Source organism: Pseudomaricurvus albidus (genome assembly GCF_018863235.1).
Taxonomy (GTDB): Bacteria; Pseudomonadota; Gammaproteobacteria; order Pseudomonadales; family Cellvibrionaceae; genus Pseudomaricurvus; species Pseudomaricurvus albidus.
In genome coordinates this window covers 1-57,671 of the sequence record NZ_JAHKRS010000003.1, presented here as the reverse complement: position 1 = coordinate 57,671, position 57,671 = coordinate 1, and the positions used below count along the sequence as shown (strand labels likewise).

Annotated in this window: 40 protein-coding genes and 1 tRNA gene (1 of these 41 running past the window's edge); 21 read left to right on the top strand and 20 right to left on the bottom strand. The window is 51.6% G+C overall.

From position 1 onward, the window contains the following. From ahpC to KOI40_RS06715, 4 genes are all read left to right on the top strand, one after another. Positions 1 to 317 carry the 3' portion of an alkyl hydroperoxide reductase subunit C gene (gene ahpC / locus KOI40_RS06730; protein WP_216096716.1) on the top strand. Its footprint begins 253 nt before the window's first position, so 317 of the gene's 570 nt are visible here — the last part of the coding sequence; its start codon lies off the left edge, out of view; the stop codon is at positions 315 to 317. A 113-nt stretch (positions 318 to 430) separates the two neighbouring features. Next, on the top strand, positions 431 to 2,053 hold the full coding sequence (gene ahpF / locus KOI40_RS06725) for an alkyl hydroperoxide reductase subunit F (protein WP_216096715.1): 1,623 nt from the start codon (positions 431 to 433) through the stop codon (positions 2,051 to 2,053). A gap of 265 nt (positions 2,054 to 2,318) precedes the next feature. Then, the gene (locus KOI40_RS06720) at positions 2,319 to 6,020 is read left to right on the top strand and encodes a hybrid sensor histidine kinase/response regulator (protein WP_216096714.1); all 3,702 of its coding nucleotides are present in this window, start codon (positions 2,319 to 2,321) and stop codon (positions 6,018 to 6,020) included. Between the two features lie 60 nt (positions 6,021 to 6,080). Continuing rightward, the gene (locus KOI40_RS06715; protein WP_216096713.1) at positions 6,081 to 6,923 is read left to right on the top strand and encodes a helix-turn-helix transcriptional regulator; all 843 of its coding nucleotides are present in this window, start codon (positions 6,081 to 6,083) and stop codon (positions 6,921 to 6,923) included. Between the two features lie 29 nt (positions 6,924 to 6,952). On the opposite strand, the gene KOI40_RS06710 is transcribed toward KOI40_RS06715, so the two are convergent. The 4 genes from KOI40_RS06710 to KOI40_RS06695 all read right to left on the bottom strand — a co-directional run bounded on the left by KOI40_RS06710 (position 6,953) and on the right by KOI40_RS06695 (position 13,037). Continuing rightward, a complete protein-coding gene (locus KOI40_RS06710) occupies positions 6,953 to 8,461 on the bottom strand; it encodes an aldehyde dehydrogenase family protein (protein ID WP_216096712.1) in 1,509 nt (502 codons plus the stop codon). A 69-nt stretch (positions 8,462 to 8,530) separates the two neighbouring features. After that, a complete protein-coding gene (locus KOI40_RS06705; protein WP_216096711.1) occupies positions 8,531 to 9,937 on the bottom strand; it encodes a purine-cytosine permease family protein in 1,407 nt (468 codons plus the stop codon). Between the two features lie 29 nt (positions 9,938 to 9,966). Further along, positions 9,967 to 12,195 carry a TonB-dependent receptor gene (locus KOI40_RS06700; protein WP_216096710.1) on the bottom strand — a complete coding sequence of 743 codons (2,229 nt, stop codon included), beginning with the start codon at positions 12,193 to 12,195 and terminating at the stop codon, positions 9,967 to 9,969. Between the two features lie 182 nt (positions 12,196 to 12,377). Beyond that, entirely contained in the window at positions 12,378 to 13,037 is a 660-nt protein-coding gene (locus KOI40_RS06695) for a cyclase family protein (RefSeq protein ID WP_216096709.1), read from the bottom strand. A 64-nt stretch (positions 13,038 to 13,101) separates the two neighbouring features. Here KOI40_RS06695 and KOI40_RS06690 point away from each other — a divergent pair, with 64 nt between their 5' ends. After that, positions 13,102 to 13,440, top strand: coding sequence for a hypothetical protein (locus KOI40_RS06690; protein WP_216096708.1), 339 nt, complete (start codon positions 13,102 to 13,104; stop codon positions 13,438 to 13,440). 181 nt (positions 13,441 to 13,621) lie between these two features. Here KOI40_RS06690 and KOI40_RS06685 read toward each other — a convergent pair whose 3' ends face one another. After that, positions 13,622 to 16,042 (bottom strand): TonB-dependent receptor, encoded by a 2,421-nt coding sequence (locus tag KOI40_RS06685; RefSeq protein ID WP_216096707.1) that lies wholly within the window; start codon positions 16,040 to 16,042, stop codon positions 13,622 to 13,624. A 206-nt stretch (positions 16,043 to 16,248) separates the two neighbouring features. Between KOI40_RS06685 and KOI40_RS06680 the strand changes: the two genes are divergently transcribed. The 3 genes from KOI40_RS06680 to KOI40_RS06670 all read left to right on the top strand — a co-directional run bounded on the left by KOI40_RS06680 (position 16,249) and on the right by KOI40_RS06670 (position 19,721). After that, on the top strand, positions 16,249 to 17,265 hold the full coding sequence (locus KOI40_RS06680) for an AraC family transcriptional regulator (RefSeq protein WP_216096706.1): 1,017 nt from the start codon (positions 16,249 to 16,251) through the stop codon (positions 17,263 to 17,265). 452 nt (positions 17,266 to 17,717) lie between these two features. Continuing rightward, positions 17,718 to 18,401, top strand: coding sequence for a hypothetical protein (locus KOI40_RS06675; protein WP_216096705.1), 684 nt, complete (start codon positions 17,718 to 17,720; stop codon positions 18,399 to 18,401). A gap of 84 nt (positions 18,402 to 18,485) precedes the next feature. Continuing rightward, positions 18,486 to 19,721 (top strand): MFS transporter, encoded by a 1,236-nt coding sequence (locus tag KOI40_RS06670; protein ID WP_216096704.1) that lies wholly within the window; start codon positions 18,486 to 18,488, stop codon positions 19,719 to 19,721. 79 nt (positions 19,722 to 19,800) lie between these two features. Here the strand turns inward: KOI40_RS06670 and KOI40_RS06665 are convergent, their stop codons facing one another. Both KOI40_RS06665 and KOI40_RS06660 read right to left on the bottom strand, forming a co-directional pair. Next, positions 19,801 to 20,703: a dimethylarginine dimethylaminohydrolase family protein gene (locus tag KOI40_RS06665; RefSeq protein WP_216096703.1), complete on the bottom strand. Its 903-nt coding sequence runs from the start codon at positions 20,701 to 20,703 to the stop codon at positions 19,801 to 19,803. Between the two features lie 51 nt (positions 20,704 to 20,754). Then, complete coding sequence (locus tag KOI40_RS06660) at positions 20,755 to 21,996, bottom strand: Zn-dependent hydrolase (protein ID WP_216096702.1); 1,242 nt, start codon at positions 21,994 to 21,996, stop codon at positions 20,755 to 20,757. A gap of 166 nt (positions 21,997 to 22,162) precedes the next feature. On the opposite strand from KOI40_RS06660, the gene KOI40_RS06655 reads away from it, so the two are divergent. Both KOI40_RS06655 and KOI40_RS06650 read left to right on the top strand, forming a co-directional pair. After that, positions 22,163 to 23,092 carry a LysR substrate-binding domain-containing protein gene (locus tag KOI40_RS06655; protein ID WP_216096701.1) on the top strand — a complete coding sequence of 310 codons (930 nt, stop codon included), beginning with the start codon at positions 22,163 to 22,165 and terminating at the stop codon, positions 23,090 to 23,092. A 212-nt stretch (positions 23,093 to 23,304) separates the two neighbouring features. Then, positions 23,305 to 24,114 carry a substrate-binding periplasmic protein gene (locus tag KOI40_RS06650; RefSeq protein ID WP_216096700.1) on the top strand — a complete coding sequence of 270 codons (810 nt, stop codon included), beginning with the start codon at positions 23,305 to 23,307 and terminating at the stop codon, positions 24,112 to 24,114. A gap of 68 nt (positions 24,115 to 24,182) precedes the next feature. Here the strand turns inward: KOI40_RS06650 and KOI40_RS06645 are convergent, their stop codons facing one another. Both KOI40_RS06645 and KOI40_RS06640 read right to left on the bottom strand, forming a co-directional pair. Beyond that, a complete protein-coding gene (locus KOI40_RS06645; RefSeq protein WP_216096699.1) occupies positions 24,183 to 25,406 on the bottom strand; it encodes a hypothetical protein in 1,224 nt (407 codons plus the stop codon). A 201-nt stretch (positions 25,407 to 25,607) separates the two neighbouring features. Beyond that, positions 25,608 to 28,457 (bottom strand): valine--tRNA ligase, encoded by a 2,850-nt coding sequence (locus tag KOI40_RS06640; protein WP_216096698.1) that lies wholly within the window; start codon positions 28,455 to 28,457, stop codon positions 25,608 to 25,610. A 235-nt stretch (positions 28,458 to 28,692) separates the two neighbouring features. Between KOI40_RS06640 and KOI40_RS06635 the strand changes: the two genes are divergently transcribed. From KOI40_RS06635 to glk, 3 genes are all read left to right on the top strand, one after another. Beyond that, positions 28,693 to 29,817, top strand: a complete 1,125-nt coding sequence (locus KOI40_RS06635) for a phosphoribosylaminoimidazolesuccinocarboxamide synthase (RefSeq protein ID WP_216096697.1) — start codon at positions 28,693 to 28,695, stop codon at positions 29,815 to 29,817. Between the two features lie 118 nt (positions 29,818 to 29,935). Further along, on the top strand, positions 29,936 to 31,348 hold the full coding sequence (locus KOI40_RS06630; protein WP_439653230.1) for an alanine/glycine:cation symporter family protein: 1,413 nt from the start codon (positions 29,936 to 29,938) through the stop codon (positions 31,346 to 31,348). Between the two features lie 164 nt (positions 31,349 to 31,512). Then, positions 31,513 to 32,481 carry a glucokinase gene (glk, locus tag KOI40_RS06625; RefSeq protein ID WP_216096695.1) on the top strand — a complete coding sequence of 323 codons (969 nt, stop codon included), beginning with the start codon at positions 31,513 to 31,515 and terminating at the stop codon, positions 32,479 to 32,481. A gap of 66 nt (positions 32,482 to 32,547) precedes the next feature. On the opposite strand, the gene KOI40_RS06620 is transcribed toward glk, so the two are convergent. Genes KOI40_RS06620 through KOI40_RS06610 form a run of 3 tightly spaced genes read right to left on the bottom strand, consistent with a single transcriptional unit; the run spans position 32,548 to position 36,529 of the window. Continuing rightward, positions 32,548 to 34,470 (bottom strand): PhoX family protein, encoded by a 1,923-nt coding sequence (locus KOI40_RS06620; RefSeq protein ID WP_216096694.1) that lies wholly within the window; start codon positions 34,468 to 34,470, stop codon positions 32,548 to 32,550. A gap of 48 nt (positions 34,471 to 34,518) precedes the next feature. Further along, positions 34,519 to 35,583: a helix-turn-helix domain-containing protein gene (locus KOI40_RS06615; RefSeq protein WP_216096693.1), complete on the bottom strand. Its 1,065-nt coding sequence runs from the start codon at positions 35,581 to 35,583 to the stop codon at positions 34,519 to 34,521. A gap of 16 nt (positions 35,584 to 35,599) precedes the next feature. Continuing rightward, positions 35,600 to 36,529, bottom strand: coding sequence for a GGDEF domain-containing protein (locus KOI40_RS06610; RefSeq protein WP_216096692.1), 930 nt, complete (start codon positions 36,527 to 36,529; stop codon positions 35,600 to 35,602). Positions 36,530 to 37,053: 524 nt separating this feature from the next. Here KOI40_RS06610 and KOI40_RS06605 point away from each other — a divergent pair. Further along, on the top strand, positions 37,054 to 39,879 hold the full coding sequence (locus KOI40_RS06605; RefSeq protein WP_216096691.1) for a TonB-dependent receptor: 2,826 nt from the start codon (positions 37,054 to 37,056) through the stop codon (positions 39,877 to 39,879). Between the two features lie 72 nt (positions 39,880 to 39,951). Further along, the gene (locus tag KOI40_RS06600; RefSeq protein ID WP_216096690.1) at positions 39,952 to 42,054 is read left to right on the top strand and encodes a phytase; all 2,103 of its coding nucleotides are present in this window, start codon (positions 39,952 to 39,954) and stop codon (positions 42,052 to 42,054) included. A gap of 42 nt (positions 42,055 to 42,096) precedes the next feature. On the opposite strand, the gene KOI40_RS06595 is transcribed toward KOI40_RS06600, so the two are convergent. Continuing rightward, positions 42,097 to 43,110, bottom strand: coding sequence for an AraC family transcriptional regulator (locus KOI40_RS06595; protein WP_216096689.1), 1,014 nt, complete (start codon positions 43,108 to 43,110; stop codon positions 42,097 to 42,099). 223 nt (positions 43,111 to 43,333) lie between these two features. Here KOI40_RS06595 and KOI40_RS06590 point away from each other — a divergent pair, with 223 nt between their 5' ends. Further along, positions 43,334 to 44,449 carry a ferritin-like domain-containing protein gene (locus KOI40_RS06590; RefSeq protein WP_216096688.1) on the top strand — a complete coding sequence of 372 codons (1,116 nt, stop codon included), beginning with the start codon at positions 43,334 to 43,336 and terminating at the stop codon, positions 44,447 to 44,449. Between the two features lie 114 nt (positions 44,450 to 44,563). Here the strand turns inward: KOI40_RS06590 and KOI40_RS06585 are convergent, their stop codons facing one another. The 3 genes from KOI40_RS06585 to KOI40_RS06575 form a co-directional block, all read right to left on the bottom strand. Next, the gene (locus KOI40_RS06585) at positions 44,564 to 45,787 is read right to left on the bottom strand and encodes a hypothetical protein (protein ID WP_216096687.1); all 1,224 of its coding nucleotides are present in this window, start codon (positions 45,785 to 45,787) and stop codon (positions 44,564 to 44,566) included. Positions 45,788 to 45,996: 209 nt separating this feature from the next. After that, a complete protein-coding gene (locus tag KOI40_RS06580) occupies positions 45,997 to 46,428 on the bottom strand; it encodes a DNA polymerase III subunit chi (RefSeq protein WP_216096686.1) in 432 nt (143 codons plus the stop codon). 6 nt (positions 46,429 to 46,434) lie between these two features. Further along, complete coding sequence (locus KOI40_RS06575; protein ID WP_216096685.1) at positions 46,435 to 47,955, bottom strand: leucyl aminopeptidase; 1,521 nt, start codon at positions 47,953 to 47,955, stop codon at positions 46,435 to 46,437. A gap of 374 nt (positions 47,956 to 48,329) precedes the next feature. Here KOI40_RS06575 and lptF point away from each other — a divergent pair, with 374 nt between their 5' ends. Together lptF and lptG are read left to right on the top strand one after the other, a co-directional pair. After that, complete coding sequence (lptF, locus tag KOI40_RS06570; RefSeq protein WP_233710090.1) at positions 48,330 to 49,466, top strand: LPS export ABC transporter permease LptF; 1,137 nt, start codon at positions 48,330 to 48,332, stop codon at positions 49,464 to 49,466. After that, on the top strand, positions 49,459 to 50,520 hold the full coding sequence (gene lptG / locus KOI40_RS06565; protein ID WP_216096684.1) for an LPS export ABC transporter permease LptG: 1,062 nt from the start codon (positions 49,459 to 49,461) through the stop codon (positions 50,518 to 50,520). The genes lptF and lptG overlap by 8 nt, the downstream gene beginning before the upstream one ends. 121 nt (positions 50,521 to 50,641) lie before the next feature. Here the strand turns inward: lptG and KOI40_RS06560 are convergent, their stop codons facing one another. The 3 genes from KOI40_RS06560 to KOI40_RS06550 form a co-directional block, all read right to left on the bottom strand. After that, complete coding sequence (locus tag KOI40_RS06560) at positions 50,642 to 51,100, bottom strand: RDD family protein (protein ID WP_216096683.1); 459 nt, start codon at positions 51,098 to 51,100, stop codon at positions 50,642 to 50,644. 72 nt (positions 51,101 to 51,172) lie between these two features. Beyond that, positions 51,173 to 51,781 carry a hypothetical protein gene (locus tag KOI40_RS06555; protein WP_216096682.1) on the bottom strand — a complete coding sequence of 203 codons (609 nt, stop codon included), beginning with the start codon at positions 51,779 to 51,781 and terminating at the stop codon, positions 51,173 to 51,175. Between the two features lie 328 nt (positions 51,782 to 52,109). Continuing rightward, complete coding sequence (locus KOI40_RS06550; RefSeq protein ID WP_216096681.1) at positions 52,110 to 53,045, bottom strand: adenylate/guanylate cyclase domain-containing protein; 936 nt, start codon at positions 53,043 to 53,045, stop codon at positions 52,110 to 52,112. A 270-nt stretch (positions 53,046 to 53,315) separates the two neighbouring features. Between KOI40_RS06550 and KOI40_RS06545 the strand changes: the two genes are divergently transcribed. Together KOI40_RS06545 and KOI40_RS06540 are read left to right on the top strand one after the other, a co-directional pair. Then, positions 53,316 to 54,476 carry an acyl-CoA dehydrogenase family protein gene (locus tag KOI40_RS06545; protein WP_216096680.1) on the top strand — a complete coding sequence of 387 codons (1,161 nt, stop codon included), beginning with the start codon at positions 53,316 to 53,318 and terminating at the stop codon, positions 54,474 to 54,476. 212 nt (positions 54,477 to 54,688) lie between these two features. Further along, positions 54,689 to 55,189: a hypothetical protein gene (locus KOI40_RS06540; RefSeq protein WP_216096679.1), complete on the top strand. Its 501-nt coding sequence runs from the start codon at positions 54,689 to 54,691 to the stop codon at positions 55,187 to 55,189. Positions 55,190 to 55,312: 123 nt separating this feature from the next. Here the strand turns inward: KOI40_RS06540 and KOI40_RS06535 are convergent, their stop codons facing one another. Further along, positions 55,313 to 56,767 (bottom strand): NAD-dependent succinate-semialdehyde dehydrogenase, encoded by a 1,455-nt coding sequence (locus tag KOI40_RS06535; RefSeq protein ID WP_216096678.1) that lies wholly within the window; start codon positions 56,765 to 56,767, stop codon positions 55,313 to 55,315. Positions 56,768 to 57,174: 407 nt separating this feature from the next. Here KOI40_RS06535 and KOI40_RS06530 point away from each other — a divergent pair. Continuing rightward, a tRNA-Leu gene (locus KOI40_RS06530) sits at positions 57,175 to 57,259 on the top strand. Positions 57,260 to 57,671 lie beyond the last annotated feature (412 nt).

The following is a 57,671-nucleotide window of genomic DNA, read 5'->3' as shown; positions in this document are numbered from 1 at the left end:
ACGATTCTTCTGACACCATTGGCAAAATTCAGTACCCAATGATCGGTGACCCAACGGGTCAAATCACTCGCAACTTTGAAGTGATGATTGAAGAAGACGGTTTGGCGGAGCGCGGTACATTTGTTATCGATCCGGAAGGCAAGATTCAAATCGTAGAAATCAATGCCGGTGGTATCGGTCGTGATGCAGGTGAGCTGCTGCGCAAGATCAAGGCTGCTCAATATGTGGCGGCTAACCCTGGCGAAGTCTGTCCTGCGAAGTGGAAAGAAGGTGAAGAGACTTTGGCTCCTTCACTGGACTTGGTCGGCAAGATCTAACAATCGATTGATTAGTTTGTTTTGAACAGGCTCTCTTCGTTCAATTCCCTTCAGGGGCGGAGAGAGCCGCCCAACACAGTAATCAACGGTCAGACGGAATATGGAGTAACAGCATGTTAGACAATACCTTGAAACAACAATTGGACGCTTACTTAAACAATCTGGTTAAACCGATTCAAATTACTGTGTCCACTGACGACAGCGCCAAATCTCAGGAAATGGTGGCCCTGGCAGAAGAGATTGCCAGACTGTCTGAGAAGATTTCTTTAACCATTAATCACAAGGCCGGTGCTGGTAACGCGAGCAGGGCTCCATTAATGGCGATTGCTCCGCTGGGCGAGACCGCGCGCGTTGAATTTGCCGGACTGCCCATGGGGCACGAATTTACCTCTCTGGTATTGGCTTTATTGCAAGCCGGTGGCCACCCATCGAGAGCCACTGCAGAACAGCTGGCGCAAATTGCGGAACTGGAAGGTGAGTTCACCTTTGAAACTTATATTTCCCTCAGCTGCCAGAATTGTCCTGACGTAGTGCAGGCGTTGAATCTGATGGCGGTTCTGAATCCGAATGTGCGCAATACCATGATTGATGGTGCGCTGTTTCAGGATGAAGTCACTGAACGCAACATTATGGCGGTGCCTTCAGTGTACCTGAATGGCGAGCCTTTTGGTTCGGGCCGTATGAGCCTGGATGAGATTTTGAACAAGGTCGACAGTAAGGCAGGCGAGCGTCAGGCTGCAGCCCTGGCAGAAAAAGATCCTTATGAAGTGTTGATTGTAGGTGGTGGACCTGCGGGTGCATCTGCGGCGATTTACTCCGCTCGTAAAGGCATTCGCACCGGAGTCATTGCCGAACGTTTTGGCGGACAGGTGATGGATACCGTCGCGATTGAAAACTTTGTTTCCATAACGGCAACCGAGGGGCCGAAGCTGGTGGCCAACCTGGAGCAGCACGTTATGGATTACGATGTCGACGTCATGAAAACCCAAAAGGCCGTGGCCTTGCAGCAAATCAAGGACGCTGATGGTGAACGGGTCGAAGTGACACTGGAAAATGGTGCGACCCTGGCATCCAGGTCGATCATTCTGGCAACCGGTGCTCGCTGGAGAGAGATGAACGTGCCCGGTGAGCAGCAATACCGTGGTAAAGGCGTGGCCTATTGTCCGCACTGTGATGGTCCGCTGTTCAAAGGCAAGAAAGTCGCTGTGATCGGTGGTGGTAACTCCGGTATCGAAGCGGCTATTGATCTGGCCGGCATTGTTGAGCATGTCACGGTTCTGGAATTTGCCGACACCTTGCGCGCTGATGAGGTTCTGCAGCGTAAGGCCCGCTCCTTGAGCAATATCGACATCATCACTGAGGCAATGAGTACCGAAGTACTGGGCGATGGTCAGAGAGTAACAGGTCTGAATTACACAGATCGGGCAACCGGTGAAGAAAAGTCCATTGAGTTGGCCGGCATCTTTGTCCAGATTGGACTGGTGCCTAATACGGACTGGTTGCAAGGCGTGGTCGAGTTGAACGAGCGCGGAGAGGTGATTGTCAACAGCCGCGGCGAAACCAGTATCCCCGGTGTGTTTGCCGCAGGTGATGTCACTGACTCGGCCTATAAACAGATTATCATTTCAATGGGCTCGGGGGCGACGGCGGCTTTGTCGGCTTTTGATCACCTGATTCGTCTTCCTGGCGTCGAGGCTTCAGATGGTGTTGTCGTCGCAGAAGATCAGGCAGCCTGAGTTGCCCCCTTCAGGCTGCGTGTTGAGACAGTTTGTCCTCTCCCTCGCCGAAGGGAGGGGATTTTTTATATGAAAACACAGTTTTTGCAGGGTAGGACTCCGGAAGTTCTACCTTCTTGCTGCGCCTTGCCCAACAGAGTGAAATCTCAGGGATATTCCCCTAATAATTTGGTATGGTAACCATTATTTTTGTTGATATTCACGCCATATAAATTTGAAATCACCAATTGGCCAATCGAAGAATAAGAACGGCAGGGAAGTAGGGATGTTGTTGATCGATGGAAAAGTTACAGCAGGCTCACTAGATGAGAAGGCTGTCCTAAAGGAGGGGCGGGAGCGAGGTCTGGCAGGCACTTGTGTACACCGGATTCTGGTAATGTGGCTGTTTGCCTGTGGCTGTGCGCTAGCGTTCGACTCAGTGTGGGCCGGGGGCAATCATGCGCTGGAGCAAATTACCCTGAAAGATGGCCTCAGCCAAAGTACTGTTTTTTCCGTTGAGCAGGACAGCACCGGGTTTATGTGGTTTGGAACCCGCAATGGTCTGAATCGCTTTGATGGCTTCAACTTTCGTCATTTTTATACTAAGGATGGTATACCCAGCAGCTTTATCTGGAGCCTGCTCCGAGATGGGGACAGTCTTTGGCTGGGCACTCAGGGGGGAGGTCTGGTTCAGCGTCAGGCCAATGGTAACTTCATAAGTTATCCCCGTCCTCAAGCTTCTGTGGACGACACCGCTTCTATTCCCAAAGTCATTGTTGATATTCAACACAGCCGTCGAGGTGGGTTGTGGTTGGCGACTCAGGATCAGGGACTGCAATATTTCGATAAGCAAACGGGTACATTTACTGCCTACAACGACGGGGTCATAGGGGCAACCTCGTCTGTTCTCGAGGATGAGGGGGGGAATGTTTGGGTTGGCACCGCAAATCAAGGATTGCTGCAGTACAACTACAACGCACAGCATTGGCAGCGTTATCGTCACCATCCAGATGACCCTAAAAGTTTGTCTCATAACAGCGTCTGGCATGTTCTGGAAGATTCAAGTTTTCGGGTTTGGGTGGCGACGCTCGGTGGCGGACTCAATCGACTGAATCCTTTGACCGGTGAATTTATACAATATCGATTTGATCCAGATAAACCAGATAGCTTGAGCAATGATTTCGTCTGGACTGTGTTTGAAGACAGGCTCGGTCACATATGGGTGGGCACCAATGATGGCCTGAACCTGCTTGACCCATCCACCGGTAAGTTTGAACACTTTCTGCAGGGGCAGGAGATTAAGTCCATCTTTGAGAGCCGATCCGGCATCTTGTGGGTCGGAACCTATTACGGTGGTGTCTTTAAACTGGACGAAAAGCGTAATAAATTTCAGTTGATTAAACACGTTCCGGGGAATCCCAATTCTCTGTCCTCAGATACCGTTAATGGTATTTATGAAGAGCAGGATGGAACCCTTTGGGTCGTGGGCGATGGCGGTGGACTGGATCGCATAGATCGTGAAACCGGTGAAGTCATCCACTACCGACACAATCCCAAGAACGAATCATCCATCAGTAATAACCACCCGATGAATATTACCCGCATGGAGAGCGGAGACTTTCTTCTGGGTAACTATGCCGGCGGCATGAATCGGTTTGACCCCAGAAACGGAAAATTTACACGTTATCTGCCTGACCCAGAAGATCCACAGTCAATTGCAGATGATACTGTCTTTGATATTCTGCAAGACCGTCAGCAGAGAGTCTGGGTTGCGACCTGGCGAGGTGGGCTTAATCAGTATTTTCCGGAAACAGAAACCTTTGCCCACTATCGTTTTAACCCCAACGACTCTTCTTCCATTGGTGATGACTATGTGCAAACTCTTTTGGAAGACAGCCAGGGGCGCATTTGGGTGGGAACGGCTTCGGCAGGATTGAACCTTTTTTTGCCCGATGAGAAACGTTTTATACGCTATCCCCATAAAGCCTCGAATCCGGAAAGTATCAGTCATAACCATGTGTACACCTTGTTTGAGCGGGATGATGGCAAGTTGTGGGTGGGAACCGAAGCCGGCGGTTTGAACCTGTTTGATCCGGAAACGGAAATATTTCAGCATTTTATGGATCCGCAGGAGTATTTGCAGACCGCTATTCTGGGCATTCTGGAGGATCATAATGGCATTCTTTGGATCAGTACTCGCGACGGTTTGCTACGTTACAATCCGGTCACTAATTTTGCCTATCGCTATGATGAAGGCGACGGTGTTCAATCGCGAGAATTTATCGCTGGCAGTTTTCTCAAAGGCAACAACGGTCGTTTCTATTTTGGCGGGGTAAGCGGGCTTAATTACTTTTATCCCGCTCAGGTGGAAAATAATCGTTTTGTGCCGCCGGTGGTTTTAACGCGATTAAGTCTGACGCAAACGGAAGGAAAGAGTGAGATTATCCTGGATGATCTCGATACCGTGGTTTTACAGTACGATGAACAGCCGCTTACTATCGGATTTGCAGCTCTGAATTACACGCGGACGAACCTCAATCGTTACCGCTACAAAATGGAAGGGCTGGATGACGCTTGGTTATCTGGCGGAAAGGTTAATCAGGCGATGTATCACCGGATTGCTCCGGGGGATTACCAGTTCAAAGTCCGTGGTTCGAATAATGATGGTGTCTGGAATGCGGTACCCGCTACCCTGAATATTAAAGTCCTGCCTCCCTGGTGGTTGGGGAAATGGGCTTTTGCCGGGTATTTTTTGGGCGTGGCACTGTTGGTCTTTTCTTTCATGTGGTGGCGACAACGAGCTCTGCAGGCTGAAAGAGAGTGCGATATTGCCAAGCGTTCAGAGCTGGCCAAACAAGAGTTTTTGGCCAAGATGAGCCATGAAATCAGAACTCCGCTCAGCGGGATGCTCGGCATGGGTGAACTTCTGGAAAAAACCCAGATGGACAGCCGGCAGAAACACTATCTGCGTTCGCTGATGAGTGCCGGTAAAAGTTTATTGAGCATCATCAACGATATTCTGGAATTCTCGAAAATAGATGCGCAGAAGCTGGAGCTGATACAGACGCCATTTAGATTGCAGAATTTGATCGAAGACTTGATGGATCTCTTTTCGGTAGAAGCACAGCGCCGCAATATCTCACTAAACCTGAATTACCCTAAAAACCTTACCGATCATTTTATCGGCGATCCCACGCGATTAAGGCAGGTCTTGAGCAACCTCTTGGGTAATGCGGTGAAATTTACTGAAGAGGGAGGCGTCTGGATCCAGGTCGATGTCCAGGAACAAAGCAACGGTAAAGCCAGGGTCCGTATTGAGCTTAAGGACAGTGGTATTGGTATTGATAAACAGCAACTGAAGTCAGTCTATGAACAGTTTTATCAGGCTGGCGAAAAGAATCAGGGGCAGTATGGTGGCACGGGGCTGGGACTTTCCATTGCCAAGCAGCTGGTGGAGTTGATGGGGGGCAGCCTTACCCTGGAGAGTGATCGAGGAGTGGGAACTACCGCGACGGTTATTCTGACGTTACCGGTTGTCAATGAGGGAGATACCATTTCAGCGCCTGCCGTTGCTCCCGAAAATTTCCGTTGTCATGCTCGTATTCTCATTGCTGAAGATGACAAAATCAACGCCGATACCTTGATGCATTTATTGACCGGTTTTGGTTGCGATGTGGTGGTTGCGAAAGATGGGCAGCAGGTACTGGACTATCTTGAAAGTGCAGATGTGGACTTAATTTTCATGGATCGCCACATGCCGGTTTTGGATGGCATTGCCGCGACTAAGTGTTTAAGAGCCTCCGATCGCTGGCAAAATCTGCCTATACTGGCTATTACTGCCAGCATATCGTTAAAAGACAAGGCGGAGTGCCTCAATGCAGGGATGAATGAGCACTTGTTGAAGCCACTACTGACTGAGCAGGCCATACAGGTTTTGATGAAATATTGTCCCCGCCTGTGTATTTTTAATGATGATGAAATAAGTTGATGAGCCGGTTTGTGAACGCAAACACAGAGCGAATATCCCCGGTGAGAGATGATCTGAAATATGTCTGATATTAACAGTCCTGACTGGTACAAAGCACTGGTTGACTTGCGGAAGAGCATTGGTACATCTGATTTCTACAGTTGCTTTTTTGATACCGTGAGACAGGTTGTGGACTGCGATCTGTCAGGCGTTTTCATCTATAGTGGCGATCGCGTAGATTGTATGCTGCTGCAGGAAACCACGGACAATTATCGAAAATTTATCGATCTTTACCTTGAAGGTTTGTACCTGCTGGATCCCCATTACAGCATGTTGGCCAAAGGTGCCGAAACAGGCCTGTATCACTTTAAAGATATTGCCCCGGATTGCTATCACCAGACCGAGTTTTATCAGCGATTTGTTAAACCCGCCGGCATCACTGACGAATACGACTTTATCGTCAAAGTTGATAATCTTTACTACGATTTTTATATCGACAAAATGAGTGGTGTGTTTAGCGAGCAGGAATCTGAGGTGCTGGCAGCTGTGGCACCTCTGCTACTGGAGTTTATGTCCGAGCATTGTCGTTATCAAAGTGCCAGTCCGGCAACGTCACTGTCGCCGGGGCAACCTTACAGCAGTATTTTTGATTCGTTGGGCGCAACCTTGTTGACCCAAAGAGAGCGAGATGTATTCCAGTGCATTTTGCACGGTCATTCATCGAAGTCGACCGCGAACAAGCTCAACATTGCTTTGGGTACAGTGAAAATACATCGTCGAAATATTTACAATAAACTGGATATATCGTCGCAGTCAGAGTTGTTTTCTTTGTGTATCCAGTCGCTGGCAATTCCGGAGGTAAGCAGTGCTGAAGATCCGTTGGCCGCTTTGAGGGAGAGTTATACCCGTCCCTCGAATTACTAGTGATTGATCTCCAGCACCTCTGATTCACCTCAGAGCTGGATGACCACGGATTTTGTTTCCAGGTAGTGATCCAGCTGTTCTGGTCCCAGGTCTTTACCTATACCCGATTGTTTATATCCACCAAATGGCATGGCGACATCAACGGCATCGTGGGTGTTCACAAAGACGGTACCCGCCTGCAATTTGCGCATGACGCGATGCACACGAGATACATCACGGGTGAAGACCGAAGCAGCCAGCCCATATATGTTGTCATTAGCCAAAGCTAGAGCTTCTTCTTCGGTATCAAAAGGCTGAACAACCAGCACGGGACCAAAGATTTCCTCCTGCACGATACGCATATCGTTGGTGGTGTCGGCAAATATGGTGGGGTTTACATAGTAGCCAGGACGGGCAGGACTATCGCCGCCGCAGACCAGTCGTGCGCCTTCCTGTTTTCCGACTTCAATATATTCCCGAATACGGTCCAGTTGTTGTTGGGAAATTTGTGGTCCCTGGGTTGTGTTGGGGTCGAGGGGATCACCAATCACCACGGACTCCAGTGAAGTCGACAGAGCTTCAAGGACGGTCGGGTAAACACTGCGTTGCACATAGAGTCGGGATCCGGCTGAGCAGACCTGTCCGGAATTAAAGAAGATACTTTGATGTGCGGCGTTAACAATATCGTCCACACAGGCATCTTCAAAAGCAACCATGGCCGACTTGCCGCCCAATTCCAGAGTGACGTGCGACAGATTCTGCATCGCGGCCTGACCGACTTTTTTTCCTGTCGGGGTCGAGCCGGTAAAAGATACTTTCTGTATGTCAGGATGGCTGACAAGATGATTGCCGGCAACAGCACCTGTGCCTGTGACAATATTAATAACACCCTTGGGGAGTCCGCCCTGCTGCCATATCCGCATCAGATAGAGCATGCTCATGGGGGTTTGTTCTGCAGGTTTCAGAACAATGGTGCAACCGGTGACGAGGGGTGCAACAATTTTCCACAGTGACATATTCAGTGGCCAGTTCCAGGGCACGATGGCACCCACAACACCGACGGGTTCTTTGAGGGTATAGGCAATGGTGTCGCCGGGGAGCGACAGGTTGCGGGTAGCGCCTTCAATCTTGCTGGTCCAGCCGGCCATATACCGTATCAATTCGATGGAACCGCCGACATCAACTTCCATACAGCCACCGATAGCTTTGCCTGCGTCGATGGACTCGAGTTCGGCCAGAGTTTGGGCGTGCTCTTCCATGGTGTCTGCCAGCTTCAGTAGCAAAGCCTGACGCTCCATGGGTTTTAAATCAGCCCAGCTGGCATTGCAAAATGCCTGATTGGCAGCTGCAACAGCTCGATCAACATCCTGGCATGTTGCGCTTGGGACTGTGATCAAATGTTTACCATTTGATGGATCTTCAATGCTCAAGGTTGCGTTATCAGAGGCGTCGACAAATTGGCCGTCGATAAACATCTTTTGGTGCCCGGCCTCAAGGAACGCGCGGGTTTCAGGTGTTACTGAGTAACGATCCAGCATAGCTTGAATGGTAGTATCCATAGCGGTTACCTCACCCCTCGGGAAAGAGGGGGTTAACAATTGCGGAGTGAGTTTTGGTTCTGTAACGGTTCACTTGTCGGCAGACAAGTGAACATAAGTTGCAGGTTGTCTGACGATAGCGTTGGTTAACACAGCCCACCCGTAATACAGGACAAACGTGATTCCGAACGTCGGGATCGTTGCCCCTATGGGGGATGTGAAAATATGAGTCAAGAGCACCGAAATACCGACACCTGCTGCCCAGATAAGCAGCGCAGGGTAGTTGAATCCGTGTCGGTACCAATATTTGCCACCGTGGTCGAGCAGGATGTCATGATCGTAAACACGTTTGTGAACCAGATAGTAATCCACAATCATAATGGCAAAGACGGGAACGAACAGGGAACCTACCAGTGTCAGAAAGGAGGTAAACTGATCCAGCATGGCAAGCCAGCTGGAACCAATCAGAGAAATGAGACCCAGTACAACTGCTGCCGGTAGAAAGCGTATCTTGTTGTTGGGCAGGATACCCACAACCGATGACACCATGCCATAGACTACCATGGTATTGGTTGCCATCACGGATAAGAAAATAACAATCGCAAGCGGTGCACCAAAGGCGGAAACAATCATGGTTGGATCGAAGCTTCGTGGCTCTTGCCCGCTGAGTACAACGTAGGCAATCGCGGTCGCCCCCAATCCCATAGACATGATAGTCGATACCAGATATCCAATGCTGGAGCCGACAACTCCGGCAGTCTGTGATTTAGCCAGTCGATTCATCTCTGCGGACAACACCGTCCAGGAGATGACCGTAGCAATCACTACATCCAGTACGATGACGCCATTCCACCCCAGTTCTGTGTCGATCTGTAAATTGATAAATGCCGTTGGTGAAAAAGTCGAGAAAGCGGTGTAGAGGATGTAAAACATGATGAGTAAAATCACCAGTCCCAACCAGGGCTCGATTTTTTCGATGCCTTTATGTCCGAATATTGCCAGACAAACCACCAGAAACTGGCATAACACCGAGAACAGAATAGGGTTGGAGTAGCCGGTGAATTCTTCCACCAGATAGTTCACCGTCACACCTGCAAGCATTGCCTGAACCCAGCACCACCCCATCAAAATGATGACGTTGGCGGCGGTGGTCAACAGGGAGCCCCTGAGTCCAAAAGCTCCCTTGGTGAGAGACATGGTGGACAACCCTGTGCGGGTTCCCATGTTGCCGATTAATACCAATACCACAACACCAACCACCGAACCCAGCACGATCAGTCCTATCGCCAGAGGCCACGAGACCCCGGGTACGAAGAGAGTGCCGGTCAGCAGGGTGGTGACCACCAGATTGGCGGCCAGCCAGATCATGCCAATACGTCCGGTGGAGAGAGTGCCTTTGATTGGGCCATGATCTTCATCGCCACCCAGCTGATCAGACAGACGGCTCAGTAATGAGCCGCTGCCTTGTCCGGTGGTTGATGTGGGTACAGTATTCATAGGTTAACTTTCTGCTTGTCAATGACGGTTTAGAAGTTGTACTTGTAATCTACACCGTAAGTGCGGGGAGCACCGCGGAAGAAGAACAGACCATTCCAATCCGTTTCCAGGTTGGTCGAGTAAACCGCGTATTCTTCATCCGTCAGGTTTTTCACGTACAAGCCCACTGAGTGCTTCTCATCATCCAATGACAGGTTCAGGCGCACATTATGAATGGTGTAGCCTTCCTGAGAGAGACGGTTTTCATTGAATGGTTCGAAGTACTGTTTGGAAATGTAGTTTGCATCGTAATGCAGCTGTACATAGGCAGAGTCGTTTTCCCAAAGATCATAATCCAGAGACAGGTTACCATTCACTTCCGGTGATGAAGGCAGAGTGTTCCCGGACAAGTCTTCACCCGCGTAAGACAGCTCGGTGTATTCCGCATCCAGCAAACCAATACCGGCATTTACAGTCAGTTTTTCAGTCAGCTGGCTGGTAACCTGCAGTTCCAGGCCCTGAATCTCGGACTCGCCGGCATTCATCAGGCGTTGTAGGCCTGCGTCAAAAATCAGGAATTGCTGATTTTCATAGGTGTAGTGGAAAAAAGCACCGTTAATGCGAGTACGACCATTTTGAATGGTGGATTTGAAGCCGATTTCCCAGGCTTTCAGCTCCTCGGGATCCACTTGTGAAAACTCGGAGGGATCGAAAGCAAAACCGTTGAAGGCGCTGCCGCGATAGCCTGTGCTGTAGGAACCGTAAAGCATAATGTCATCAGTGACGAACCAGTCCAGGCCAATTTTACCGGAAGTGTTGGTGTCATCGACTTTCTGATCAACGGCATCCAGTCCCAGACTGCCCAGAGACGGACCGTCGGTGGTTTTGGCAAAGCTGTCCTGGGCGTCGCCATACCAGGAGGAATAATCTTCAACTTCAATGCTGTCGCGGGTGTAGCGCAAGCCGGCAGTCAGAGTCAAAGTGTCGGTCAGCTGATAGGTACCGTTAACATAGATGGCTTTGGTGTCACGATGCTGTTCGTAGCTGTTGGCGTAATAACAGCCGTAGAAGAACGTGCTTGAACAGTCATTGGCCAAAGGTTGAGTGCCATCACCAAAGTCTGACAACCAGCGGAAGCGTGTTTCGCCATCGGTTGTATCGGTGCCGTAGTACAGACCGGCAATAAAGTTAAACGGACCGGTAAAGTTGGACGTGACACGCAGATCCTGAGTGAACTGTTTGGTCTCAGCGCTGAAATCATCTTCCAGCAAGCGATAAGGGCTGCCGTCCGCATCTTCAGGCACAAAGTACTCACCATTATCAAATGAGGTAATGGACGTGAATGTATAGCTGTCCGTATGGTAGTTCAGTGTCAGGTTCGCACCTTGCAGGTCAAACTCTTTCTCTTCGGCCCGGTTGGACTCAGTCTCATGAAAGTCCAGGTCTCCGCGACCATAGCCGGTACTGCCGAGGCCCACACCACCGTTAGCAGCACCTTGATCAGCTTCTACCATCAGAATGCCAGTGTGGTTCGCGCGGGTGCGGCTTTTATGCAAACGCAGCAGTGCATCCAGATTGTCGCCTTCGTAGAGGAAAGACAGACGCACTGCACTTTCACCCAATTGGCTTTGATCATCGGCGCCAGGCAGTTTGTTTTCGACGTAGCCGTCGTTTTCCATGGTGGTAAAGGCCAGACGCATGCCCAGAGAATCACTCAGCTGAGTATCAAAAGCACCAGCCACATTGTAATAGCCGTAGTTGCCGAGACCGAGATTCAGGTAGCCGCTGGTACCATCCATTTTGGGTTTGGTGGTAATGACATTGACAGCACCGCCGGTAGCATTTTTACCGTACAGGGTACCCTGTGGTCCGAGCAGCATTTCTATGCGTTCAAGATCGAACAGTTGTACGCCTGAGGACAGGGGAGTGGCTCCCATGTAAACCTCATCAACGTACAGGGCGACAGCGCCAGTACCGTTGGGGCTGTAGTCGGATTGGGTGACACCACGCATGCCCAATACCAGCTGTGCATCGCCGTTACTGCCCAGCATTTGAACGTTGGGAGCCTGAGAGGCGATCTCCTGAGTGTTGCGAAACTTGAAGTTCCCCAGTGAGTCCTGTCCCAGGGCTGTAACGGATACCGGCACATCCTGCAGGCTTTCGCTTTTTTTCTGGGCGGTAACGACAACTTCTTCCAGAGTGAATTGCTGGGCAAGGGCTGACAAACTCATCCCGGAAGCGGCCAGCAGAAGGCCAGCGGTGGTTGATATCTTTCTCATGGTGTAACTCCCCAATACTGTTTTTGGTGCTGTTTTTGGATAGTCTGAACAATCAAAAAACATGAAATAATTCAGTGATGGCTATCTAATCATGCTGGCAATTATCGAGATATAGACCTATGGGACTATATTGTTCAGGTTAGCCGTGAAAGTGCACCAGCATGGAGCTTTTTGGTGTTTTGTCAGCTGTTTGTGCACTGAATTGCAACAGCTCTCACCGGCGATCCATCGCAGCCAGTCAGGTTTAGCGGCAGTACAGAAATAATTGGGTTCTCAAAATCGATCGCTTTGAAATTACAGAGGTTTTCTGCAATCAACCCTTTCTCCGCTGCAAACAGTGTGTGAACCGGGAATTCGGTACCGCCGGTTTTATCCAGGTTGATGGTATCGATGGCCGCGGTTTTGATTCCCATATCAATCAGGTACTGTGCGCCATCAGCTGACAGGTACGGGTGTTCAAAGAAGATGTCCTTCCCTATGTGCTTATCCCAGTCGGTGCGGAAGAGCACGATCTCGACCTCGCTGATCTTGCTGGCATAAGGCTCAATATCACTGATCTCAATCGCCTCATTGCTCTGTTTGTGGGTAACATCGATGACCAGCCCGGTACCAAAGCACTGGGACAGGGGAACGTCATCGACGGTTCTGCCTTCGTTGTTGAAGTGATAGGGAGCATCTACATGAGAACCGGATTGAGATCCTATATTCACATTGAATAGATTGTAGCCATCATTTTCCAGCGTGGTCGCTACGCTGAAGTTGGGTTCAGGATCTCCTGGATAAATAGGCGTTGTTGAATTCAGGGGCAAAGAGAGGTCAACAAATTTCTGAAACTTGAGCATGTAAGGCATCCTGATAAATCTGTAATTGAGATATGTCGTATCTGACAAGCTGGAGAGTAAAGAGATGATTACCTCTAGCCAGGGTTGGCATCATGGTAAGACAGGGGCGTTTTATTTTTATATAGGCTTTAAGGACTATATTGTTGTTTTCAGCAAACCCAAATCGCGCTGCGATCAAACAGCTATCCCTCCGGGGTTAACAGTCGGCTGGGGTTTTGTTGACTGCTCTAATGATATTCAGGGGTATGAATCTTTCAGGATGTCTTGCTGTTCTGTACACAACACGCAGTTCATTTTTCAGAAACAGAATGTCATCCCTTATTTGGTGGCCATTGCCATGTCCAGTCTTGCGGTCTGGACACACCGATTGTTAGCGGGGGAGGTTGGCTTGGGATTTGACTGAGAGTGCGACTTGGGTAGGTGTAACCAGTGCCCTGTTGCTGACACCGTCTTTCTTGTTCTCCCCATTTTTCGGGGTGAAATTCTTTACGAAATTAGAGTAGCAAGCGGAGAAACCTGATAGCAGAAAGGGCTGCAATAAAACGGGTTACCCGTGCAGGTAACCCGAGGCTGTAACCGTCAATCTAGAAGCGATATGTCCCCTGAATAGCATAGGTGCGCAGCAGGTCCAATTGGGCAAAACCGTTGCCGTTCACCAGCGGTTGGTCGTTGTTATTGCCACTGGAATACTCATCGGTGAGGTTGCGTCCCAGCAGCGCCACATCCCACATGCCATCTGCACCGCCAATGGCGAGTCGCAGGTCGTGTTTGGTGTAGGAGTCGATCAGTGCAATGTCGGGATCCAGATCGCCGGCATTGTAGTACTCATCGGAGTAGTTGATGTTCCAGGTGGCTCTGAATTCCAGGCTGTTGCCAATGGGCCGGCGATAGTCAAAATTCAGATTGGCAGCGTACTCAGGGGAGAATATGTTAGGGTCTCCACTGGCATCACGCCCGTCATTCACACAACCAGGCACGCCGCCCGCGGTCTGGGATACCCAGCAAGGCGCATTTTCAAAATCCGTATACTCTGCATCCAGATAGCTGCCGGCGAAGCCGACGGTCAGGCTGTCGGTGGCTTGCCAGCGCAGGTCCACTTCCAGGCCACGGGATTCAATTTCGGCGGCGTTCTGCACGAAAAATGCCGTGGCGCCGTCAAAAATGCTCACCTGGTAGTCCTCGACGGTGGTCTGAAAGACGGTGGCGTTCAGTGTCATGGCGCCATCCAGCAGGGTGCTTTTGATGCCCAGCTCAATGTTAAGCGCTTCTTCTTCCTCGTATTCAAAGTTGGGGTTGTCGTTTTCGCGCAGGAAGCGAGCGTCAAAGCCACCACCTTTGACCCCGGTGGAGACCGTCGCAAACATCATAATGTCCGGCGTCAGATCGTGTTCCAGGTTGACTGACCAGGAGACAAACTCTTCGTCCCGTTCGCGGTCGCGAATATCGTGTTCGTAGGTGCCGAGTAACCCTTCCCACAGATTAGCGTCCAAAAAGCCAGCAACGCCGGGAGCAGCGGCTTCAAAGGCGTCGTAATCGGCGGCGCTGTCGCCCACCACCAGCCCGCCGCCAAAGTCCCAGCCGCCGGTAAAGGATTTTTCCAGCACGTGAGAGGCTTCTTTGGATTCTTCCGAGTAGCGCAGGCCCACGGTGATACGGGTCAGCTCGGTAAAGTTCCAGGTGCCGGAGCCAAAGATCGCCCACTGCTCCTGATCCTGGGTCATGCGGTAGGCGCGTGAGACGTTGGGAGCGCCCGCCAGCGCCGCGCCAAATTGTTCAATGGAGCTGTAATCCAGATCTGACTGGTGGTAATAGGCGCCCAGAATGTAGTCAAAGGTTTCTCCGCCGGGTGAGGTGAGGCGGATTTCCTGGCTCCACTGTTCGTAATCCTCACGGGCGTCCACCTCGATCAGGGGCAGTGCCGAGAAGTCACAGTCACACACGTCCTGATACTCGTATGTGGCGTAGCCGGTGATGGAGGTCAGTGTGTGATCGCCCAGAATCCACTCGACGGTGAGGGTGCCCAGGTCCATTTCGTTATCGCTGAATTCTTTGCCATCGGGAAAGCCCGGTACACCGGCAAAGGAGGGGTTGATCTGGGCCAGGAGCGCGCCGCCATCGTTGATAACCGCTCGCTCGTCGTCCCAACGTTCTGTGCCGTTACCACCGGTGGCCGCGGCCACCAGTGCCTGGTTGAGACTGTTGATGGCCTGGTCCTGGGGTCTCAGAGGGTTAATCACCGCCAGTTGGACGGGTTTGCCGTCAGCGTTAAATTCCCCGGTTTCCCACTTGCCGGTGATCATGATGTTGTCGGTTAGGTCAAACTCAAGCTGACCGCGCAGGCTGTAATCGTCGCGACCGACTTCGTCCTCGCCGTTCATGACGTTGTCGAAATAGCCATCGGTTTCATAGGCTCGATAGGCCAGACGACCGCGCAGGCTGTCGGAGAGACCGCCGGAGATGACGCCGGTGTACTCCAGTTCACTGTTCTCGCCCACCAGTACCGAAATGGAGCCTTCGAACTCTTCGGTGGGCTTGGCGGTGATGGCATGGATGGCACCGCCAATGGTGTTCTTGCCGAACAGAATACTCTGCGGTCCACGCAGGACCTCAACCCGTTCGAGATCCATAAACGGTGCCCGGGCCAGCTGGTGACGGCCCATGTAAATGCCGTCGTGAAAGGTGGAGACCGACAGTTCAATCCCCTGATTGGTACCGGGGGTGCCAATACCACGGATAAAGACAAAGTTGCCAATCGGCGTTTCGGAGATGTTGACGGCCGGCATATTGGCTGCAAAATCAATGGCGTTGGTAACGCCCAGATCTTTGATGCTTTCCCCGTCCATGGCAATCATCGAGATAGGAACGTCCTGCAGGCTTTCCGCCCGCTTGGTCGCGGTAACCACGACTTCTTCCAGTGTGGCAGCATTGCCGAGTGGTATGCCAATAGCACAGGCAATGGCAAGGCTGAGAGTGTGATACCGGATGTTATTACGGTGTAATTTCATAGATGGCTCCATTGTTGTTATAGCTTTTATTTGTATTTTTATATGTTGTTATAGCTTTTATAGGGCAGAGCGGAGGTCTACAGTTGACTCTATAAATATCGCACATCTTCTGAGGTTCGGCTTGATATATCAGGACGCATGTATGATATTTTAGGACAGAAGTTCAGAAATACATCCTATAAAAACGATAACAAGGGAGCGAGCCATTGGGATATTACACCCGGGCATCAGTACTGACGGACTTTGAGACACTGGTTACCAACCTCGGAGGCAATCCATTGACCTTACTCAATGAGGTTGGTATTGCTCCGCAGCAACTGAACAACCCTGAAGAATGGATTAGTGAACAGCTTATACTGGAGTTGCTGGAGAAATCCGCAGCCGATTGTGAGTGCCCAAGCTTTGGTTTGGAGTTGGCCGCTCAACAGGGTTTGAAGTTGCTGGGCTCATTAGGCGTTTACCTTATGCGTCAAGGATCTCTTGAGCAGTCTCTGGAGTTGGTAACACACTACGCGTACACCGAGTGCGGTGGGCTAAATCTGCATCTCGATCGAGACAATCCTGAGCATTGTTGTTTATTAATGTCCCGCTGCGAAAGCGATTACCGGCACTATCCACAAAAGGTGCAGTTTTGCCTGGGACTGTTGCATTGCTATTTGCGGGAGTTGATAGGGGAATCCTGGCAGTTGCAGTCAGTGGAGGTCACCCAGCGTTTGCATCCCCGGTTGCATCAACGGTTTGAGCGATTTTTTGGTTGTCATGTGGTGGCAGGGAGGCAGCGCAATGCTATCCAGTTTCAGTCGCAGTATCTGAACTCTCGTCCCCGTCAGCAGCTTGAGCTGATTGATCAGGTTCTCGGAAGTCAGGTTTCAACGAGTTTGGTGAAGAACCGCTCGGAAGAGCTGCTGATTTCCCTGGAACGTGTGATTCGAACCCTGTTGCCGACCGGTGATTGCAATCTGGAGGCAGCCGCATTGAGTCTGAAACTGCACCCGAAAAAATTGCAGCGTGAATTGCGTCGAGTCAATACGTGTTACCGCACGTTGTTGGAACGTGTTCGCAAGCAGGAGGCTATGCAGAAATTGCAGTGCGGCGAAATGAGTGTGAGTCATCTGGCACTGCATTTGGGTTATGCGGAGTTTTCTGTATTCAGCCGTCAGTTTAAACAGTGGTTTGGCGTTGCTCCAACTCACTGGCGACCTGGCGATAAACTGACGAATTGAACTGGTGACCCACGAAACAAGAGGCGGGTTGTTTAAGTTTCGCAGTGGATTTATCTGTAGCTCTTCACGCTGAGTTTACTTGGGCGCTTTGGCATCCCCATTTGCAATCAGTCCCTCTTGAATCTGTTTATTTCTTTAATGAACACCTGCCCCCTTAGCCAGGGCGATCACAGAATCATTATAACTGTCACAAAGTCGACAATCATACGCTTCAATAGAAGGTAGACTGTCATGCTTGTCGGACATGTTTTCAATCTGTGATAACGATTGGTCACGACATTATCTTCGTGGCTGGTTGGTCTCATTGATGTCTTCAGCGTGCTGAGGCTTCCTTGCTCTGGCAATTTCACTCTGATGCTAAACATGAAAAGTTGGGGCCTGGCCGTCTCAGTGTTACAGCTCGGAAAGTTTATAAAACTGGATATCGTGTAGCTTTAAATAAGGAAAATAATATGCAGCGAACATTACAATGGGTTGGTGCCTTGGGGTTGTTGTCTGCAACCCTGCTGGGCTGTTCGGCCAGTCCAAAGGTGACAGATTCAGGCATCAAGACTCAAACGCCGGTGATCCCGGTAGAGCAGGAGTCGCGTCATAAAACCGTATTTGAAAACGATCAGCTGCGGGTGTACGACGTGAAGCTGCAACCGGGAGAAGAGACCGCTTTCCATGAACACCGCAATGACCTGTTAACCGTGGTGGTCATCGCCTCAACCGTGGCCAACCAGACTTTGGGACAGGCTGAAAAAGTTGATCGGGCGCCCTCGGGAGTACTGATTTACAGTCCCTATCAAACACAGGGGCCATTTCGTCACCGGATACTGGCATCTCAGGGCGAGGCCTTTCATGTATTGGGTATCGGTTTAAAAGGCGATAATCATGGTGCCAGCGAGGTGTTGCTGGGACGCCCTGATGAGCCACTGTTTCGGTTTCCTCAGGGGCAGGTACAGCGTTTGACTCTGGCGCCGGGCGAGGAAGTATCGCTCACCGAAGGTCTGGTCGTGTCTCTGGATGCGGGTCAACTGAACGGTTTGGTGTTGCCAGGGCAGGTCTGGTGGCAGGCGGGAGAGTTGCTCCGCAACCGGGGTAATGTCCCTGTGCGTTTATTGCAGTTGCAATTGAATCGAGACGAATCATAAGCGACCCGCGGTTGCCAATAATGAGTCATGTTACAATGTTTTCTTTAGGGAATTTCCTCTTGATGACGGTTTTAGGCTCACAGTATGTCCGACCCCTCGCAGCATTCGACAGGCTCCATCTTTTGTAAACCCAATGTCACTCCTTATTTTGTGGCTGTCGCCATGTCGACTTTAGCGGGCTGGATTGCCCGCTTTTTATTGGGGTGGCAGGCTTGGGATTTAACTCACAGTGCGACTTGGGTTGGTGTCACCAGTGCCTTGTTGCTGGCACCGTCTTTCTTGTTCTCCCCGTTCTTTGGGGTGATGGCAGATCGCGTCAATCCACGCAATGGCATGGTGGTGACGTTACTCGGGCAGACGATAATAGGGGGGCTGGCTGTTGGTGTGTTATTCACAGACAGTTTCTCTCTTGGCTGGCTGCTGGGTTTGTCTGTGTTGTTCGGCTTTGTTTCTTCTGCCTCCTCGCCATTGCGTTTTGCCCTGGTTCCGCAGTTGATAGAGCGGCAGAGCATTCACAAGGTGATTGCGACTACTGCAATCATATTCAATAGTTCCCGTATTCTGGGTCCGGCAATTGCCGGTGCGCTGATCGCACACGCCTCTGTATTGATGGCGTTTCTCCTGACCGCCATTTTATTTTTAGGTGCAGTTTTGGCCATGTCCCGGCTGACACGGCTCAATCCGCTTCAGAGAGCAAGTGCGGGAGGCGTGTTATCCCAGTTATATGCGGGGCTGCGCTTTGTGTTTGCCCATATAGATATCCGTTTGGTGCTGTTGTTGACTCTGGTAAATGCATTGCTCGGCCGCACCGTGTTGGAAATGTTGCCCGCCTTGACCGGTAAATTACTGGGTGGCGAGGCAACAACCCTGGCGATGCTCACCATGTCGGCAGGTGTAGGTTCTATCTTAAGTGGCCTGTTGCTGGCGCGGGTTAACGGGGGTGAACGGGTCATGTTACGTTTGCTGTTTTTTAGTTTGATCACTGCATCCCTGGTGTTGTCGTGTTTTTACTGGGCGAGCAGTGTGTGGTTGGCCGTGTTCATTATTTTCTCTCTCAGTCTGGCGACGACAATGAGTGCGACCTGCAGTCAGGCGATTATTCAGCTGGTGGTCGAAGATGAGTTCAGGGGCAGGGTAATGAGTTTGTGGGCGGTCTTCTCAATGGGAGCACCAGCCTTGGGGAGCTTGTTGATGGGAGCGTTGGCGGAATCAATGGGCTTTGTAACTACCCTGATTGGGTTTGCGGTGTTTGGATTAATGATGACTCTTGGTCTGACACAGCTGAAGCATCAGCTAGGTCCGCGGGAGGAAAGCCAGTAAAGCCTGCGGCGGGCAAACTTTACTGGGATTTTTGTGCGCTACGTTATCGTTGCCTTGTATGCACAGGATCAGAGGCCGCTTAGCCGGGCTGACGTTTCAAAGGCTGACACATACAGTGCACACCGCCGCCGCCGGAAGTAAACATGCTGATGTCCGGGTCGATAACCGTGAGGCCGTGTGCCGCGGACTTTTCTTTCAGTTCCATGTTTTCGTAAGGCATGAGGACGCGGTCGTTGCCCAGAGCGACCACATTGCAACCCAGTTCCAGCATGGCGCGGTAAGAAATATCAATCAACTCTATGCCGCGACCACGTAGCCAGTCGACGAATTCCTGTTCAAGAGCCTGAATGCAGGCTGCTGCCAGTTTTGGTGCCAGCATCGCCAGTTTGACGTCCAGGTGCAGGAAGTAGGGGTCAAACTTGTAGCTTTTAAATTCCCAGCCCTCGGCTTCAACCCAGGCTTTGACCTGCGCTAGACCCTCTTCGCTGGTGCGCTCACCGGTGTAGCCGCAGAGAATCACACCGGGCTCCAGCACCATGAAATCGCCGCCTTCGAGAGTGCCGGCCGTGATGATGTCGTAGATGGGAATGTCCTGGCCCTGGTAAAACTCCAACACGGCTTTCCACTCGCCACGACGCCATGGGCTGTACATCTGGGTTACGATAGGGCCCCAGGGTGTCATGACGGACGAATCGCGAGCGTAGAGTTGATAGGGCAGGTTTGGATCCGCTTCAAGGATATGGGTTTCTACACCCGCCGTGCGATAGGCATCCAGCATTTCCTGATATTGTGTGCGGGCTACGGCCTGATCAAACTTGCGCCCCAGTCGTATGGAACGGCGGGACATGGCGTTGCCTGTTTGCCACTGATATTGATCCATAGGACCGATCAGCACCTTTTCCAGCACGCCGTATTCGGAGTCCATACCCCATTGATCCAGTACCGGGGATCCACCCCCTGCTACGCGATTGGCAAATTTCATTGTCTGTCTCCGTTAATTGATCAGGTGTTGTCCTGAATTGGGTCGCTGAGGTTAAGCAATCACTTCTGCGCGGGCGGCCATAGCGTTGAGCAGAATGTTGGCGCCTGCTGTGGCGTGTTCAGCGAGAATGGCTTCTTTTTCGTTGTGGCTGAGTCCGTCTTTACAGGGAATAAAAATCATCGATGTGGGCGCAACCTTGGCCACATTACAGGCGTCGTGACCGGCACCGGACACCATCCGACGATGGGAGTAGCCCAGTGCGTTAACGGATTCTTGTACGGCATCAATACAGTCGGCATCGAAGGTCACACCGGGTGCTTCCCAAAAACATTCAAACTCCATTTCCAGCCCGAAGTCTTTGGCCGCTTCCTGAATAATGGTTTCATAGCTGTCCAGCATCGCCTGGTAATGGCTGGCTTCCGGGTGGCGAATGTCGACGGTAAATTCCAGTTTGCCGGGCACGGTATTGCTCGAACCGGGAGAAGCATGCACAAAGCCAAAGGTGATACGTGAGTCCGGCCCGTGTTCCTCGGCCATGGCGTATAGCCTGGGCAGGCACTGGCCCAGTGCCATCATTGGGTCTTTGCGCAGGGTCATGGGGGTTGGGCCTGCGTGGGCTTCCTGGCCGTAGAAGATCACCCGGTGACGGCTCATATGCTGAACGCCGGTGACTACTCCAATTTCCAGTGCTTCGGCTTCCAGCACCGGGCCCTGTTCAATATGCAGTTCAAAGGCCGCGTGAATCGCTCCGGCTTTGGCGGGGGCCTCTCCCAGCTGGGCGGTACGAATCAGTTCGTCGTGTACGCTGGCGCCATTGCGGTCTGTGAGAGCGTAGGCATCGTCAAGGGACATGGTGCCAGACCAGACCGCAGAGCCCATCATGGCAGTGTCAAAGCGGCAGCCTTCTTCATTGGTCCAGACCACCACTTCCAGAGGGTGGCGGGTTTGAACGCCCGCTTCGTTAAGGGATTCAATGACCTCAAGCCCCGCCAGCACGCCGTAGATCCCATCGTACTTGCCGCCACTGGGTTGTGTGTCCAGATGGCTACCGGTAATGACCGGTGGCAAGCTTGGGTCTGTGCCTTCACGGCGAGCGAAGACATTGCCGATGGCGTCGGTACGCAGTGTACAGCCAGCGGCCTCGCACCAACCGGCGAACAGGGCGCGACCGGCCTGGTCTTCATCTGTCAGTGCCTGGCGGTTACAGCCGCCGCCAGCCGTGGCGCCAATCTGGCCTATTTCTTCCAGTCGTGACCACAGACGTTCGCCATTGATTCGCAGTGTCTGATTCATGGTGGTAAGCCCTTTTTGGTTGCCGTTTTCTTATTTTAGGAGCGTCAAACTATGTTTTATAGATAGTCGAATCGGGTCGCTCTTTGATGAAAAACGGTCAATGAGTGGTTGTTGCTTGAATTTTATGCGATTATTTTGTTTCCACAATCAATTTATTTGCACGAAAATGGTAACAAAAACGCACCATCAGGCTTTTGATCACCGTCGCTTGCCCCTAAACACGCTGAGAGCCTTTGAGGCGGTGGGCCGGCATGGCTATGTTCGTGTGGCAGCCGAAGAGCTGCATCTGAGTCATGCCGCGCTCAGCCGTCAAATTCGCAATCTCGAAGAGCGTTTGGAGGTTCATCTTTTTGAGCGTGCGGGCAATCGACTGCGGCTGACCGCTGCGGGGCGCCGTTTTCTGGATGTGGTGCAGCAGGCGTTACAAACGCTGCAGCAGGGGCTTGATGATCTTGATTACGAATCATTGGAAGGTGAACTGGTTCTGGGAGCCACTGCGACCATGTCCATCAACTGGTTGCCGGAACTCCTTGGACGCTTTTCGGAACGCTATCCGGAAGTGACCCTGCGACTGAAAACCCTTGAGCCCTATGCTCGGGAAGTGCCCACTGAAATTGATTTGGCACTCTGTTTGGGCGAGCCGGAATCTCAGGGGCGAGCAGTACAATATCTTTATAAAGAACATTATCAGCCGATATGTTCTCCGGTTTTATTGCGCCCGGAGGCTCCCGTCCTGGAGCCCCGGCACTTGTTGAATTACCCGTTGCTGCACGAGCGCTATCAACATTGGGAACACTGGTTCGAGCGGCATGGTTTGCAAGGCGTAAAAAGCGTGCGCAATCTCCATTTTGATTATGGTTTTCAATCCATTGATGCTGCCAGACGCGGTTTGGGGGTGGTGCTGGCAGATCAGATTGAAGTAGCTACTGATTTGCGGCGCGGCTCTTTGGTGCGTCTGCTGGATGAATCAATTCCTCTGGATACCGGTATCTATCTGGTCACCGCCCGAGAACAAAGTGTTCGAGCAAAATTGTTTCGGGAAGAGTTGTACCGATATTTATCAGAGTTGGGTGTTACGGTGGCGACAGGGGGCTGATAACAGAGCTTTACGGTTTAATTTAAAAATTAAGATGCGTGATACTCTGTACTTGGCATTTGATTTGCTGGCATAGCAGATCGACATTCGTGGCGGATACTGGGTTGAAGGCTTTTTGCCGTTTGATGCGGTAATCTCGAATGTCCATGGTTGAATCAGATGGCTGCTGTTAGCTGACCGATCTAGAGTTTTCGATGTGTTTTGGAGTTGCGATGAAAAAAGTTGCCCTGTTCATGGTGCTGGGATTGTGCCTGCCTTTTGCGGCTGCCTTTGCTGGTGTTAATTCTCTATCTGATACTGTGAAAGAAGAGGCACCAGACAACCGAAAACTGATTAAGGTCGGAACTTCGGAAAGACCACCGCTCTTTATCAGTCATAGTACAAAGGATGTGACCAACGGTGTTCTGGAGGCAATGAATGCCGTGCAAAATGACTTTTGGTTCAGTGTGCGTGATATTCCGGTTAAAAGGCGTTCTCACTCGGTCAAGGGCGGCATGGTGGATATTGTCATGTGGGACAACCCTGCCTGGGAGTGGCAGATACCCCTGGATACCAGCTGGCCACTTTTACAGGCGAAAGATGTTTTTATTGCCCTGAAGGACAAGGCTGGAGGGAAGGGTTACTTCGATAGTTATACCGATAAAACCTTCTCTCTTGTGAGTGGTTATACCTATAGGTTTTTGGCACCTGAAAAAAAGTCTCCCATCAACCCTGAAGTCATCTATGTAAAGTCAGAGGAAATCAGTATCAAGATGTTACTGGCAAACCGGGTGGATATTGCAGTGACCAGTGATGTCACTCTGAAATGGTTTCTTGAAATGAATCCGCAGGTCAAATCCCGAATTCTGATATCCGACAGGCCAGAAGTTCAATATGAACGGATGTTCCTGGTTCCCAAAGAGAGCCCGATTACGGCCAGTGAAATTAATCAGATTTTATTGATGGCGGGAAAGCAGGGGTTGCTGGAATCGAATTACAAGCGGTTTGGTCTGGATGCACCGGACTATACCCGTTTTCAATAATGCCAAAGCGTTTTGACAACGCCTTCTGCAATCATGTTTTTTGACTGCAGAAGGTGGCTTTGAGTGTGTCAGAAAACCACGGAGTTGTTGTTTTCTTCGCTGGGTTTGACTGCTGAGTGATCTGGCAAATCCGATGAACAGATGGCCTCGGCTTCCGTTTCAGTTTTATCAAATGCCTGAATTTCCATATTGATGCACACTGTCATGGGTTGACCCTGCCAGTAACTGTTACAGCTGCTTAATACCGTGTCTGCATCCTGCTGGGTATTATTGCCCATACTGGCTTGCCAGCAGGCCGAAATCAGATCCTGTTCCATAACCTTCATGGCCGCTGCCCGTCCCTGTTCTTTGACGTACCAGATATAGCTGGGGTGGTTCGCTCCCAGAATCGGGGCATTGATACCATCCTGAATGGTGATGCTGGCTGTGGTGTTGACGCTGAAATTGTTGAGTTTGTAATAGCTGGAAACCCAGCTTCTGACCGGCCCGCCATAGGCAACGATGGGCAGAGCGCTGGCACTGCCTTCGTCAATATCCAGCAGCAACGGCAGCATGCTCACCACGTAGGGTTCGAAATAACTGTAGGTTTCGCTTAAGGTACTGCCGGCACTGGCGGGTGCGGCAATGGGGGCGACATCGAGAATACTTTCATAGAGAGTCACTTCATTAGCCGCCACGTTATTCAGCATCAACAACTTTTCCCAACGTTGGCTGGTTTTGGAGTTGAGGTAATCCTGATCGGGAAGTGAGTAGTCGGGTGGGAAGTGCAACAGCTGCACGGAACGTTGATTGACGATCGACAGTCCCAACGGTAAGAAAAACCGCCAGTCTTGGTCATCCCATTTTTGTGCTTGCTTCAATTCGGCAACAGCGTTTGCTGCCAGAGTCCCGTTGTTCAAAAACTGCGGGATTTGTGTGCTGTAATCATTGATGGACTCAGAGTTCCCGGTGATTGATACGCTGTAAATGCCCTGATCAACAGTCACATCCGCCACGCCATTGGGGATGCGATCCCGTTGCAGACGCTGGTTCAGGTAGTGCTCGATGGTGTCTTCGAGAGACTCCGGTGTGTTTGAGTTGGGATAGCTGTACAGCGTGGTGAGTGTGCGGGTATCTCCGAGTTGAAAAGAGGTTTCATAACTTAACGTCGCAGCTGGCGTTACGGCGTTAGTAACGACGGGCGTCTCAGTGGGGGCAGGGTTTTCTGTTGAGGTTGGCTGGTCGCCACAGCCAGCAATGAGCAGCAAGGCACTGCTAATGACCATCGCTGGAATAAAGGGTCTCTGTGTCATGTTATATCCCTATACGTTGTTATGGATGTGTATGAAACCTGTAAGTTCATGAAAACGGATATAAGTTAGCACAATTCAGCGTGAACACCATCCAACGCCAGACAGCAATTCCGTTGTAAAGCGCACACAAAAAAGCCCCTGCATTGCAGAGGCTTTTTTAGTGCCGGAAAAAAGAGTGCCGGTTCGGAAAACGAAGAGTCATTAAAGCTCTGCTATTTTCTTCACCTGCTCAGCCAGCTTGGAAAGGGCGCTTTGCATGTCCGCCAGCTTGTCTTTTTCTTTCTGTACTACCTCGGCCGGAGCCTTGTCGACAAACTTGGGGTTGTTCAGTTTGCCTTCAACACGCTGGATATCCTTGGTGATACGATCCACTTCTTTGTTCAGGCGGGCAGTCTCGGCTTGTACATCAATCAGGCCGGCCATCGGAACCAGAATTTCCATATCACCCACCAGACCGGTAGCAGACATGGGGGCTTCTTCACCGGCGTTGAGCCAGGTAATGGATTCGAGGCTTGCCAGACGCATCAGGAATTGACGATTGTCGTTCAGGCAGCGCTGGTCGTTGTCGGATCCATTGGCAAAGTACAGCGGAACGCTTTTCGCCGGGGAAATGTTCATTTCACCACGAATGTTACGCACGCCTTCGATCACACCTTTGAGCCACTCCACATCGGTAATGGCTTGCTGATCTACCAGACTCTCGTCGTATTGTGGCAGAGCGGCGGTCATGATGGTTTCGCCTTCGGCGCCAGCCAGATCTTTCACCCGCTGCCAGATTTCTTCCGTGATGAATGGCATCAACGGATGTGCCAGACGCAGGGTTTCTTCCAGTACGCGTACCATGGTGCGGCGGGTACCTTTCTTCTGTGCTTCGCTGAAATCATCACTGGTGAGAATCGGCTTGGACAGTTCCAGATACCAGGAGCAGTACTCGTTCCAGATAAAGTCGTACAGCGCCTGCGAAGCCAGATCGAAACGGTAGGCTTCCACGCCGTCGGCAAAGGCTTTCTCAACTTGCTGCAGTTTGGCGATGATCCAGCGATCGGCTACAGACAACTCGTAGTTATCGCTGCCGGCCACTCCCGGCATCCTGCCTCCCGTGGCACTTGTACTTCCTTGTACATCGTCCTGTCCGCAATCTTTGGCGGATACACGATCACCGGCTTCATTCTGAACTTCGCAGTTCATCAGCACGTAACGCGAGGCGTTCCAGATCTTGTTGCAGAAATTGCGGAAACCTTCGATACGACCCACATCGAACTTGATGTCGCGACCGGTGGAGGCCAGCGAGTAATAGGTGTAACGCAGGGCGTCAGTACCGTAGGCCGCCAGACCATCGGGGAATTCCTTGCGGGTTTGCTTCTCGATCTTCTCGCGCAGACGCGGCACCATCATGCCTGCGGTACGTTTGGCCACCAACGATTCCAGATCGATACCGTCGATCAGATCGATGGGGTCGAGTACGTTACCCTTGGACTTGGACATCTTCTGCCCTTGTCCGTCGCGCACCAGACCGTGCACGTATACCGTGTGGAAGGGGACTTCTTTCCTGAAATGCAGGGTCAGCATGATCATCCGTGCAACCCAGAAGAAGATGATGTCAAAGCCGGTCACCAGCACGTCGGTGCTGTGGAAGGTCTTGAGGAAATCCGTTTGTTGCGGCCAGCCCAGTGTGCCGAAGGTCCACAGGCCGGATGAGAACCAGGTGTCCAGTACGTCATCGTCCTGCTTCAGGGGTGTTTCTGCAGGGATGTTGTTCTTTTCGCGAACTTCTTCTTCGCTGCGGCCCACGTAGACTTTACCGTCTTCGTCGTACCAGGCGGGAATGCGGTGACCCCACCACAGCTGACGTGAAATACACCAGTCCTGAATGTCGCGCATCCAGGAGAAGTACATGTTTTCATATTGCTTGGGCACAAACTGAATATCACCGTCTTCAACGGCTTTGATGGCCTCGTCTGCCAGCGGCTGGGTTTTCACGTACCACTGGTCGGTCAGGTAGGGCTCAATGACGACACCGGTGCGGTCGCCACGGGGGACTTTCAGTTTGTGATCGTCGATTTTTTCCAGCAGGCCCAGCGCATCCAGATCTTCAACAATCTGTTTGCGGGCGTCGAAACGGTCCATACCCCGGTACTTTTCCGGGGCAGAATTGTTGATTTCGGCATCGTCGTTGAAGATGTTGTGCAGCGGCAGGTTGTGTCGCTGTCCCATCTCGTAATCGTTGAAATCGTGTGCCGGGGTGATTTTCACACAGCCGGTACCAAACTCCATATCCACGTAATCGTCGCCGATGATGGGGATCTCGCGGCCGACCAATGGCAGTGTGATGGTCTTGCCGATCAGGTCTTTATAGCGTTCGTCGTCCGGGTGTACCGCCACAGCAGAGTCGCCCAGCATGGTTTCAGGACGCGTCGTGGCGACCACCAGGTGGCCGGAGCCATCGGTCAACGGGTAGCGGAAGTGCCACAGGAAGCCATCTTCCTCTTCGGCCAGTACTTCCAGATCGGAAACGGCAGTGTGCAGTTTAGGATCCCAGTTCACCAGACGTTTGCCACGGTAGATCAAGTCGTCTTCGTACAGCTTGATAAAGACTTCCTGCACGGCCTTGTAAAAGCCGTCATCCATGGTGAAACGCTCGCGGGACCAGTCGGGGCTGGCACCCAGGCGGCGCAGCTGCTGGGTGATGGTGCCGCCGGACTCTTCTTTCCACTCCCAGACTTTCTCGATGAACTTTTCGCGCCCCAGTTCGTGGCGGTTGGTGCCCTGGGCGTCCAGTTGACGTTCGACGACCATCTGAGTGGCAATGCCGGCGTGGTCGGTACCCACCTGCCACAGGGTGTTGTGGCCTTTCATGCGGTGGTAGCGGATCAGGGCATCCATGATGGATTCCTGAAAACCGTGCCCCATGTGCAGGCTACCGGTGACGTTGGGGGGCGGAATCATGATGCAGTAGGGCTCACCCTTGCCAGACGGCTTGAAATAGCCGTTCTTTTCCCAGGTTTCGTACCAGTTTGTTTCAATAGCCTGTGGCTGGTAGGTTTTATCCATAACGTCAATTGTCTTCGTAAAAAGCCGTAAGTGTGGGCCGATGGCGCCAAAGTGGGCGCGGCGGCACTGAATATGCGAATTGAAAGGGCTGAGATTATACATGGGCAGGCGGGCAGTTGGGAGAGCCAGAGGCTTTCTAATCCCGGTCTTCGCCTTTCTGTTCCCTGAAACCGGGCTTCTGGTAGAATGCTGCCCTTATTCACCACTTATTTCACACTATTTACAGGAAACTCCCATGAGCGCTGCTTCTGCTGGCAAATCCCTCAAAGACTCGGTACTGGCGGTTAATGATGATCTGCCGATTCGCACCGATAAGCCAGTCCACAGCGGCAAGGTGCGCTCGGTCTACTGGCTGACAGAGGCCGACAGCCGCCGCCTGATTGAAGAGAAGGGCTACGACGTGGCTCCAGACGCTCCTCTGGCGATCATGGTGATCAGTGACCGGATTTCGGCCTTCGACTGTATCTGGACGGGTGAAGGCGGTGTCAAAGGGGTTCCGGGCAAGGGCGCGGCGCTCAATGCCATCTCCAATCACTGGTTTAAGCTGTTCAGAGAGAAAGGGTTGGCCGACAGCCACATTCTGGATATTCCCCACCCATTTGTCTGGATTGTGCAAAAAGCCAGACCGGTGATGATCGAGGCCATTTGCCGTCAGTACATCACCGGTTCCATGTGGCGTGCCTACAGCAAGGGCGAGCGGGAATTCTGTGGTATAGAGATTGCCGACGGTCTGCAAAAAGACCAGAAACTGCCCGAGCTGCTGATTACCCCGTCTACCAAGGGCATTCTGAAAGGTATCCCCGGTGTGCCGGAAGTGGATGACGTCAATATCACCCGCAAGGACATTGAAAACAATTTTGCAGCTTTTAACTTCCGCAGTGCCGATGATATCGACACCTATGAAAAACTGCTGAAAGAAGGTTTTGGTGTGATCAGCGACGAGCTGGCAGCACTGGATCAGATCTTCGTCGATACCAAGTTCGAGTTTGGTTTCGTCACCGATAAAGCCGGGAATGAAAAGCTGATCTATATGGATGAAGTGGGTACGCCGGATTCCTCCCGTATCTGGGATGGCGAGAGCTACCGCAATGGCAAGATTGTCGAAAACTCCAAAGAGGGTTTCCGCCAGTTTCTGCTGAACCATTTCGAAGACCCGGACATCCTGCTCAATAAAGACCGCATGGACGAGCGTTCTGCTCTGGCTCGCGACAATGAACTGCCGATGGACGCACTGATGGATATCTCCCGTACCTACACCGGCATTGCGGAAAAGGTTACCGGACAGAAAATCGAACTGTCTGACAATCCCAAAGCGGAGATCGTTGCGGTATTGCGTGAGCAGTACGGTTTAATCGACTGATCAGCGGAGATGAAAGAGTCGCCAACGACTCTTTCATCTCTCGGTATTCTCCCTCTGGGTCAGAGAGGCTATTTTGCTATTGGCATTTTGCTGGTGCTACAGTAGCTGAATGACTACGTTGACTACTGCTGAATCTCTACCGCAACAAGCTGAAGCCTTACTTCAAATTATCGTCGGATGGGTCTGGGGCCCTCCTCTGGTCGTACTGCTGGTGGGTGGCGGCCTGTTTTTCCTGTTTTATTCCCGCTTTATTCCCTACCGACACCTGCCGGAAAGTATCCGGTTGCTGACGCGCAAGGCGGACAGCAAGGATCCCGGTCAACTCTCTCATTTTCAGGCGTTATCCACCGCGTTGTCCGGCACTCTGGGGATGGGGAACGTGGCCGGTGTTGCGCTGGCCATTGCCATGGGTGGTCCCGGTGCGATTTTCTGGATGTGGGTCAGTGCGCTACTGGGCATCGCCACCAAGTTTTACACTTGTACGCTCGCGGTCATGTATCGGGGTAAGGACAGCGAAGGTGAGTGGCAGGGCGGCCCGATGTACATGGTGAGCGAGGGCTTGGGGCCCCGCTGGCGACATCTGGCGTATTTCTTCGCGGTGGCGGGGTTATTTGGCACCATGCCCATTTTTCAGATCAATCAGCTCACGCAAATTATCCGGCAGACGTTTGCCATTCCTATGGGGTGGGCTTCCTCTGAGTCTCATTTTACCTTTGATCTGACTCTCGGACTGATTTTTGCTGTGGTGATTGTCATCGTTGCGCTGGGGCGTTTGCCGCGACTAGGTCGAGTGACCGGTTGGTTGGTGCCAGGTATGGTAGTGGGCTATCTGCTGCTGACGGGTATTGTGCTGATCGCCAATATGGAAGCCATACCGGCAGCGTTTGCCTTGATCTTTGAGGATGCTTTCACCGGTAATGCATTGGCTGGCGGTGCTCTGGGAGCGGTGATCATTACCGGTATCCGTCGCGCAGCGTTTTCCAATGAAGCCGGTATTGGTACCGAGGCCATGGCCCATGGTGCAGCCAAAACACGAGAGCCTGTGAGAGAGGGTCTGGTGGCCATGCTGGGGCCGATCATAGATACTTTGATGGTATGTACCTGTACGGCGCTGGTGATTCTCATCAGTGGCGTCTGGCAGACCGGTGAGCGCAACGGAATAGGTTTAACCTCCGCGGCCTTCGATGCCTTGTTCCCCTTCGGTGGCAGTCTGTTACTGACAGTGCTGGTCACCTTGCTGAGTCTGAGTACGGTCATGACCTTCTGGTATTATGGCAGCAAATGTCTTGGGTTTATCATCGGGGCAAAACATCAGCATCACTACATCTGGTTTTATGCCGTGTTGGTGGTATTGGGGGCGGTGTCTTCTCTGGGGCTGGTTGTCAGTCTGATTGATATCATGTATGCCCTGATGGCTATCCCGACCATGACTGCGAGTCTTTTGTTGGCGCCTAAAGTCAATCAGGCGGCCGCGAAGTATTTCTCGTCAGAATCTTCGCCACAGGCTGAAGCTTCACGGGTTGAGGGGTGATGATGTCAGAGTTAGTGAATCATCGCGTCTGGGGTTTTGGCCTTGTCTGCTCAGTGCAAACAGAGGCCAAAACCGTTAACATGCATTACTGACAGAGGCGGAGCCCATGAAGTTCTGCCCAAAGAGACAAGACACAATATCAACAGTTTTAGAGTGGAATTACTATGTACCCTTGTCTTGTGGCAGACATTGGCGGCACCAATGCGCGCTTTAGTCTGGTAACTGGCTGTGACAATGGCCAATATCAACTGAGCCAGAATCACGATCTCCGTACCGGCGAATTTCCTACCTTTGAATCTTGTCTGCAAACCTACCTCGATATGATCGACGGCCCCAGACCTGTATCGGCCTGCATCGCTTTGGCCGGTCCCGTGGTAGGTGATGAAATCCTTATGACCAATGTGAGTTGGCGATTCAGTCAGTCATCGGTCAGACAGCAATTTGGCTTCGAGGTTTTTTGTGTCCTTAATGATTTTGCAGCGTTGGCGAACTCTGTGCCTCATCTGCAGGAAGCTGATCTGACGACCATTGTTCAGGGGGTATCAAATCCCGCCGCTGCCAAGGCCATTGTTGGTCCCGGGACGGGACTGGGAGTTGCAGCTTTGGTGCGCGGTAAAGATGAGTGGGTTGTGGTGCCTGGAGAAGGGGGGCATGTGGCTTATGCAGCACAAAACCCAAGGGAAATGGCCGTGGCTGCCTTGATGCAGGCGCGAGGTTATCTCTGTGCTGAAGCGTTGATCTCAGGGCGGGGAATGGTAAATCTTTTCAACAGCCTTGCAGAAATTGACGGCCACCCGCATCGGGTTGATGAGGCCAGTGAAATCGTTACTCTGGCCTGGGAGCAGCAAGACTCTCTGGCGCTGGAAACCTGGGAAATGTTTTGTCAGGGGGTGGGCACTGTCGCCAGTGATGCAGCGCTTATGTATAACGCCAAGGGTGGCGTCTATCTGGGGGGAGGTATTTTGCCCCGTAATATAGAGGCTTTTCGCCAGAGTGGATTTGAAGCGCGCTTCAAAGAAAAAGGCATCCAGCGTGGGTTTATGGAAAATATCCCTGTGTATTTGATTTTACACAAGCACCCGGCACTGATTGGTGCTGCAGCCTGGCTGGATGATCTGACCAGGAACCGCTAGACGGTTTCTCCATGCTTTGAACAAAAAAGGCCGGTGTGACTGCACCGGCCTTTTTCATTTTCAGGTTTAACTGCCGACCAAACCACCGTCCTTACGACGAATCGCCACGACGCTGGGGCGCGGCGGAAGGTTGTTGTCAAAGTTTGGCCAGCGGTGTGCCGGATGATCGAAGGTCGAACCGTCGACGTCAGCAGGGTGTTGCACGGCTAAAAAGAGGGTAGTGCTGTCGGGGGTGAATTCCGGACCGCACATCTCCGCCCCAAGCGGGCAGCCGAAAAAATGTTTGGGGATCGCACGATAGGGGCCGGATGTTGCCATGGCCCACAAACCATCGTGGAAACCAAAGTCTTCGCAACCATCGGTAGAAACCCACATGTTACCCAGCTTGTCGAAGGTCAGGTTGTCGGGTGTTGCAAACCATCCGGCGTCTGTAACACTTTCACCCTTGGGGCCTTTACCGTAAAAACCTTGCGTGTTTTTGTCACTGCTGTTCGGATCCCCTCCCAGCAAGAAAGTGTTCCATTGAAAGCGGTTGCTGGTGTGGTCGCGTTCGCCGTCTGTGCCAGGGTGCACAAGCTCTAGAATGTGGCCGGCGCTGTTTTTCGGACGCATATTAGCGGTTCCGGGTTGCTGCCGTTTTTTGTTTTTCGTCAGCATGACGTAGGTGCAATCGTTGACCGGGTTGGTTTCAATGTCTTCCGGCCGATCCATGGGGGTGGCGCCAATCATCTGTGCTGCACGTCGACACTCGATCAAAACGTCGGCCTGTGAGTGAAAGCCAAATTCTTCGGTCAGGAAAGGCTCTCCATGGCGCATCGGCAGCCACTCACCAGATCCGTCGTCGTGTAATTTGGCCGCGTACAGCGTGCCGTGCTCGAGCAAGTTTCGATGATTGGTTTCCTGCTCAGGTTGATAAATGCCGTCAGAGACAAACTTGTAGAAAAACTGAAACTCGTCATCGTCTCCTGTATAAGCGACGACAGGCTTGCCAGGCTTGGCGACAATCGTGGTGCCTTCATGTTCAAAACGACCCAGACTGGTGAGTTTTCGTGGTGTCGATTCGGGATCGTACGGATCGTATTCCACCATCCAGCCAAACCGGTTGGCTTCGTTGGGCTCCTTTTCAATATGGAAGCGATCTTCGTACAGGCCCCATTGTCTATTTTCATCGTCGCCAATGGACAGACGCTGGTAGTTGTCACGTTCCTGATCCGACAGGGTGTTCAGATCACCCATAAACAAGCTGCCAATACCTTCCTCAGCAATCAGTACGGTACCCCAAGGGGTTTTTCCGCCAGCACAGTTGCCAGCAGTGCCATTGACTCGCGTACCTGTGGGGTCTGTGCTGGTTACCAGCCGTGGATGTCCGGCAGCGGGACCGGTGATTTCCATGGGAGTGGTAACCGTAATGCGACGGTTGTAATGGCTTTCGACATTCGTCTGCCAGTTGTCATTGATTAATTCAACTTCCACGACAGAATGGCCACAGGCCTGAAGTTCAATTGCGACGTGCTCCTTGCGGGTATTTAGCTCACCATCACTTTCGTCTTTGTAACCGCTGAACATCAAGTGAGGTTGCGTGTATTCGTGGTTGATGCACAACAATCCTTTTTGACTGTTTCCTGATTGATAGTGTTCGGTCGCCGAGGCGTTGTGAGTATCACTTAAGGGCATAAAGCCAATGAAGTCATTGTTGTAGCCAAAACGCTGTGACTGGTGTTCTGCAGTCAACTTTTCAGGAGCAAAAGGCTCAGATGAATGCAGGGCATCCCCCCAGCTTAGGAGAATGCTTGATTGGTAGTCATCCGGAATATGGTGGTACTGATCAAGGCTGTGAGGAATCTCTGAAAAGCTGAGATTGTTACTGTCCTGGCAGCCGCTGAGAGATCCGGCCAGTGCAGAAGCTGAAGCCAATCCGGCACCACTGCGAGAGAGATTTTTGATAAAACTGCGACGGCTGAGTGTATTTTGGTGTTTGTTGATCATCATAAATGTGAGGTCTTAAAAGTTGGGATAAGTCCGTGTGTGTATGGATATTTAAAAATGAAGGTTCTGAGGATCTGCCAGTTGATGCCTGAGGGTGCTGGGCAGTGACCCTGTCCAGCGTTTGAAAGAGCGCCTGAAATTGGCGCTGTCATTAATCCTCAGAATTCTGGCTACTTCCTCATTGTTGAGATCTTGAATAACCAGTAAGGACAGGGCCAGAAGTTTCCGTGCTCTGTCCAGTTCGGATTGAAAATTGGTCTGATGTGCCTTCAGGCGTCGCTTGAAGGTGGCAGAGCTTATGCCAAAATGTTCCGCGCAGATTTGCAAGGTGATGTCCTGACGGGGAATCTTTCGCAGTAACAGTTTTTGTAGGCATTCAAGAAATCCCTGCTTGCCGTTTATGAGCTGAATGCTTTCCTGACATTCTATAAGCGCTTGTTGCTTGATCGTTTCACTGTGATTGGATAACGGTTTTTGACCGATATGATCAGGCACGATAATGGCGGTGATTGGCGCGTTATAACAAATACGACTGCCCAGATACGTCTGCAGCGGAGCGGTATCTTCAGGTTGACTTTGTTCCAGGTAGAAGGTCAGCTGATTCTTGTCGATATCACTGGCTTTTAACAGGGTTAGAACCGATGAAATAAAACTTTGACTGATAAACTTCTGCTGTTGTGGACAGCCAATCGCGTCGTTGATAATCAGATAGTGATTCTTGGTATCCGATGCCAGATGCAGAAAGCACAGGGGGTAGTACAGCCGGCAGTGGTTTCTCAGAATCTCTAAAAGATCGCGTATACAGGAGGCATTAACGATGGCCTGCAAGAGGGTGCTGTGATTAATGTAGGGCAGCTGACGCCCAAAGCGCAGTGCAAACTCCTGAGAGTGGTTGTGCTTGCTGATATTGTTAATCAAACACTTTAATTGTTCGCAACTGATGTGATAGTCGCGGCGTGATATGTCTTGCATGAAAATCCCAGTACCTTTGAGCAAGCTATTGATATCCATGCGATGATTTCTGGCCAATTCCAGCATGGCTGCAGGAATTTGGCTGATCGGCAAAATCTTGTCATCGATGGAGTAATAGCTCGGCATATTGATGCGGGATTTCATGGCTAAAATGTCTTTATCAAGCTGCTTGTATTGAACGAAAATGATTCTTTTGTTTTGCGGTTTCCAAATCTCTGTTTAATCTGTCAATCAGTTCATCGGCTGTTGATCCTGCACTGTGGTCCACCAGACTAACTGTGCATTCGTTGAATACCGATCTTGAGGCGTTATCCGGTTTAAAAGCCATGTTTTCCAATGCGTTCAAAATTTCATCGGCATAGGTTTGGGCGTCGATAAGGTGTGTTTGAGGAAACAGCACGATGAAGCGGTCTCCGGCAAATCGGCAAGCCAGATCCACACTGCGTATATTCATGGTCAGTATGTTGGCAACTTGCGCCAATAAGCGATCACCGTCCTGATCGCCATAGCGTCGGTTGAAATCATTGAAGTTGACAATATCCAGCATCATTAATGACAGCGGTTGCTGAAGATTCTTGTAGTGAATCAGCTCTCGTTCAATTTGCTTCTTCATATAAAGAGCTGTATACAAGTCGGTTACATAGTCCAGTGCGCTGTGTTCCCGGTAGAAGCGCTCTTTGCATTGCAGTCTCTGGTTGATGGCGATTTGCTCCTGATTCCAAAAGTAAAATCCAAAGGCCAGAAAAATCACAGAAACCGGTGCTGTGACGGACTCGATCAGGTCGTCAAAAATGTAGCCCGCAGGCACAGCGATAATCTCATCCAAAAGATCCTGAAAGCTGGCCGCTGTAAAACCGATCATGCCGATGATTAACAGGTCGGTCACCCGACCTCTGGGGCGACTGTTTATGACAAAGGTCAGAAAAATCAACATCAAGCCCATGATGGAACCTTCGCCAAAAATATCAATCCAGGTGATGTCCCCCCAGGATTTGATATCGCCCATGCCCAGATTCGTGATCAGAACAGAAAAACAGACGACTAAAAGCAAGACGATTTTCGATGTGTGTAGCGATGCGTGACTTCTCATAACGGATGGAAAACCTGAATCGAAATGGATGAGATCATGAGTGACAGAATGAGTCAGTTCTGTGACAAAAAGATGACAGAAATATGCTCGGAATTGATTGCATTTCCCTCGGCGGGTCAAATCAGATCAGCCAACACGCCTGCATAACACCGGTATCAGGAAAAAAGATTACACATTCTTAAAAATAGCTTCTGATCAGGGATTTATAAGGCTTTCCACGCGTCCCACAATTTCTAAAATCCACAAACACAGGGTCAAAACGGATCAATCCATCTGTTATCCGTCTGCTTAAAGTGGCCAATGCCCCATCAAATCGAAGGCTGTCAGATTGGTGTCACCAAAGTGTCACAGTCGACTCGTAGGTTTGCCCTGTCTCTGGGGCGATCAGAAGCGTTGTTGAATACGTTGAGCTACAGAGCATCAGATATCCGCATGGGATACACAAATTAAGAACACGTGGCCAGAGCCGCTTGTTCAGAATGCTAAATAATCAGACCTGTTTCAGACCTGACTTTGGGGAAACTATGAAAACTTCAGTGAAGGCCTTAATGGCAACCAGCGCATTTATGTGTGCATTTAACGCGATGGCCGATGGTCGTCTTGAGGGACGTGTCAGCGACTCGGCTGGCAGTGTGTATTTTGATGGTGCCATTATTCGACTCAAGGAATTGAAACTGGAATCCAGCACAAAAGATGGAGGCCGCTTCAGTTTTAATTCTGTTCCAGCAGGCACTTATACGTTGACCGTGGATTATCTGGGGGCGGAGTCCGTACAGCGTCTGGTCAATGTGGCCGATGAACAAACTACCAAAGAAGTGGTGAAGATTGGTAGTGACGTCGCCAGTATGGAAAACCTGATTGTGGTGGGGCAGGCGGCTGGGGCTTCCAGCGCACTGAACAAACAGCGTGCTGCGGATAACTTTGTGTCGGTTGTTTCTTCTGACTCGATTGGTCAATTTCCTGATGAGAACGTGAGCGAAGCTTTACAGCGTGTTCCGGGTGTTTTTATTGAACGCGATCAGGGTGAGGGGCGCTTTGTAGGTATTCGCGGTGCCAATCCGGATCTAAACTCTGCGTCAATTAACGGTATGAATATTCCCTCACCAGAGAGGGATCGTCGCTCGGTGGCACTGGATGTGATCCCTTCGGGGCTGTTGGAAGGTCTGGAAGTCAGAAAAACGAATACACCGGATATGGATGGCAGTGGTATTGGCGGTAATATCGAAGTGAAAAGTCTGACGGCTTTTGACCGCGATGGTATGAGCTACAACCTGTCCGCAGAGGGCAACTACAATGACCTCGAATCCGAAGTCAGTCCGAAGATTGCCGGGACGTTTACCAACGTCTTTGACGTGGGCCAGGGCCAATTGGGGGTCGCTGCTGCACTGAGCTGGCAGGATCGTGATTTTGGTTCTGAGACCATGGAGGGTGACGGTGAATGGGAATCGGACCTTGAAGGGTCCGGCTATCGTGGTCCCGTTAAGATGGAGCAGCGCGACTACACCATCAATCGTACCCGTCTGGGGGCTGCGCTGAATCTGGACTGGCGCCCATCCGATACTTCGGAGTACTATCTGCACAGTCTCTACAGCCACTTTGAAGATCAGGAATACCGTCAGCGCGCAGAATACAAATACGACGATGGCGATCTGGCAGAAATTGATGGTGATTCGGCGCTGTGGACTGACGCCGAAATGGAACGCAACCTGAAAGACCGTTTCGAAGAACAGAAAATCACCTCAGTGGTTCTCGGCGGTATGAACATGTCCGGTGACTGGACCTATGAGTACTCCGTGGGTTATTCCAAGTCTGAGGAAAACGAACCGGATTATCATGGTTCCAATTTCAAGGCCAAAGACATCGATATGGGATACACCTCTTTAGGTGAGTCTCCGGATGTGTTCGCTGCCGATGAGGCGTTTGTCGCATCCAACTTTGAACTGGATGAAATCGAAATCACCAACAACTACACACAGGATGAAATGTTCACCTACAAGTTCGACATTACTCGTGAGATGTCGTTTGCAGGTCATCCGGGGTACATCAAGTTTGGTGGCAAGATTTCAAACCGTGAAAAAACCGATGATGTTGATACTCAGTTGTACGACGACTTTAGTGGGCTGGGTGATCCGACCATGGATCAATTCAGTCGCTCCACGGTGGATTATGGTTTAGGGCGACTGGGGCCAGCCATTGACAAAGGACTGATTGATAACCTTATTAATGGCAGTATTGTCGGCAGCGGTACCGCTTATCAGGACGATGGTGTACTGGGTGAAGCCTATAACGAAAGTATGGTGGCTTCGGCTCGTGATTACGTTATCGAAGAAGACGTTCAGGCTGCTTATATTATGAGCCGCGTCGACATCAACGATCTGCGTCTGGTCTATGGTCTGCGATACGAAGGCACCAAAGTGGATTCCAAAGGCTACGATGCGCGCCTGATCGAAGACGCCAATGGTGACTTCAGCCACAGCATCGAACAAGTGAAGTTCGATAAAGAGTACCACCATGTACTGCCGAGCATTAACGCTCGTTATCGTTTGACCGATGAATTGCTGCTGCGTGCCGCTTATTCCGAAACCATCGCCCGTCCTTCATTCGGTGACATTACGCCGTCTCCTGAAGAGATCTCGATTGAAGAGAACGAGCTGAAGGTAGAAGCGGGTAATCCGGACCTCGATCCCTACGAATCCAGCAACTTTGATTTGATTGTCGAGTACTATCCCGGTGATATTGGTGTAATCAGTGCCTCCCTGTTTTACAAGCAAATCGACAACTTCATTTTCGCCGCCGATGTCAGCGATATGGTTGACAGTTCAGTTTATGCCCCTGGCGTGACCATCGACGAGAGTGAAATTTACATGCCCATGAATGGTAACAGTGCGGATTTGTACGGTCTGGAACTGGCCTACACCAAGAGCTTTGAATCCGGCTTCCTGATTCAGGCTAATGCCACCTTTACCAGCAGTGAAGCCGATCTGGATCTGGAGCCAGGTGCATCACGCAGTTCAAACACCGAACTGCCAGAACAGGCTGATACTGTGGGTAACCTGGTGCTGGGTTATGAAACAGGCCCATTCAGTCTGCGTCTGTCCACAAACTACAAAAGCAAGACTCTGATGGAGCTGGATCTTGGCGATAAAGAAAACGACACCTATGCTGATGACCATATGCAAGTTGATTTCTCTGCCAAATACGACATTAACGACTCCATGCAGATGTACTTTAATGCGATCAACCTGACGGATGAGCCGATGTACCTGTACCAGGGCAGCAGAAAGTACAATTCCCAATATGAAGAATATGGTCCATCTTTTGTACTGGGCTTCACCTATCGTAACTTTTAATCCTTGCTCGTAGCGATTGGGGCTCGGCAGGTGATGCCGGGCCCATTTTTTTAAACCGATTAAGCGTAGTGAATGATGAAGATTGTAAACATAGGGCCGTTGTTAACGGCTGGCCTGCTGGGTCTGACCGGCGCAGGACTCTCAGGATGCCACTCCTCCGATGACGGCAAGGATGTTGTAGGTCAACCAGCAACAGAAGCTGCAAGCCAGATGGCTCAGCAGTCGGTGATGTTCGATAAACTCAGCGACAAATTGAAAAAGCTCGATGGCTATCAACTGCGTGTGGTTGATACCGATCAGGGCGCACGGGTTTTGCTTTCCAGTGAAACCTATGGCGTGGTGATAACTGACGCCACAGGAAAAGTGTTGGGGCGTTCTTCAGGTGATGACAAATCCGTCGATGCTCGTCTGGTTGCTAACGCACAGGATGGTTCCGATGCCGGCTTGTGGGTGAGTCATATTGATGAATCTGAAAATGTCCTGAAACTGGGATATTTCGATCTCGACAACAACCGCTATCAAACTTTGACCTGGGATCAGCAGTGGTCACAAACCATGGTCGTTGCTTGTCTATCCGCTTCAACCGAGATGACTCACCCGGAGCATACAGAGTTAACTGCCTGGCTGATCTCGGAAGAGGGGATGGCCTATCAGGAACAGTTGCTGATCACTCAAAACGGGGTGACGTCGACCAGAGTCCGGGATGTGGCGCTGGGTGAAGGCGTTGTTGCCTGCAGTGTGGACGATTGGGATCAGAAACTCTATTGGTCTCAGGAAAATATTGGTCTTCTGGCTCTGAACAGCGACGAAGAAAAAGATGAAGAGCGCCTGTTACTGGCGGCGTTAGCGCCTGCTGGAGATTTGCAACAGGCACCTACCAGCCTTCAGGTATTGCCAGCTTCAGGTCTGATTCTGGCGACCATTCCGGATCAGGAACAAGCGGTCATTTATTCGCCCGAAGGGGGAGTGGTGACGTCAGTAAACTTTGCCGTATCCGGTGGCGACAGTGAAAACCCTGACCCGATCACCAGTGTGGCTTTACAGAAACACAGTGATTCACAGTGGCACTGGTGGGCGATGACGGATGAAGGAAAATACTTGCTGACAGCGAGCAGTGAAAGTCTGGTGACCTTGCCTGAGCGCACGTCACAAGACGACAGCACTTACACGGTTTTGCCGACGGCCCAGACGGATGTGGTCAACAGTTTTGGCGATGCCGCTGACGATCCGGAGGTGTGGGTCAATGCTGGTGATGCAGGTCGCAGCCTGATTATTGCCACGGATAAGAAGCAGGGCTTGTGGTCCTACAAACTGGATGGCGAGAAGCAACAATTCCTGCCTCGCGGGAATGTAAACAATGTGGATGTTCGTTATAACTTCACATTAATTCAGGATGGAAAATCCCGTGTTGTGGATCTTGCTATGGCCACCAATCGCACCACTGAGAATCTGGACGTATTCGCGATAGATCAGCAGACCGGAAAACTGGATTTTATTGCTGGCGATATCATTGATGGCAGTCTTGGGCACCCTTATGGTGGGTGTTTGTACTCGTCCAAAAACACTGGCGAGATACATGCGTTCGTCAATAACAAGGATGGTCTATACCAACAATGGCGTCTGGTTGCGAAAGACGACACAGTCCACGGGGAAAAAGTCCGTGAGTTTAAGCTGAACGGACAACCGGAAGGCTGTGTGGCTGATGACGAGACTGGCCGCCTGTATGTGGGTGAAGAGGATCACGGGATATGGTCCATTGAGCTTGAAGCGGGTGAAAGCTCCGAGTTGAAGCTCCTTGACGAGACGGCCAATGGACATCTGGTTGCCGATGTGGAAGGCATTAGCCTGTACACAGGTAAAAACGGTCAGGGTTATCTGGTTGTTTCGAGCCAGGGTGATAACGCTTATGTTCTCTACGATCGGGTCACCAATGAATATCTGGGACGCTTTCGCGTGAAAGCGAATGCCGCGCTCAGCATTGATGGCAGTTCAGAAACGGATGGCCTTGCGGTAACCAGTGCAAATCTGGGCGGGGCATTCGATCAGGGATTGCTGGTGGTACAGGATGGTCGCAATCGCATGCCGTCAGCCCGCCAAAACTTCAAACTGGTACCCTGGCGTGCCGTGGAAGAAGGGCTGCACAAGCATCAATCGGAAGCCCTCGCCGATCACTGACTTTGGCTTCAATGTCGAGCGAGAACTGAAAGCAGCATATAGTCAGTACTGCGTGTGCTGCTTTTTAAAAGCCGATGGCGATGTGCCGTTACTCCAGCGTATAAAAGCTCGGCGGAAGTTGGATACATCATGAAAACCCAACAAATCTGCCGTGTGATTGACCGAAAGTGCAGGGTTGCGCAGATAAGTTTCAGCCAGCTCTAATCTCACTTCATCCAGAATTTTCTGGAATGAAACATCTTCATCGCTCAGGCGACGGCGAAAAGTTCGCGGGCTCATGTGGAAGTGCTGTGCGGCCTGCTCCAGGCTGGGAAACTGCTGCTGTGCAGCCACCAGATACTCCCGTACTTTTACCCGCAAGCCGTCACTGCTTTTCATTCGGGCAAGCAGCTCTTCACACTGCTGCTCGTACAATTTGAGCATCACCGGATCGGCGTACTCCGGTTTTTCTTGCATCAAACTGGCGGGTAAAATCACTCTGCTGGTTTTTTGGTTGAACCGAACCGGACAATCCAATATGGCCTCATAATCACTTTGGTATTCCGGCGGCGCATAACTCAGCTCGATTTCTGCGCTGATTTTATCGGTATGCAAAAGATGTTTGATGGAGCTCAGCATGCCCGCAAAGAAAAGTTCTGTGTCCCGCTGACGATCGATCAGCAGTTCCCGGGTTGGCTGGAACTCGATATAGACCCGATCCCCTTCGTGTTTCGCGTGAAGGGAGGCGTTCTTCAACAGCAGGCGATAATACTTGGTGAGAATTTCAATGACTTGATGAATATTGCGACAACTCATCACGGCATAACCAAACACACCATGGGAAGTCAGAGTCAGGCGTTGGCCAAAACGCAAAGCCAGTGACTGGGTGCCTGTGGCAGCAATGCCGGTGTTGATCAGTTGTCGAAACTGTTCCTCGGCGCATCGGGCTCCGGGTGTTTGTAATTCCTGCTCGGTCAGGTTTGCGGCGTGAAGAAGTTCCTGGCGAGATGCGCCTAGTTCACAGGCGACATCCACGAGTATCGCTGCATAGCTTATGGGTAGATCCCGTTCTTTCATATTTGCTCCTGCTTGAGGTGCATTCGTTATTATTCAGGCTCTGAATGTATCTATCTTATTTAGCGTATTATTTGATTTTATAGGACAAATTGCGTTGAATGAGATCGGGCTCCAGTGACGGTGGCCTGAAATGACTTTCAACATGGCTCAAGATAACCTTGTGGAACTGTCGGTTGCAAGCAAAACTTGAGTCATTCGCATAATAAATCCAGGGAGAGACTGAATGAGTGCCACCTTTGTAGAGCATACGCCAAACCAGATCCGTTTTTTTGAAGAAGCGAAAAAAATTGACGTGGATCACACTGATGTAGACCTCGATGAAGCAGCTGTAAATGAGGTCGCGGAAATTTTCAAGACGCCGCTGACTGGCAGTTTTAACTGGGACTACCACATCAACGAAGATCGCATCAAAAAGCTTTACGATCTTGGCAAAGAACTTAATTGGAATGCCGACCTGGATCTCGACTGGGACAAACCCATTGGCAGTGCGCCCTATGAAGTCAGGGTGTTTATGAGTGGCTTTTCTGAATACAAACCTTTCCTGGATATGAGTCAGGAAAAACGGGAAGAATTCCTGCTTCACTCGGAAGCCTGGACAGACTCCCAGTTTTTACATGGCGAACAGGGGGCTTTGCTGGTAGCTTCACAGCTGGTGTCCTGTGCTCCGACCTACAACGCCAAACTGTATGCCGCCTCCCAGACATTTGACGAGGCTCGTCACGTTGAAACCTTCAATCGTTTCCTGCAGAAAAAAGCCGGCATTATGTACCCCATTGATGGCGCCTTAAAAAACATCATCGATAAAATTCTCAGTGATGAACGTTGGGATCTGAAATTTATTGGCATGCAAGTCATCATTGAAGGTCTGGCGTTAGCGGCGTTTAACACCACCAAAGAATATGTCGATCCAAACGGCTTCAAGAAAGACATGCTGGAATTGATCATCCGCGATGAAGCGCGTCATGTGGCCTTTGGTATTCACTATCTGGCCGAGTATGTCAAAACACTGACCGACGAGGAGCGGGAAGAGAGGGCCGAGTTTGCTTATCAGGCTTGCCTTGTGAGTCGCGAGAGGCTGGTGCCTACGTCTGTATTCCGTCACTTTGGTTGGGACGAAGAAGAGGCACGGGTGGTCTTTTTGGCCGGTGGCGGCATGGAGCATTTCCGCAAGTTACTGTTTCAGCGTGTCATCCCGAACCTGCGTCGCATTGGTTTGTTAACCGACAAGATTCGTCCCAAATTTGAAGAGCTGGGCATCCTGGAATTTGAAAATCTGCCGGATGATGCGGATATTGACTGGGCTGAACTGAGCAAGCCCCTTTATACCGAAACGGCTTAAATGGCTTAATTTCTCAAGAGTCCATGCCCGAATCTTTCTACGCAGGGACTGTAAAGGCAATAACAAAAAAACGGTCGTAAAGGCCGTTTTTTTGTTGCCCTGTCTATCAGTGAGTTATTCGTTTTTGGGTTTGTCGTCTTGCAGAGCCTCCAGCAGACGCTGTCTCAGCTCGGCTTCGATTTTAGGCAGATAAATGGCAATGATCCCTTCTACCATCTGATGGAGTTTTTCCGGAGGCAGTACTGGTGGAAGCTTCTCTTTCGGAGTGTTTTGAGATTTAGCCTGCTCACTGGTATATCTGGCAGGACGAGGAGGAATTGTCACCTCTGGCAGTGGCGACTCTTTAATAATATCCAGTAGCGCTTTATTGGTGTGAAGACGTTCGCGGATGTGCTGGGGCAGAAACGGATTCTCGCCGCGGGTTTGTACCGCAGGACGTATCGTGGGTTTCGCCGCAGGTTGATCCGGTGTTTTGACCGTCGCGGGTTTGTTATCGAACAAGCTGCGCTGCCCTGGCAGCACGCCGGGTGGCAGTGTGGTTCCTTCTAATTGGGCGGGTGGTTCTTCTTCGGCAGAGAGCGTTTCTGTGTCGGCGGGCTCTTCGCTCGCTGATGAAACTTCACTGGCCAAGGATTCCTCAGCTGCTAGTGGTTTCTCATCCGTGGGGGGCTTACCGAGTGTTTCTGGCGCCTCGTTGGTTGAAGGTTCTTTAATGGCTGAGGGTTCTTCATGGGCTGAGGGCTCTTCACGGGCTAAGGGCTCTTCACGGGCTAAGGGCTCTTCATCGGCTGAGGGCTCTTCATACGCTAAGGGCTCTTCACAGTCTAACGATTCCTCAGATGTATAAGATGTCTCGTCGGCGAAGGACTGTTCGATGCCCTCGTCGGTCAGGTCTTCGTCGGCGGGTACTTCAGAGAGGGGCGCGCTTTCGGCTTCGCCGGATACGGCCGGTGAGACGGAGTCATCTTCAGGAATATAGACTTCTTCCAGAAGCGGTACGTCGTCAAACATCTCGTCGTAGTCGTCTGACTCTGTGTCGATCTCATCAGAAGCGTCTGCTGAGTAGTCGTCATCAGTGTCCAGATTCAGGTCGAAGTTGAGCTTGTCAACGGCTGCATCAATGTCGGACGTTTCGTTCTCAGCTTGCGGGGCAGCCTGTGTGTCGTCCTCAGCAGGACCGTCTTTGGGTGTGCTTGCCTGATGATGTTCGGAGCCTGGGGCCGATATGGGGTCGCTCAGAACAGGTATTTCATCCCATTCATCTTCGGAAAGAAGGCTTTTAATGGATTCCAGCTCGCCCAGCAGGGCTTTTTGGGCTTCTTTTTTTTCTTCGCTCATCGACCTTAACACTTCTGGCGTCGCCACCTGAGTGACGAGAGGTTAAAACGGAACTCGTTGCTGATACGGGCTGCCACACAGTTATAGCATGCCGCTGTGGCATCTATGTTAACACTGTTTATATTCTCGCCAATACATCCGGTAGCGAAGTAATACCTGATGCCCTGCCCGAGGGTATCGCATTTATGATCGAGCCTGTTCTGGCAGGTCTAGGATTGGGATATCTTGTGGGAATTAATGGGGTAGCCACGGTGCCGGTAGAAGCCATAGTGCTCCCGTGTAGCGGACAAAACCTGTTCATCCTGACAAACCACCTCGGCCAGACGCTGAAAACGGCTGAAATAGTCCGGTATGGCGTCTTTCAGATTGATCAGCAGGTCGTGGTGATCACCGCAGTCGTTGCCAAATCCTACGGCCACCTGAGACTGCAGAGGGCTGTCGCCTTCACAGTCATGGGGCAAAAAGCTTTCAGGGCGGAAGTTCCAGAGTCGCTGGTTCAGCTCCGCAGCCTCTTCGGCGGTGTTCACCGCGATAAAGACCTTCGAACCGGATTGGTAGGCCTTTTGCGCCAGGCGGCAGGCGAACACCAGCCGTTGTTCTACGGCTGGTGCAGGCAGGACATAAAAATCAACCTGAGTCATGCTGGGTCAGGATGCCTGCTGCTGCAGGAATTCCACCAACAGTGATACCGGACGGCCCGTGGCGCCTTTGGCTGCGCCGCTGTCCCAGGCAGTACCTGCGATATCCAGGTGAGCCCAGTCATAGGCTTTGGCAAAGCGGGACAGGAAGCAGGCTGCGGTGATGCTGCCGCCGCCAGGACCACCGATGTTGGCGATATCGGCAAAGTTGCTGTCCAGCTGTTGCTGGTATTCGTCCCACAGAGGCATATGCCAGGCTTTGTCGCCGGCTCGCTTGCCGGCTTCGAGCAACTGCTCGGCCAGATCATCATTATTGCTGTAGAGGCCACTGGCGTGCTTGCCCAGAGCCACAACACAGGCGCCGGTCAGGGTGGCCACATCGACTACGGCCTTGGGTTTGAAGCGCTCGGCATAGGTCAGGGCATCACACAGCACCAGACGGCCCTCGGCGTCGGTATTAAGGATTTCGATGGTCTTGCCAGACATGGAGGTCACAATGTCACCAGGTTTGGTGGCACGGCTGCCGGGCATGTTTTCGGCGGCAGCCACTATGGCCACCACGTTTAACGGCAGATTCATCTCGGTAATGGCTTTCATGGTGCCCAGTACACTGGCGGCGCCACACATATCGAATTTCATTTCGTCCATGCCCACGCCGGGTTTCAGGCTGATACCGCCGGTGTCAAAGGTGATGCCTTTGCCGACCAGAACCACGGGCTTGGCACTTTTCTTTCCACCTTTGTATTCCAGCACAATCAGGCGAGCTTCCTGTTCGCTGCCCGCTGAGACGGATAGCAGTGAACCCATTTTCAATTCTCGCATCTGCTTTTCGTTCAGCGCTTTTGCGGTCAGCTTGGTGTTGCCGCGAGCCAGTTTTTTGGCTTCCTGAGCCAGATACGACGGGGTACAGATGTTGCCGGGCAGGTTGCCCAGATCCTTACACAGCGCCATGCCCACAGCGGTTGAGTGACCGGCAGTCAGTGCGCTGGATACCGCTTTCAGCTGCTTCTTGTCAGCAACCGTATAGATCACTTTCTTGAGGTTTATGACAGGCGCTTTCTTGCTCTTCAGTTGGGTGAATTGGTACACCGCATCGGTGAAGTATTTGGCGCTTTGGCTGGCTTTCCAGGCTTCGTCACGATCTGTGACAGTGACGTCGTCCAGGCACAGAACGGCATCTTTTGCAGGAGTTGCCTTGACCGCAGCGGCAGCCTTTTTGATCGCCTTGTCGAATTTTTCAGCACTCAGGGCTTCACCTTGCTTGCCGAGGCCTAACAGAATGACCCGGTCAGCTTTGCAGCCGGCCACATCGTGCAGCACACGGGTAGCGCCCAGGCTGCCCTTGATGTCACCCTGCTTGATCAGTTTGGCAATCAGGCCGTCGCAAGCGTCATCCAACTCGGCGGTGGTACCTGAAATAGCCGCACTGGAAATGGTCGCGCCCGAACTCTTGCTGTTTTCATACACTGGCAACACCAGACTGTGCGTGCGTAGCGTCAGTGCTGAACTGGTTTTAGCCTGAAATTCCATAGTCCTTCCCCAAGACAAAAAAGTTGGTTTACGGGATAATGCCCGGCAGTTACTGACACAGGCAGTCTCGATATGTTGTAGCCTCTGCGAAACAGGTAGCTACAACGCTGAATACGTCAGTGCTATTCGATGGTTCGGATAGCATCGTGATTCGAATAGCATGGTTAATAGCGAATTAGTGTACGCTAAGTAGGGTTTCGAACAAAACCTTTAGTCATGGTCGATGTCTATCTATCCGCTGTGACAGAGCTGGATTACCAAACCGTGCGTGTGGTTGATCAATCTACAGACAATCGGAGGATTACCTCCCGGTTGTGCACATAATAGACAATGCAGATATAGCGTAAACAGCAGGCGACAGGCAGGTCTTACTTTTGATTATTTTTCGTTATCTGGCTCGTGAAGTCATGGTGAGTATGGTCGCGGTCAGTGGTGTTTTGCTGCTGATCATCATGAGTGGCCGCTTTGTGAAATATCTGGCGGAGGCCGCTGCGGGCAAGCTCGATCCGGATGTACTGTTCGCCATTATGGGATTTCGCCTGCCGGGCTTTCTTGAATTGATTTTGCCACTGGGCTTGTTCATCGCGTTTCTGCTGGCTTACGGTCGCATGTATATGGACAGCGAAATGACGGTGCTGTCTGCCTGCGGGATGAGTCAGCGTCGACTGGTGGCCTACAGTATGTTGCCTGCCGGAATCGTTGCCATTTTTGTGGCTCTGCTGAGTTTGTGGATCAGTCCGGTTGGGATTTCCAAGGCGACAGCGATCCTCGAGAACCAGAAGCACCGCAGTGAGCTGGAAGCCATGTCACCAGCACGTTTCCAAACATCCGGCAGCGGCAACAGCGTCACCTACGCCGAAAAGCTGGTAAACGATCACAAGGAAATGCAGAAAGTCTTTATGGCAGAGATGGGCAGTTCTGCGGAAGAGGCAGGGGCTCCCTCCGATTCGGGTCTGGCGGTACTCACGGCCAAAACCGGTGAGCAGGTGACCGATCCCGACACCGGGCAGCGCTACCTGAAGCTCAATGATGGTTATCGTTTCAATGGCAATCCAGGCGAAGCCCAGTACGAAATCGTCAAGTTCGATTCCTACCTTCAGTTGCTGGAAAACGACACCAACCCGAATAAAGAGAATGTAAAGGCTGACTCTCTGCCCACCATTACTCTGATGCGCTCAGATTCCACTGAAGATATTGCCGCGTTGCACTGGCGTTTTTCACTGCCGGTTCTGGTAATCGTGGTGACTCTGCTGGCGGTACCCCTGAGCAAAACCAATCCGCGGCAGGGGCGTTACGTGCAGATGATTCCAGCTATTCTGCTGTACATCATTTATCTGGTTTCTCTGAACGGTGCCCGCGGTGCGGTGGAAGACGGCAATGTGTCTCCCTGGCTGAGCATCTGGGCTGTGCATGTTGGAGCACTGGCCATGGCGTTATTGCTGCTGTTTTGGCCTTATGTACGGCTGCAGCTCAAGGCGGGTCGTATGAAGGAGGGCGCCAAACATGCGTAAACTCAATAATTACATCGCTCGCACCGTTATTGGTGCTGTGGGTATGGTGCTGCTGGTGATTGTGTCACTGGATGCGATTGCGGCACTGGTGGACCAGCTGGGTGAGTTGAAAGGCGATTACGATTTCCTTCAGGCCCTGATCTATGTGGGCTTTACTCTGCCGGGGCGGATTTACGAGAACATTCCCTTCTCGGCGCTGGTTGGCTGTCTGGTGGGGCTGGGAATTCTGGCCGGCTCCAGCGAACTGGTCGTGATGCGAGCCGCGGGCGTATCTCTGGCGCAGATCACCTGGGCGGTAATGAAGCCGGTACTGTTATTCATCGCCCTCAGTATTGGTTTGGGTGAGTATGTTACTCCGCTGACGGATCAGATTGCAGAGAGCCGCCGGGCGATTGCCCAGGGGGATAAGAATGCACTGGAATCCCGACACGGCTTGTGGAATCGCGATGGCAACGAGTTTATGCACATCAATGCGGTGCTGCCCAACGGCCGTCTCTATGGTGTGACCCGCTATCGTTTCGATGATGAGGGCAAACTGTTGGCGGCCAGTTTTGCTGACACGGCCATGTTCCGCAAAGATTATTGGGTTGAGGAAGACGGCCGCGAGTCTGTGATTACCGACAAGGGAATTGAAACCCATACTTACCATTCCCGCCGCTGGGATACCTCGCTGTCCCCGTCACTGTTAAATGTGTTGGTGCTGGAGCCCGACGCGCTGTCGATTCAAAACCTTTACTCCTATTCCAGTTATCTGGAGCAGCAGGGCATAGAAAATAATCAATATGAATTGGCGTTTTGGAAAAAATTGCTGCAGCCGCTGGCGACTGCCAGTCTGGTGCTGATTGCGGTCTCGTTTATCTTTGGACCGCTGCGTGAAGTGACAATGGGGTACCGCATTTTCACCGGTGTGATCGTCGGTATTGTTTTCCGTATGTCGCAGGATTTGCTCGGGCCGTCGAGCCTGGTGTTTGGGTTTTCGCCCCTGCTGGCGGTGCTGGTGCCGCTGTTAGTCTGCGCCGTGATCGGGGTGTATCTGCTAAGGAAGGCTAACTAGCCTTCAAGCTACTGATGTAATTAATATCGTCATTGCCGCGTCGCTATCGCTCCTCGCAATGACGTTTTTAATCTTTATTCAGGATTTCAGGGAATTACCTTAATCTCAAACCTAATTAGCGCTATTTTTTCTGCTTGGGCAGCTGCACCATCCGGGTACCGCTGGCCATGTCGTGCCAGGTTCTCCCTTCCTTATCCCACAAGCGCCACCAGTAGCCCAGTCCGAAAGCTGCCAAACTCAGTGGCGCAATCAATCCACGCACCATGGCCTGTGGCAGGCTGACAAACTGTCCGTTGTCCTGTCGCAGTTGCAGGCGCCAAGCGCGCATCCCCAGGGTCTGACCGCCCCGACACCAGAAAAACCAGAAGAAGGCCTCGATTACCAGAATCAACCCCACAAACCCCGCCGTGCCGATGGTGGCGCGTTCACCGGTGGGCAAATCGACATTGAAAACTGAATATTTGATGCCAATAAAGAGCGCGCCGTAGCCCATGGCGACGGCCATCACCAGCAGTGAATCGTACACCATGGCCGCAAAGCGCTTGATCAGGCTGGCGGTGGGGAGAGTTTGTGTGGTCATAAAAAAGCCCGCGAAGAATGCGGGAGGGATTGTACCAAAAGCCGTGGGGGAGGGAAGAAGAGACTGCGTGGGTCAGAATTCGTATTCGAAAGTCAGCTTCACCTTGTCATCCGATAATCTGAGTTTGTATTCCACCTCTTCCGATACCTTGCCATCACCATTGCTGTTGGGAATGATTTTGGTATCCGAGTAGTGCTTGTCACGAACGCCATCCCAATAGGTGCGAAACCCCATCTTCACCAGTTCGGAAAACACCTTGCCGCCCACAGTGGGTTCATCTTCCCCATTTTCCTGTTGCAACCACTGATGATTCAGTGCCCGATGCTGCGCGCTCATTTCGTTATTGCGGATATCTTCTGCGGCTTGTTCAAGCTCATTGTTGCTCAACCCCGTTGATCGGGAAGAGTAGCGTTTTTTCTCGCCGTGGCCTTTGCTGTGCTTGAGAGGATTGTAGTAATTGAGGTTTTCCGGAACAAACAGATCATTGTTCGCGTCCGCTTCGACCTGGTCGGCCTGACTGGGGAATGCGCAGATCAGAGTGGCAATAAACAGGCTGGCTGGAACAAATTTCAGGGATTGTTTGTAGACGCCATGGCGCTGTTTATAAAGGCCGGAAAACTGGTTATAAAAGCCAGAAAACTGAATTCTGTGCATTTTTTGGGCTGTTATTAATGCTCTCATAACAACGACTCCTTGTAATTGGAGTATGGTTCAAATTGAGCGTTTTAACAGGGGCTGAACAGGTGCTGGTCTGGCTCAGGGTATGTGTCGTTACGGTGACAATGGCGGGGCTGCGATCAACACAGACCAGCCAATCCGGCGCTAACACTTATATTTTGAGGGTTTTACGGTGAGTGTTTGCTGAGGGATGGAACCTGAGGGGGAGCGAGAAAGTGCCTCAGCATGAGCTGCTTAGACGCATTTGAATATTGAATTCAGGTTTTAAAGGGCAAAATTATCTTAAAAAGCCTTGGAAAGCAGACGCCAGGGTCGCATTAAAGGGGGCAGCTCAGGCAGTCTGGGTTTCAAACTCTTCACCGGCGGAGCGGCTGGTGGAAAAGCGGACAATTTGTTCATCGCCATGATCGGCGTTCATGGACTGGCCGATGGAAATTTTGCCTTCACCGACCAGTGGCAGCTCTTCCCGGCGCAGGTAGATTTCTTCCTGATTGTGCCCGGAGACATAAGTCCCATTGGTGCTGTGATCAATCAGTACGAACTTGCCGCGACGAAACACCACTTCACAGTGTTCCCGTGACGCCAGATGATGATTGATCCGAAGGTTGGTGCGGGTACTGTCGCGCCCAAGGACAAAAGGGGTTTGCTGGGGCAGTATGCAATGGCGGTGTGGACCGTACTCCAGCGTGATACTGACCACGTCGCTGGTCTGGGTGATATCGTCGATGGTCATCACGGCGGTGGCGTTGTGTGCCTGAGTGTGTGATTCCCAGTGCATGCGATAGATCACGCTCTTCTTGTCGTCGCCCTTGAACGCCACTCGGTCGAACTCGTGACAGTCCATTTGCATTTCCAGCGGCAGGCTCTGGTAGAGACTTTCGGAGATCAGAATCTGACCGGCTCTGGCCACCTGTGTCAGCCAGGCCGCGTTATTGACGATATCGCCGAACACGTCTTCGTCCTCAATCAGGGTGTCGCCAAAAGCGAGGCCAACTCTCACAGGCAGTTGTGCATTGACCTGCCCGGACTGGCGCTGCAGCTGCTGGGCACAAAGACAGGCCTGCTGCACGCACTCAAACGTCACCATGATCTCGTCGCCGATGGTCTTCACCAGATGCCCCTGATGGCGCTCGGTTTCAGCAATCATGGTCGCCAGCGTGAGGTCAATCTTGGCTTTTGCCCCTTCGTTGCCCAGCAATTTATAGAGCGTAGAACTGCCACTGACATCGGCAAACATCACGGCTCTTGGGTGGGCTTGTTGGGTCATTTGACGGTATCCAGGAAACAGAGCGATCTGAAAACGGTTGCGGTATATAGCCTGTTCATTCTAACAGAAGTCGTGAGACAAATTGTGACCAATTTCTGAGTCTTTGCGGGCCATAACTGTGAGCTTTGTCACTAATTGTAGGCGTGAATTACACCTTGATACGGTTGCTTTTTGTGCCAAAAACACAGAGTCTTGGGTGAAATCCGCTAGACTGAAACATCAGCACACAGCTGATGATCGACAACAATAAAAACACCTGAGAGAGATGGTATGCGTAGTTTTACTGAAGACCAAAACCTGTTCCGTGCAGCTTACCGAAAGTTTCTTGAGCAGGAAGTGGCCCCTCATATGGAGCGCTTTCGTGAGCAGGGTATTGTGGATCGCGATATATTCAAAAAAGCCGGTGATCAGGGTTTTCTCATGATCTGGCCGGATGAGCAGTACGGCGGTCTGGGTGACAACGATTTTCGCTATGAGCAGATCATCATGGAGGAAAATGCCCGCGCAGAAACCGGCGAGTGGTTCTCCACCTTGCACAGTCGTCTGGTCGGTCCGTATCTGCAACGTTTTGGCAGTGAAGAGCAACGACAGCGTTTTTTACCCGGTTGTGTCCGAGGTGAAACGATTTTAGCCATTGCCATGACGGAGCCGGATGCGGGCAGCGACCTGTCTGCCATGCGTGCCCACGCCAAAGACATGGGCGATCACTTTATCCTGAACGGTTCCAAAACCTACATATCCAACGGCATCAATGCCGATCTGGTGATCGTCGCGGCGAAAACCGATCCTGACAATAACCCCTACAGTGTTGGCCTGTTTTTGGTGGAGCGGGGCATGGAGGGCCTCGAGCGCGGACGCAATCTCGACAAGATGGGGATGAAAGCGCAGGACACCGCCGAACTGTTTTTCAGCAACGTCAAAGTGCCGAAAGAGAATGTGCTGGGTGATCCCGCCAAAGGCTTTTACTACCTGATGGAAGGCCTGGCAGAAGAGCGCCTGATTGCAGCTACGGGCTATATCGCCAGTGCACGCCACGCTTTTGACCTGACCCGCGAGTTTGTCATGGAACGCAAGGTGTTTGGCAAACCGCTCGCCGCCAAGCAGAACACCCAGTTCAAACTGGCCGAGCTGGATACCGAAATCGACATCATGCAGGTCTATGTGGACCACTGCATTGCCTTGCACAACCAGGGCAAGCTGACCGCCAACATGGCTGCCAAAGCCAAGTTGCAGGCCAGTGAAATCCAGTGGCGCATGATGGATGAGGGGGTTCAGTTGCACGGCGGCGCCGGCTACATGAATGAATACCCCATTTGCCGAATGTTCACAGCGTCCCGGATCAATCGCATTCTGGCGGGCAGTTCGGAGATCATGAAACTGATCATCAGTCGGGATATCTTCTCCGAGCAATATCGAAGTCTGCTGGAATAGCCGCAGGCTGTGGTATATGGCTAAAGGTGTTGTATATGACTAAAGGTGTTGTATATGACTTTAAAAGACAGCCATTTGTCCTTGCTCTCATACAAAATGATCTAAAAAGCGCCTTTCCGAGGCTTTTCCTGTCACAGCGGAATGCCCATAATGATTACAGGGATATAGGGTTCTAACCGATTCTGACGGTATATGCTGTTGAGGGAGGCCACTTGATAAAGATAGAAAAAGTAATGCGCTGGCCGCTGATCATGGTGTTTTGTGTGGCGGCATTGGTCATGTTTGTCTACGAGCTGCTAAAAGAATGGCTGTTCGCGGGTTCGCTGACACCCTGGGAGTCCCACGCCATCACCATTGTCGTCACGGCTTCACTGGCCACGCTGGCGGCTTGCCTCCTGCGGGACTGGAGTCATCGTCTCGATTTGCAACAGCAGGCGATTGAGGTCGAACGACAAAAAGCAGTGTCAGTGCGGCTGCTGTTGTCCACCACCCAGCATATCGTCAATAACGTGCTCAACCAGTTTCAACTGATTCAACTGGAAGCGGAGCAGGGGGAGGTCAGGGAAGAGACACTCAAACTTCTCGAAAACAGTGTGGCGGAAGCCAAAGAACAGATTCGTTTGCTGGAATGTATTGAAGATCCGGCCCGTAAAGAAAGCTATGACCGCTTCTATCCGGACAAGCGTTCTGCAGTATCAGAGCAGAATTCGTAAAACCGTTTTAGATCATTCAACAAGTAGAAACAAAAAGACCCTAAAAAATAGGGTCTTCTCGTCAAACTATAGATTGTCTAACTACAGGTCTCAAACTACGGGTCGGGTAGAGCCGTTAACGCGTTAGATGCCACCCAGACACATGTATTTGATTTCCAGGTAATCGTCCATACCGTACTTGGAGCCTTCACGGCCGCTGCCGGATTCCTTCACGCCGCCGAACGGTGCCATCTCGTTGGAGATGATGCCTTCGTTAATACCGACAATACCGTATTCCAGCGCTTCACCCACACGGAAGATACGACCCATGTCCTTGGTGTAGAAGTAGGCCGCCAGACCGAACTCGGTGTCGTTGGCCATGGCAATGGCTTCTTCTTCGCTGGAGAACTTGAACACTGGCGCAACCGGGCCAAAGATCTCTTCGCGGAAGACCTTCATATCAGGTGTGGCGTCTTTCAGAATGGTGGGCTCGAAGTAGCAGGCACCCAGATCCGAAGGCTTGCCGCCGATGGTGGCCTTGGCGCCTTTCTCGATGGCATCGTTTACCAGCAGCTCAACATCTTTCACGGCGGTGGCGTTAACCATAGGGCCGTGGGTGACGCCGTCTTCGGTGCCGTTGCCCAGTTTGAACTTGGCGACTTCTGCCTGCAGCTTCTCGATAAAGGCATCGTAGACGGTGTCCTGAACCAGCAGACGGTTGGTGCAGACACAGGTCTGACCGGAGTTGCGGTACTTGGAAGCCAGAGCGCCTTGCACCGCCGCGTCCAGATCCGCGTCTTCAAACACCATAAATGGCGCATTGCCACCCAGCTCCATGGAGGTCTTCTTCACGGTGCCCGCACACTGCTCCATCAGGGTCTTGCCTACCGGGGTCGAGCCGGTGAAGGTCAGCTTGCGCACTTTCGGGTTGCTGGTCATTTCGCCGCCGATCTCACGGGAGCTCTGACCGGCCACCATATTAAACACACCCGGTGGAATACCGGCTTCTTCCGCCAGCACACACAGTGCCAGTGCCGACAGCGGGGTTTCCTTGGCGGGCTTGCCCACAAAGGTACAGCCTGCAGCCAGTGCCGGTGCGGCTTTGCGGGTGATCATGGCGTTAGGGAAGTTCCAGGGCGTAATGGAAGCCACAACACCCACCGGCTGCTTGATCACCATAATGCGCTTGTCGCCGCTGGGGGCAGGGATGATGTCGCCATTGATGCGCTTGGCTTCCTCGGCAAACCACTCAATGTAGTTCGCGCCGTAAGCCACCTCGCCAGCGGCCTCGGCCAGGGTCTTGCCCTGCTCGGCGGTGAGAATTTTGGCCAGATCTTGCTGGTTTTCCATCAGCAGGTTGAACCACTTGCGCAGAATATTCGCGCGTTCTTTGGCAGGCTTGGCCGCCCACGCCGGCATGGCCGCTTCCGCGGCATCAATCGCCATACGGGTTTCCGCAGCGCCGTGGTTGGTGATTGATGCCACCAGCTCGCCGTCGGCGGGGTTGTAGACGGGTACCGTACCTTCGGATTCGGTCAGCCACTGGCCGTTAATATAGGAAGAAGTCTTTAAAAGGTCGGGACGGTTCAGATTAAGCATAACGAGTATCCTGCATTGGAGATCAGCGAAAAGCGGGTTGCAGCCTCAACGTCGACACCAAATCATGGGTGGAGGCCTATAACGGCGCCTATTAATACTCAAAAGGCATATAAAAACCAATTAATCTCAGTAATAAGCCTATTGTTGAGCTTGATAGTAGCCCAACTCTACGGTTTTGGGGGAGGGGATGAAAGGTCAGGGATAAGAAATTGTGCGAATTGTGTCGCTGCCAGACAACACCGGCTCAAAGATTGAACAATCCCCTGCTCCGGCACGCATCCGATGGGCCTAACCTCCCGATCTATAAAGAAATTCTCCGTTATTCGGTTGACGCTCCCAAATGCCCTGATATAATCGCGTCCTGCTTTTCAGACGACCCCTCGGGTCGGCAACCGTAAAAGCACTGTGCCGGTGTGGTGAAATTGGTATACACGACGGATTCAAAATCCGTTGCCTTCGGGCGTGGCGGTTCAAGTCCGCCCACCGGTACCATTTCTTAAAAAGCCCGCTCTTTGAGCGGGCTTTTTTGTGCCTGTCATTTCTGTATTCCCCTGTCTTGAACTTCCCCTGCTTTGGCGATATGGTTGACGTGTGTTTCAACATGTATATCAGGACGATAGCTGAGACAGGGACCTTTCTTGATTTCTTCTTTGTTTTTGTCTTTCGGTGTTCTGTGTTTCGTCCGGCAGGGTCGGTGGGTAGATATAGACACAGGCGGTGTTGGTAGACATTTAGTGATTAGATGTAGACATTTTGGTCTGTGTAATCACGACTTATATAATGACATGGACTCTCCTCTACCTTCAGTGGCTATCCTTAAGATACGACTACTGAACTAGGAGACGATCATGGCGACAATGACTATTCGTATTGGTTTGGATATAGCTAAAAACATATTTGTTGC

Excerpts from the sequence above, each read along its gene's own strand:
- ahpF (WP_216096715.1), top strand. The coding sequence starts at position 431 with ATGTTAGACAATACCTTGAAACAACAATTGGACGCTTACTTAAACAAT.
- KOI40_RS06720 (WP_216096714.1), top strand. The coding sequence starts at position 2,319 with ATGTTGTTGATCGATGGAAAAGTTACAGCAGGCTCACTAGATGAGAAG.
- KOI40_RS06715 (WP_216096713.1), top strand. The coding sequence starts at position 6,081 with ATGTCTGATATTAACAGTCCTGACTGGTACAAAGCACTGGTTGACTTG.
- KOI40_RS06710 (WP_216096712.1), bottom strand. The coding sequence starts at position 8,461 with ATGGATACTACCATTCAAGCTATGCTGGATCGTTACTCAGTAACACCT.
- KOI40_RS06705 (WP_216096711.1), bottom strand. The coding sequence starts at position 9,937 with ATGAATACTGTACCCACATCAACCACCGGACAAGGCAGCGGCTCATTA.
- KOI40_RS06700 (WP_216096710.1), bottom strand. The coding sequence starts at position 12,195 with ATGAGAAAGATATCAACCACCGCTGGCCTTCTGCTGGCCGCTTCCGGG.
- KOI40_RS06695 (WP_216096709.1), bottom strand. The coding sequence starts at position 13,037 with ATGCTCAAGTTTCAGAAATTTGTTGACCTCTCTTTGCCCCTGAATTCA.
- KOI40_RS06690 (WP_216096708.1), top strand. The coding sequence starts at position 13,102 with ATGATTACCTCTAGCCAGGGTTGGCATCATGGTAAGACAGGGGCGTTT.
- KOI40_RS06685 (WP_216096707.1), bottom strand. The coding sequence starts at position 16,042 with ATGAAATTACACCGTAATAACATCCGGTATCACACTCTCAGCCTTGCC.
- KOI40_RS06675 (WP_216096705.1), top strand. The coding sequence starts at position 17,718 with ATGCAGCGAACATTACAATGGGTTGGTGCCTTGGGGTTGTTGTCTGCA.
- KOI40_RS06670 (WP_216096704.1), top strand. The coding sequence starts at position 18,486 with ATGTCCGACCCCTCGCAGCATTCGACAGGCTCCATCTTTTGTAAACCC.
- KOI40_RS06665 (WP_216096703.1), bottom strand. The coding sequence starts at position 20,703 with ATGAAATTTGCCAATCGCGTAGCAGGGGGTGGATCCCCGGTACTGGAT.
- KOI40_RS06660 (WP_216096702.1), bottom strand. The coding sequence starts at position 21,996 with ATGAATCAGACACTGCGAATCAATGGCGAACGTCTGTGGTCACGACTG.
- KOI40_RS06655 (WP_216096701.1), top strand. The coding sequence starts at position 22,163 with ATGGTAACAAAAACGCACCATCAGGCTTTTGATCACCGTCGCTTGCCC.
- KOI40_RS06650 (WP_216096700.1), top strand. The coding sequence starts at position 23,305 with ATGAAAAAAGTTGCCCTGTTCATGGTGCTGGGATTGTGCCTGCCTTTT.
- KOI40_RS06645 (WP_216096699.1), bottom strand. The coding sequence starts at position 25,406 with ATGACACAGAGACCCTTTATTCCAGCGATGGTCATTAGCAGTGCCTTG.
- KOI40_RS06640 (WP_216096698.1), bottom strand. The coding sequence starts at position 28,457 with ATGGATAAAACCTACCAGCCACAGGCTATTGAAACAAACTGGTACGAA.
- KOI40_RS06635 (WP_216096697.1), top strand. The coding sequence starts at position 28,693 with ATGAGCGCTGCTTCTGCTGGCAAATCCCTCAAAGACTCGGTACTGGCG.
- glk (WP_216096695.1), top strand. The coding sequence starts at position 31,513 with ATGTACCCTTGTCTTGTGGCAGACATTGGCGGCACCAATGCGCGCTTT.
- KOI40_RS06620 (WP_216096694.1), bottom strand. The coding sequence starts at position 34,470 with ATGATGATCAACAAACACCAAAATACACTCAGCCGTCGCAGTTTTATC.
- KOI40_RS06615 (WP_216096693.1), bottom strand. The coding sequence starts at position 35,583 with ATGAAATCCCGCATCAATATGCCGAGCTATTACTCCATCGATGACAAG.
- KOI40_RS06610 (WP_216096692.1), bottom strand. The coding sequence starts at position 36,529 with ATGAGAAGTCACGCATCGCTACACACATCGAAAATCGTCTTGCTTTTA.
- KOI40_RS06605 (WP_216096691.1), top strand. The coding sequence starts at position 37,054 with ATGAAAACTTCAGTGAAGGCCTTAATGGCAACCAGCGCATTTATGTGT.
- KOI40_RS06600 (WP_216096690.1), top strand. The coding sequence starts at position 39,952 with ATGATGAAGATTGTAAACATAGGGCCGTTGTTAACGGCTGGCCTGCTG.
- KOI40_RS06595 (WP_216096689.1), bottom strand. The coding sequence starts at position 43,110 with ATGAAAGAACGGGATCTACCCATAAGCTATGCAGCGATACTCGTGGAT.
- KOI40_RS06590 (WP_216096688.1), top strand. The coding sequence starts at position 43,334 with ATGAGTGCCACCTTTGTAGAGCATACGCCAAACCAGATCCGTTTTTTT.
- KOI40_RS06585 (WP_216096687.1), bottom strand. The coding sequence starts at position 45,787 with ATGAGCGAAGAAAAAAAAGAAGCCCAAAAAGCCCTGCTGGGCGAGCTG.
- KOI40_RS06580 (WP_216096686.1), bottom strand. The coding sequence starts at position 46,428 with ATGACTCAGGTTGATTTTTATGTCCTGCCTGCACCAGCCGTAGAACAA.
- KOI40_RS06575 (WP_216096685.1), bottom strand. The coding sequence starts at position 47,955 with ATGGAATTTCAGGCTAAAACCAGTTCAGCACTGACGCTACGCACGCAC.
- lptG (WP_216096684.1), top strand. The coding sequence starts at position 49,459 with ATGCGTAAACTCAATAATTACATCGCTCGCACCGTTATTGGTGCTGTG.
- KOI40_RS06560 (WP_216096683.1), bottom strand. The coding sequence starts at position 51,100 with ATGACCACACAAACTCTCCCCACCGCCAGCCTGATCAAGCGCTTTGCG.
- KOI40_RS06555 (WP_216096682.1), bottom strand. The coding sequence starts at position 51,781 with ATGAGAGCATTAATAACAGCCCAAAAAATGCACAGAATTCAGTTTTCT.
- KOI40_RS06550 (WP_216096681.1), bottom strand. The coding sequence starts at position 53,045 with ATGACCCAACAAGCCCACCCAAGAGCCGTGATGTTTGCCGATGTCAGT.
- KOI40_RS06545 (WP_216096680.1), top strand. The coding sequence starts at position 53,316 with ATGCGTAGTTTTACTGAAGACCAAAACCTGTTCCGTGCAGCTTACCGA.
- KOI40_RS06535 (WP_216096678.1), bottom strand. The coding sequence starts at position 56,767 with ATGCTTAATCTGAACCGTCCCGACCTTTTAAAGACTTCTTCCTATATT.